This window comes from Ancylobacter koreensis, assembly GCF_023016525.1.
Lineage (GTDB): Bacteria > Pseudomonadota > Alphaproteobacteria > Rhizobiales > Xanthobacteraceae > Ancylobacter > Ancylobacter koreensis.
This window is the reverse complement of sequence record NZ_JALKCG010000006.1, coordinates 168,718-223,204: the sequence shown is the minus strand read 5'-3', so window position 1 is coordinate 223,204 and position 54,487 is coordinate 168,718. Positions and strand designations below refer to the sequence as shown.

Annotated in this window: 56 protein-coding genes and 1 pseudogene (1 of these 57 cut by a window edge); 18 read left to right on the top strand and 39 right to left on the bottom strand. The window is 68.6% G+C overall.

Going from position 1 to position 54,487, the window contains the following annotated elements; genetic code table 11:
* Positions 1–4: 4 nt before the first annotated feature.
* Complete coding sequence (locus tag MWN33_RS15080) at positions 5–844, bottom strand: putative nucleotide-diphospho-sugar transferase (RefSeq protein ID WP_247201860.1); 840 nt, start codon at positions 842–844, stop codon at positions 5–7.
* A gap of 115 nt (positions 845–959) precedes the next feature.
* Positions 960–1,439, bottom strand: coding sequence for a tRNA (cytidine(34)-2'-O)-methyltransferase (locus MWN33_RS15075; RefSeq protein ID WP_247201859.1), 480 nt, complete (start codon positions 1,437–1,439; stop codon positions 960–962).
* A 264-nt stretch (positions 1,440–1,703) separates the two neighbouring features.
* Between MWN33_RS15075 and petA the strand changes: the two genes are divergently transcribed.
* The 3 genes from petA to MWN33_RS19150 are packed head-to-tail and all read left to right on the top strand — an operon-like array spanning position 1,704 to position 4,428.
* On the top strand, positions 1,704–2,264 hold the full coding sequence (petA, locus tag MWN33_RS15070; RefSeq protein WP_247201858.1) for a ubiquinol-cytochrome c reductase iron-sulfur subunit: 561 nt from the start codon (positions 1,704–1,706) through the stop codon (positions 2,262–2,264).
* 24 nt (positions 2,265–2,288) lie between these two features.
* Complete coding sequence (locus tag MWN33_RS19155; protein WP_247201857.1) at positions 2,289–3,563, top strand: cytochrome b; 1,275 nt, start codon at positions 2,289–2,291, stop codon at positions 3,561–3,563.
* Positions 3,564–3,573: 10 nt separating this feature from the next.
* The gene (locus tag MWN33_RS19150) at positions 3,574–4,428 is read left to right on the top strand and encodes a cytochrome c1 (RefSeq protein ID WP_247201856.1); all 855 of its coding nucleotides are present in this window, start codon (positions 3,574–3,576) and stop codon (positions 4,426–4,428) included.
* A gap of 146 nt (positions 4,429–4,574) precedes the next feature.
* Here MWN33_RS19150 and MWN33_RS15055 read toward each other — a convergent pair whose 3' ends face one another.
* The 12 genes and pseudogenes from MWN33_RS15055 to lgt form a co-directional block, all read right to left on the bottom strand.
* On the bottom strand, positions 4,575–5,051 hold the full coding sequence (locus MWN33_RS15055; RefSeq protein ID WP_247201855.1) for a MaoC family dehydratase: 477 nt from the start codon (positions 5,049–5,051) through the stop codon (positions 4,575–4,577).
* 11 nt (positions 5,052–5,062) lie between these two features.
* Positions 5,063–5,521 carry a MaoC family dehydratase gene (locus tag MWN33_RS15050; protein ID WP_247201854.1) on the bottom strand — a complete coding sequence of 153 codons (459 nt, stop codon included), beginning with the start codon at positions 5,519–5,521 and terminating at the stop codon, positions 5,063–5,065.
* Between the two features lie 88 nt (positions 5,522–5,609).
* Entirely contained in the window at positions 5,610–6,707 is a 1,098-nt protein-coding gene (gene ychF / locus MWN33_RS15045) for a redox-regulated ATPase YchF (protein ID WP_247201853.1), read from the bottom strand.
* 112 nt (positions 6,708–6,819) lie between these two features.
* A complete protein-coding gene (pth, locus tag MWN33_RS15040; protein WP_247201852.1) occupies positions 6,820–7,437 on the bottom strand; it encodes an aminoacyl-tRNA hydrolase in 618 nt (205 codons plus the stop codon).
* Between the two features lie 122 nt (positions 7,438–7,559).
* Positions 7,560–8,183, bottom strand: a complete 624-nt coding sequence (locus tag MWN33_RS15035; protein ID WP_247201851.1) for a 50S ribosomal protein L25/general stress protein Ctc — start codon at positions 8,181–8,183, stop codon at positions 7,560–7,562.
* A 168-nt stretch (positions 8,184–8,351) separates the two neighbouring features.
* The gene (locus MWN33_RS15030; RefSeq protein WP_247201850.1) at positions 8,352–9,266 is read right to left on the bottom strand and encodes a hypothetical protein; all 915 of its coding nucleotides are present in this window, start codon (positions 9,264–9,266) and stop codon (positions 8,352–8,354) included.
* A 131-nt stretch (positions 9,267–9,397) separates the two neighbouring features.
* On the bottom strand, positions 9,398–10,351 hold the full coding sequence (locus tag MWN33_RS15025) for a ribose-phosphate pyrophosphokinase (protein ID WP_247201849.1): 954 nt from the start codon (positions 10,349–10,351) through the stop codon (positions 9,398–9,400).
* Between the two features lie 164 nt (positions 10,352–10,515).
* Complete coding sequence (locus MWN33_RS15020; protein ID WP_247201848.1) at positions 10,516–11,184, bottom strand: hypothetical protein; 669 nt, start codon at positions 11,182–11,184, stop codon at positions 10,516–10,518.
* Between the two features lie 85 nt (positions 11,185–11,269).
* A pseudogene (locus tag MWN33_RS15015) lies at positions 11,270–12,420 on the bottom strand (M24 family metallopeptidase).
* Between the two features lie 25 nt (positions 12,421–12,445).
* Positions 12,446–13,207, bottom strand: a complete 762-nt coding sequence (gene pgeF, locus MWN33_RS15010) for a peptidoglycan editing factor PgeF (RefSeq protein ID WP_247201847.1) — start codon at positions 13,205–13,207, stop codon at positions 12,446–12,448.
* Positions 13,204–14,331, bottom strand: a complete 1,128-nt coding sequence (locus MWN33_RS15005; RefSeq protein WP_247201846.1) for a class I SAM-dependent methyltransferase — start codon at positions 14,329–14,331, stop codon at positions 13,204–13,206. Before MWN33_RS15005 ends, pgeF begins: the two co-directional genes overlap by 4 nt.
* Positions 14,328–15,176 carry a prolipoprotein diacylglyceryl transferase gene (gene lgt, locus MWN33_RS15000; protein WP_247201845.1) on the bottom strand — a complete coding sequence of 283 codons (849 nt, stop codon included), beginning with the start codon at positions 15,174–15,176 and terminating at the stop codon, positions 14,328–14,330. Before lgt ends, MWN33_RS15005 begins: the two co-directional genes overlap by 4 nt.
* Before the next feature lie 253 nt (positions 15,177–15,429).
* On the opposite strand from lgt, the gene MWN33_RS14995 reads away from it, so the two are divergent.
* The 5 genes from MWN33_RS14995 (at position 15,430) to MWN33_RS14975 (ending at position 18,767) form a co-directional block, all read left to right on the top strand.
* Complete coding sequence (locus MWN33_RS14995; protein ID WP_247201844.1) at positions 15,430–15,717, top strand: accessory factor UbiK family protein; 288 nt, start codon at positions 15,430–15,432, stop codon at positions 15,715–15,717.
* Positions 15,718–15,987: 270 nt separating this feature from the next.
* Positions 15,988–16,488 (top strand): type III secretion system chaperone family protein, encoded by a 501-nt coding sequence (locus MWN33_RS14990; protein ID WP_247201843.1) that lies wholly within the window; start codon positions 15,988–15,990, stop codon positions 16,486–16,488.
* A gap of 229 nt (positions 16,489–16,717) precedes the next feature.
* Complete coding sequence (gene proC / locus MWN33_RS14985) at positions 16,718–17,542, top strand: pyrroline-5-carboxylate reductase (RefSeq protein WP_247201842.1); 825 nt, start codon at positions 16,718–16,720, stop codon at positions 17,540–17,542.
* 152 nt (positions 17,543–17,694) lie between these two features.
* Entirely contained in the window at positions 17,695–18,387 is a 693-nt protein-coding gene (locus tag MWN33_RS14980; RefSeq protein WP_247201841.1) for a TetR/AcrR family transcriptional regulator, read from the top strand.
* Positions 18,388–18,413: 26 nt separating this feature from the next.
* Positions 18,414–18,767, top strand: a complete 354-nt coding sequence (locus MWN33_RS14975; protein ID WP_247201840.1) for a tRNA-binding protein — start codon at positions 18,414–18,416, stop codon at positions 18,765–18,767.
* 9 nt (positions 18,768–18,776) lie between these two features.
* Here the strand turns inward: MWN33_RS14975 and MWN33_RS14970 are convergent, their stop codons facing one another.
* The 3 genes from MWN33_RS14970 to MWN33_RS14960 all read right to left on the bottom strand — a co-directional run bounded on the left by MWN33_RS14970 (position 18,777) and on the right by MWN33_RS14960 (position 21,515).
* Positions 18,777–20,180: an ATP-binding protein gene (locus MWN33_RS14970; protein WP_425532013.1), complete on the bottom strand. Its 1,404-nt coding sequence runs from the start codon at positions 20,178–20,180 to the stop codon at positions 18,777–18,779.
* Positions 20,177–20,866 (bottom strand): response regulator, encoded by a 690-nt coding sequence (locus tag MWN33_RS14965; RefSeq protein WP_425532012.1) that lies wholly within the window; start codon positions 20,864–20,866, stop codon positions 20,177–20,179. Before MWN33_RS14965 ends, MWN33_RS14970 begins: the two co-directional genes overlap by 4 nt.
* 64 nt (positions 20,867–20,930) lie before the next feature.
* On the bottom strand, positions 20,931–21,515 hold the full coding sequence (locus tag MWN33_RS14960; RefSeq protein ID WP_247201838.1) for a MarR family winged helix-turn-helix transcriptional regulator: 585 nt from the start codon (positions 21,513–21,515) through the stop codon (positions 20,931–20,933).
* A 249-nt stretch (positions 21,516–21,764) separates the two neighbouring features.
* Between MWN33_RS14960 and MWN33_RS14955 the strand changes: the two genes are divergently transcribed.
* A complete protein-coding gene (locus MWN33_RS14955) occupies positions 21,765–22,655 on the top strand; it encodes a branched-chain amino acid aminotransferase (RefSeq protein ID WP_247201837.1) in 891 nt (296 codons plus the stop codon).
* 360 nt (positions 22,656–23,015) lie between these two features.
* Here MWN33_RS14955 and MWN33_RS14950 read toward each other — a convergent pair whose 3' ends face one another.
* The 4 genes from MWN33_RS14950 to uvrC all read right to left on the bottom strand — a co-directional run bounded on the left by MWN33_RS14950 (position 23,016) and on the right by uvrC (position 26,657).
* Positions 23,016–23,474 (bottom strand): molybdenum cofactor biosynthesis protein MoaE, encoded by a 459-nt coding sequence (locus MWN33_RS14950; RefSeq protein WP_247201836.1) that lies wholly within the window; start codon positions 23,472–23,474, stop codon positions 23,016–23,018.
* Positions 23,475–23,489: 15 nt separating this feature from the next.
* Positions 23,490–23,741, bottom strand: a complete 252-nt coding sequence (gene moaD, locus MWN33_RS14945) for a molybdopterin converting factor subunit 1 (RefSeq protein WP_247201835.1) — start codon at positions 23,739–23,741, stop codon at positions 23,490–23,492.
* Positions 23,738–24,376 carry a CDP-diacylglycerol--glycerol-3-phosphate 3-phosphatidyltransferase gene (gene pgsA, locus MWN33_RS14940; protein WP_425532011.1) on the bottom strand — a complete coding sequence of 213 codons (639 nt, stop codon included), beginning with the start codon at positions 24,374–24,376 and terminating at the stop codon, positions 23,738–23,740. Before pgsA ends, moaD begins: the two co-directional genes overlap by 4 nt.
* Before the next feature lie 148 nt (positions 24,377–24,524).
* The gene (gene uvrC, locus MWN33_RS14935) at positions 24,525–26,657 is read right to left on the bottom strand and encodes an excinuclease ABC subunit UvrC (RefSeq protein WP_247201834.1); all 2,133 of its coding nucleotides are present in this window, start codon (positions 26,655–26,657) and stop codon (positions 24,525–24,527) included.
* 194 nt (positions 26,658–26,851) lie between these two features.
* Between uvrC and MWN33_RS14930 the strand changes: the two genes are divergently transcribed.
* Entirely contained in the window at positions 26,852–27,799 is a 948-nt protein-coding gene (locus MWN33_RS14930; RefSeq protein ID WP_247201833.1) for a DMT family transporter, read from the top strand.
* Positions 27,800–27,814: 15 nt separating this feature from the next.
* Here MWN33_RS14930 and MWN33_RS14925 read toward each other — a convergent pair whose 3' ends face one another.
* On the bottom strand, positions 27,815–28,588 hold the full coding sequence (locus tag MWN33_RS14925; RefSeq protein WP_247201832.1) for an SDR family oxidoreductase: 774 nt from the start codon (positions 28,586–28,588) through the stop codon (positions 27,815–27,817).
* A 352-nt stretch (positions 28,589–28,940) separates the two neighbouring features.
* On the opposite strand from MWN33_RS14925, the gene MWN33_RS14920 reads away from it, so the two are divergent.
* Both MWN33_RS14920 and MWN33_RS14915 read left to right on the top strand, forming a co-directional pair.
* Entirely contained in the window at positions 28,941–29,549 is a 609-nt protein-coding gene (locus MWN33_RS14920) for an outer membrane protein (RefSeq protein WP_247201831.1), read from the top strand.
* 376 nt (positions 29,550–29,925) lie between these two features.
* Positions 29,926–30,576 (top strand): outer membrane protein, encoded by a 651-nt coding sequence (locus MWN33_RS14915; protein WP_247201830.1) that lies wholly within the window; start codon positions 29,926–29,928, stop codon positions 30,574–30,576.
* 130 nt (positions 30,577–30,706) lie between these two features.
* On the opposite strand, the gene MWN33_RS14910 is transcribed toward MWN33_RS14915, so the two are convergent.
* The 8 genes from MWN33_RS14910 to MWN33_RS14875 form a co-directional block, all read right to left on the bottom strand.
* On the bottom strand, positions 30,707–31,315 hold the full coding sequence (locus MWN33_RS14910) for a glutathione S-transferase family protein (protein ID WP_247201829.1): 609 nt from the start codon (positions 31,313–31,315) through the stop codon (positions 30,707–30,709).
* A 132-nt stretch (positions 31,316–31,447) separates the two neighbouring features.
* Positions 31,448–31,663, bottom strand: a complete 216-nt coding sequence (locus MWN33_RS14905) for a cold-shock protein (RefSeq protein WP_247201828.1) — start codon at positions 31,661–31,663, stop codon at positions 31,448–31,450.
* Between the two features lie 121 nt (positions 31,664–31,784).
* Positions 31,785–32,660, bottom strand: a complete 876-nt coding sequence (locus MWN33_RS14900) for a 23S rRNA (adenine(2030)-N(6))-methyltransferase RlmJ (RefSeq protein ID WP_247201827.1) — start codon at positions 32,658–32,660, stop codon at positions 31,785–31,787.
* A gap of 7 nt (positions 32,661–32,667) precedes the next feature.
* The gene (locus MWN33_RS14895; protein ID WP_247201826.1) at positions 32,668–33,348 is read right to left on the bottom strand and encodes a ribonuclease T2 family protein; all 681 of its coding nucleotides are present in this window, start codon (positions 33,346–33,348) and stop codon (positions 32,668–32,670) included.
* Positions 33,349–33,377: 29 nt separating this feature from the next.
* Entirely contained in the window at positions 33,378–33,956 is a 579-nt protein-coding gene (locus MWN33_RS14890; RefSeq protein ID WP_247201825.1) for a hypothetical protein, read from the bottom strand.
* A gap of 111 nt (positions 33,957–34,067) precedes the next feature.
* Positions 34,068–34,421, bottom strand: a complete 354-nt coding sequence (locus MWN33_RS14885; RefSeq protein ID WP_247201824.1) for a cupin domain-containing protein — start codon at positions 34,419–34,421, stop codon at positions 34,068–34,070.
* Positions 34,422–34,545: 124 nt separating this feature from the next.
* Entirely contained in the window at positions 34,546–36,153 is a 1,608-nt protein-coding gene (locus tag MWN33_RS14880) for a regulator (RefSeq protein ID WP_247201823.1), read from the bottom strand.
* 64 nt (positions 36,154–36,217) lie between these two features.
* Positions 36,218–36,916 (bottom strand): cysteine hydrolase family protein, encoded by a 699-nt coding sequence (locus MWN33_RS14875; protein WP_247201822.1) that lies wholly within the window; start codon positions 36,914–36,916, stop codon positions 36,218–36,220.
* A 353-nt stretch (positions 36,917–37,269) separates the two neighbouring features.
* Between MWN33_RS14875 and uvrB the strand changes: the two genes are divergently transcribed.
* Together uvrB and MWN33_RS14865 are read left to right on the top strand one after the other, a co-directional pair.
* Positions 37,270–39,852: an excinuclease ABC subunit UvrB gene (gene uvrB / locus MWN33_RS14870; protein WP_247201821.1), complete on the top strand. Its 2,583-nt coding sequence runs from the start codon at positions 37,270–37,272 to the stop codon at positions 39,850–39,852.
* A gap of 113 nt (positions 39,853–39,965) precedes the next feature.
* The gene (locus tag MWN33_RS14865) at positions 39,966–40,355 is read left to right on the top strand and encodes a DUF805 domain-containing protein (RefSeq protein WP_247201820.1); all 390 of its coding nucleotides are present in this window, start codon (positions 39,966–39,968) and stop codon (positions 40,353–40,355) included.
* 55 nt (positions 40,356–40,410) lie between these two features.
* On the opposite strand, the gene MWN33_RS14860 is transcribed toward MWN33_RS14865, so the two are convergent.
* Both MWN33_RS14860 and MWN33_RS14855 read right to left on the bottom strand, forming a co-directional pair.
* Positions 40,411–41,409, bottom strand: a complete 999-nt coding sequence (locus tag MWN33_RS14860; protein WP_247201819.1) for a Tim44 domain-containing protein — start codon at positions 41,407–41,409, stop codon at positions 40,411–40,413.
* Positions 41,410–41,756: 347 nt separating this feature from the next.
* Positions 41,757–41,942: a hypothetical protein gene (locus tag MWN33_RS14855; protein ID WP_247201818.1), complete on the bottom strand. Its 186-nt coding sequence runs from the start codon at positions 41,940–41,942 to the stop codon at positions 41,757–41,759.
* A 396-nt stretch (positions 41,943–42,338) separates the two neighbouring features.
* Here MWN33_RS14855 and ppc point away from each other — a divergent pair, with 396 nt between their 5' ends.
* From ppc to MWN33_RS14840, 3 genes are all read left to right on the top strand, one after another.
* Positions 42,339–45,131, top strand: coding sequence for a phosphoenolpyruvate carboxylase (ppc, locus tag MWN33_RS14850; protein ID WP_247201817.1), 2,793 nt, complete (start codon positions 42,339–42,341; stop codon positions 45,129–45,131).
* 6 nt (positions 45,132–45,137) lie between these two features.
* Positions 45,138–45,431 (top strand): cupin domain-containing protein, encoded by a 294-nt coding sequence (locus MWN33_RS14845; protein WP_247201816.1) that lies wholly within the window; start codon positions 45,138–45,140, stop codon positions 45,429–45,431.
* Positions 45,432–45,502: 71 nt separating this feature from the next.
* Positions 45,503–46,135 carry an FMN-binding negative transcriptional regulator gene (locus tag MWN33_RS14840; protein ID WP_247201815.1) on the top strand — a complete coding sequence of 211 codons (633 nt, stop codon included), beginning with the start codon at positions 45,503–45,505 and terminating at the stop codon, positions 46,133–46,135.
* 387 nt (positions 46,136–46,522) lie between these two features.
* Here MWN33_RS14840 and MWN33_RS14835 read toward each other — a convergent pair whose 3' ends face one another.
* Both MWN33_RS14835 and MWN33_RS14830 read right to left on the bottom strand, forming a co-directional pair.
* Positions 46,523–47,272, bottom strand: coding sequence for a 3-keto-5-aminohexanoate cleavage protein (locus MWN33_RS14835; RefSeq protein WP_247201814.1), 750 nt, complete (start codon positions 47,270–47,272; stop codon positions 46,523–46,525).
* A 31-nt stretch (positions 47,273–47,303) separates the two neighbouring features.
* A complete protein-coding gene (locus tag MWN33_RS14830) occupies positions 47,304–47,777 on the bottom strand; it encodes a YaiI/YqxD family protein (RefSeq protein WP_247201813.1) in 474 nt (157 codons plus the stop codon).
* A 351-nt stretch (positions 47,778–48,128) separates the two neighbouring features.
* Between MWN33_RS14830 and ggt the strand changes: the two genes are divergently transcribed.
* Positions 48,129–49,892, top strand: coding sequence for a gamma-glutamyltransferase (ggt, locus tag MWN33_RS14825; RefSeq protein ID WP_247201812.1), 1,764 nt, complete (start codon positions 48,129–48,131; stop codon positions 49,890–49,892).
* A 121-nt stretch (positions 49,893–50,013) separates the two neighbouring features.
* On the opposite strand, the gene MWN33_RS14820 is transcribed toward ggt, so the two are convergent.
* From MWN33_RS14820 to urtC, 5 genes are all read right to left on the bottom strand, one after another.
* Positions 50,014–50,370 (bottom strand): FmdB family zinc ribbon protein, encoded by a 357-nt coding sequence (locus tag MWN33_RS14820; protein WP_247201811.1) that lies wholly within the window; start codon positions 50,368–50,370, stop codon positions 50,014–50,016.
* A 211-nt stretch (positions 50,371–50,581) separates the two neighbouring features.
* Entirely contained in the window at positions 50,582–51,811 is a 1,230-nt protein-coding gene (fmdA, locus tag MWN33_RS14815) for a formamidase (RefSeq protein ID WP_247201810.1), read from the bottom strand.
* A 48-nt stretch (positions 51,812–51,859) separates the two neighbouring features.
* Positions 51,860–52,549 carry an urea ABC transporter ATP-binding subunit UrtE gene (urtE, locus tag MWN33_RS14810; protein WP_247201809.1) on the bottom strand — a complete coding sequence of 230 codons (690 nt, stop codon included), beginning with the start codon at positions 52,547–52,549 and terminating at the stop codon, positions 51,860–51,862.
* Positions 52,550–52,559: 10 nt separating this feature from the next.
* On the bottom strand, positions 52,560–53,327 hold the full coding sequence (gene urtD / locus MWN33_RS14805; RefSeq protein WP_247201808.1) for an urea ABC transporter ATP-binding protein UrtD: 768 nt from the start codon (positions 53,325–53,327) through the stop codon (positions 52,560–52,562).
* Positions 53,328–53,339: 12 nt separating this feature from the next.
* Positions 53,340–54,487, bottom strand: partial view of an urea ABC transporter permease subunit UrtC gene (gene urtC / locus MWN33_RS14800; protein ID WP_247201807.1) — the 3' portion only. 13 nt of this gene lie beyond the right edge of the window; the window shows 1,148 of its 1,161 coding nt (coding positions 14–1,161); its start codon lies beyond the right edge, outside the window; it ends in the stop codon at positions 53,340–53,342.

The window sequence follows — 54,487 nt, the reverse complement described above, 5'->3', positions numbered from 1 at the left end:
GTGCCTAAAGCTCGATCCCCAGCTCGCGCAGGATGCGGAGCTTGGCGGCGGGGTCCTTCGGCGAGTTGGGGTGGCAGACATAGGCGTGGTCCATCGTTTCGGGCCGCGTGCCGTGCCGCTGGTAGAAGCTGTGCGGCAGGGCGGAGAGCCGCAGCCCGGTCCTGCCGCAGCGCCCGGCGACCGAGCGCGTCCAGCCGTCCTCGATGCGGCCATGCTCCCAGTTCGCCGGCCGCGATTCCCAGCGCAGGTCGAAACCCTCCAGCAGGCTCAGGTTGAGGCCGCGCTGGTCGCTGCCGTCGAAGCGGCGGATGGAGGTCTCCAGCAGGTCGATGACGGCCTCGCCGGGCCGCATGAAGAAGAAGCCCATGCAGACCGAGAAGCCCCACGCCGTCTTGGCCTCCTGCGGAAAGGAGCCGGGCTGGAAGGCCATGTCGGCCTCGCCGCGCAGGATGTCGTCGACGGGATCCCTGAGCCAGATGGCATCCACGTCGCTGTAGAGGACGGAGCGGCCCTGCCGGAGATAGGCGAGGGCGGTCGTCATCTTAAGCGAGTTGGTGAACGAGGCCTGGTCGTTCGGGAAGGTGCTGTCGGGATACCGGGTCTTTTCGGACCGCGACATGGGCTGCCCGCCGGAGGCGTCCTCGCAGACATGGCCGCTGTCGCCCAGCATCGCGTAGGCGCGGGCATCCGAGCAGATGAAGATGGGCTCCATGCCGGTGGTTTTGCGGACCGACCGCGCCCACGCCCGGCCGAGTTCGGCATAGGATTCGTCGATGACCGTGAAGATGACCGGCGGCTGGACGGCGAGGGAGGTGTCTGCGTCGTGTCCGGCGTCGGGTCGCATAAATCGGGAATCCGGTATGTTCGTTCGGGCGTCACCTCGGCCCGGGCCGCGCGGCGCCCGAACCTTCTTTGCCGGCAGGTATCCCGTTATCCCGCAGCAATCGCAAGCACGAGAATCAGCTGCCTCGCAGCTGACGCGGAAATCCGTGCGTCTGGCGCAGGGCCTCTCCGAGGATCATCGCGCCGGCCAGCGCCACGTTGAGCGAGCGGGCGTCCGCCACCAGCGGGATACGGATGCGCCCATTCGCCGCTGCGTGCACCGCCTCCGGCACGCCGGCGCTCTCGCGTCCCAGCAGCAGCACGTCGTCGCCCTGGAAGGCGAAGTCCGTATGGGCGACCGCGCCGTGAGTCGTGCACAGCACCAGCCGGCGCCCCTGCGCCGCCCGCCATGCCTCGAAGGCGGCGAAGCTCGCGTGCCGCGCGATCACCGCGCGGTCGAGATAATCCATGCCGGCGCGCCGGAAGCCGGCATCGCCGACCGGGAATCCCGCCGGTTCGATGATGTGCAGGCCGAGGCCGAGGCAGGCGCAGGCGCGTGCCAGCGTGCCGGCATTCTGCGCGATGTCCGGCTGGTAGAGGGCGAGCGCCAGCGTCATCCGATTGTCGTCTCCTGTGCGGGCCTTGCGCCCTTTTCCGGCGCCGCCGGGTCCCGGGCGCGCGGACAGATGGGGGAAGGACGGACTGCCGCACTGCCTTCATCTGGACAAGGATCGGTTCCGATGCAATTAGAGGCACTCGAAGGTAGGGTCGACCGCGCGCCACGCGGCCGCACGCCCGTTTCGCGCGAGCATCCGACAACGGATCGAGGCGGGCTTCGCGGGTGGGTGCGGTTGCGGGCATGAGGGGAAAGGGAACCAATCGTGGCAGCAACTGAGACGGCGGGTACCACGCGCCGCGACTTCCTCTACATCGCGACCGGCGCCATGGGCGCGGTCGGTGCCGCGGCCGTCGTCTGGCCCTTCATCTCCCAGCTCCAGCCCGATGCCTCGGTTCTCGCGCTGTCGTCGACCGAGGTCGACCTGTCGCAGATCGCCGAAGGGCAGATGGTCACCGTGAAGTGGCGCGGCAAGCCGGTCTTCGTGTGGAACCGCACGGAGAAGGACATCAACGAGGCCAAGGAAGTGCAGGTTTCCGCGCTTCTTGACCCGGTCGCCCGCAACGCCAACCTGCCCGCCGACGCGCCGGCGACGGACGCCAACCGCGCCGCCGTCGACAAGGAGAAGTGGCTGGTGGTGATCGGCATCTGCACGCATCTGGGCTGCGTGCCGATCGGTCATTCCGGCGAGTATGACGGGTGGTTCTGCCCCTGCCACGGCTCCGAATACGACACGGCCGGGCGCGTGCGCCGTGGCCCGGCGCCGGAGAACCTGGCGATTCCGCCCTTCAATTTCGTGTCCGACACGAAGATCTCCATCGGCTGATCGGCCCACAGGGAGCTGCATAAAATGAGCGGACACTCCACGTTCGAGCCGAAGCACCCGGCGCTCAAGTGGTTCGAAAGCCGGCTGCCGCTGGTCGGGCTGGTTCATTCCTCCTTCGTCGCCTACCCGACCCCGCGGAACCTGAACTACTGGTGGACCTTCGGCGGCATCCTGTCGCTGATGCTGGGCGTGCAGATCATCTCCGGCGTCGTGCTGGTGATGCACTACACCCCGCATGTGACGCTGGCCTTCGACTCGGTCGAGCACATCATGCGCGACGTCAGCTATGGCTGGCTGATCCGCTACATCCACGCCAACGGCGCCTCGATGTTCTTCATCGCGGTGTACATCCACATCTTCCGCGGCCTCTATTACGGGTCCTACAAGAACCCGCGCGAGGTGCTGTGGATCCTCGGCGTGATCATCTACCTGCTGATGATGGCCACCGCCTTCATGGGCTATGTGCTGCCGTGGGGCCAGATGAGCTTCTGGGGCGCTACCGTCATCACCAACCTGTTCTCGGCCTTCCCCGTGGTCGGCCCGACCATCGTCGAATGGCTGTGGGGCGGCTTCGCGGTCGACAACCCGACGCTCAACCGCTTCTTCTCGCTGCATTACCTGCTGCCCTTCATGATCGCGGGCGTCGTCGTCCTGCACGTGTGGGCGCTGCACGTGGTCGGCCAGAACAACCCGGCCGGCGTCGAGCCGAAGAGCCCGAAGGACACCGTTCCGTTCACGCCCTACGCGACCATCAAGGACGGGTTCGGCATGGTGTGCTTCCTGATCTTCTTCGCGTGGTTCCTGTTCTACATCCCGAACTATCTCGGCCACGCCGACAACTACATCCCGGCCAACCCGCTGGTGACGCCCGCCCACATCGTGCCCGAATGGTACTACCTGCCGTTCTACGCGATGCTGCGCGCGGTGCCGGACAAGCTCGGCGGCGTGCTCACGATGTTCGGCGCCATCCTGGTGCTGTTCTTCGTGCCGTGGCTCGACACCTCCAAGGTGCGCTCGGCGACCTATCGCCCGCTCTACAAGCAGTTCTTCTGGATCTGGCTTGTCGCCTGCGTCGGCCTCGGCTGGCTCGGCTCCAAGCCGGCGGAGGGCGGCTACGTGATCGCCGGTCGCATCCTGACGGTGTACTACTTCGCGCACTTCCTGATCATCCTTCCGCTGCTCGGCCTGTTCGAGAAGCCGAAGGCCATCCCGGCCTCGATCACCGAGGCTGTGCTGGGCAAGAAAAAGGGCGCGGCTCCCGCCTCCGTGGGCGTCTCGGCGCCGCAGACCAAGGGCTGAGCGGAACACGATGAGCAACACCATGTCCTTCCGTTCCTCCCTTCTCCGTCCCCTGGCCGTGGCCTCGCTGGTCCTCGGCCTCGCGGGCCCCGCGCTGGCGCAGGAGCATGGCGCTCCCAAGCCGCACCGCGAGGACTGGAGCTTCGCCGGCCCGTTCGGCAAGTTCGACCGGGCGCAGCTTCAGCGCGGCTTCCAGGTGTTCAAGGAAGTCTGCTCCTCCTGCCATTCCGCGCACCTCTTCGCCTTCCGCAACCTCGCCCAGCCGGGCGGGCCGGAATTCAGCGAGGCGCAGGCCAAGGCGGTGGCCGAGAGCTACCAGATCCAGGACGGGCCGAACGACGCCGGCGACATGTTCGACCGGCCCGGCCGCCTGTCCGACCACTGGCCCTCGCCCTTCCCGAACGAGCAGGCGGCCCGCGCCTCGAACGGCGGCGCCTATCCGCCGGACTTCTCGACGCTGGCCAAGGCGCGCACCTACGAGGTCGGCTTCCCCGGCTTCCTGATCGACATCCTGACGCAGTATCAGGAGCAGGGGCCGGACTACATCCACGCCCTTCTGAACGGCTACAAGGAGCCCCCGGAGGGCTTCACGGTGCCGGAAGGCGCGCATTACAACGAGTACTTCCCCGGCCACGCCATCAAGATGCCGCAGCCGATCTCGGACGACCAGGTGACCTACACCGACGGCACGCCGCAGACGGTCGACCAGTATTCGCGCGACGTGACCGCCTTCATGATGTGGGTCGCCGAGCCGCATCTGGAAGCGCGCAAGCGCATCGGCTTCCAGGCGATGATCTTCCTCATCATCTTCGCCGGCCTGCTGTACTTCACCAAGAAGAAGGTCTGGAAGAGCGTCGAGCACTGAGCCGCGCTCTCCCGCCGGAGACCGACATGCGAAGGGCCCCGAGAGGGGCCCTTTTGCGTTGGGACAACGTTGGCGGGGCTGACGCGCCCGTCGAGCAACGGCTCGGGGCAGGCGGCACGAGCGTAGGCATCATGAGGGCGGGAGGATTACGCCTCCAGTCGCTCCACGAAGACGCAGTTGGTGAGCTCGAAGGCGAGGCGGCCGTGCTGGTCGGTCCCGGTCTCGCGGGTGAAGACGAGGCCCCATTCCGGGCGTGTCGCGCTTGGCTTCTTCGCCGTCACCTCGCTCTCGAAGGTGAGGGTGTCGCCCGGCCGCACCGGCCGCAGCCATTTCAGCTCCTTGAAGCCGGGAGAGGGGCCGATGCGCGGCGCCCGCAGGCCGGCCCGGCGCAGGGTCTCGCCCTCGCGCGCCCAGGCCTGCGCGCGCAGCTTCGCGCTCACCACCACGCTCTGCCAGCCGGAGGCGACGAGCCCGCCGAAATGGGTGCGCGCGCCCGCCGCCGCGTCGAGATGGAAGGACTGCGGGTCCCAGGCGCGGGCAAAGGCGAGGATTTCCGCCTCGCTGAAGGTGTAGGAGCCCAGACGCGTGGTGGCACCGATCTCGATATCCTCGAAGAACCGCATCGCCCACCCCCTCAGATCGGCCGGAAGCCGGGATTGCGCCGGCCGAACAGCACGGTGCCGACGAGATCGGTCATCACCGTGCCGTCGGCGTCGACCAGTTCGAAGCGGAACTTCACGAGCCCCATCTCCGGCCGGCTCTTGGAGGAGCGCGTCTCCAGCACCTCGCGGCGCAGGCTCAGCACCGTGCCGGGGTGCACGGGCTTGAGAAAGCGCACCTCGTCGAGGCCGGGCGAGCCGAGACAGTCGGAATTGGTGAGGAAGCCGTCGGCAGCGAGGCGCATGAAGATGCAGCACAGGTGCCAGCCGGAGGCCGACAGCCCGCCGAGCCGCGTCGCCTCGGCGGCGGAATCGTCGAGATGGATGGGCAGCGGATCGTAGTCGTTCGCGAAGGCGAGGATCTCCTCGCGCCCGACCACATAGCGACCGCAGGTCGCCACATGGCCCTCCTGAAAGTCCTCCCAGAAGAGCATCGCTCGTCGAACTCCCTCACGCAGCTCGCCATGACAGGCGAGAGAGGCGCGAAGGTCAAGCGCGGGCCGCGTCGGGCGGACCGTCGCCTCAGTTGTTGAAGCGGAAATGCAGCACGTCGCCGTCGGCGACGACATATTCCTTGCCTTCCAGCCGCAGGCGGCCGGCATCGCGCGCGCCGGCCTCGCCTTTGCCCTTGACATAGTCGTCATAGGCGATGGTCTCGGCGCGGATGAAGCCCTTCTCGAAGTCCGAGTGGATGACGCCCGCCGCGCCCGGCGCCTTGGTGCCTGATGTGATGGTCCAGGCGCGCGCTTCCTTCGGGCCAACGGTGAAATAGGTCACGAGCTTCAGCAACTCGTAGCCGGTGCGGATGATGCGGTTGAGGCCGGGCTCCTCGAGGTCGATGGCTTCGAGATAGTCCTTCTGCTCGTCGGCCGGCAGCACGGCGATCTCGCTCTCGATCTTGGCGGAGACGACGACGGCCTTGGCGCCTTCCTCCGCCGCGCGGGCGAAAACCTCGGCGGAGAGGGAGTTGCCGGCCTTCGCCGAGGCTTCCTCGACATTGCAGACATAGAGCACCGGCTTGGAGGACAGCAGGCCGAGCATGCGGAAGGCCTTTTCCTCCTCCGGCTTCACCTCGACCAGACGCGCCGGCTTGCCGTCGCGCAGCAGCACGAGGGCGCGGGTCATCAGGTCGAGCAGTTCCTTGGCTTCCTTGTCGCCGCCCTTGGCCTTCTTCTCCAGCGCGCCGGCGCGCTTTTCCAGGCTTTCGAGATCAGCCAGCATCAGCTCGGTCTCGATGGTCTCGATGTCGGACACCGGGGCGAGCTTGCCCTCGACATGGGTGACATCGGAATCCTCGAAACAGCGCACTACATGGGCGATGGCGTCGCATTCGCGGATATTGGCGAGGAACTGGTTGCCGAGCCCCTCGCCCTTGGAGGCGCCGCGCACCAGGCCGGCAATGTCGACGAAGGTCAGCCGGGTCGGGATGATCTGCTGCGAGCCGGCGATCTGCGCCAGCGTTTCGAGGCGCGGGTCGGGCACGGCGACGTCGCCGACATTGGGCTCGATGGTGCAGAAGGGGTAGTTCGCCGCCTGTGCCGCCGCGGTCTGCGTCAGAGCGTTGAAGAGGGTCGACTTGCCGACGTTCGGCAGGCCGACGATGCCGCATTTGAAGCCCATGGTGCGATGCTCGGTCGAGAGGAACGGTTGCGAGAGGAACGGTTGCCGCCGTGGTTAGGCAGGACGGGTGGCGAATGCAAGTGCACGAGGCACGTGGAGTGGGAAGGCCCGCTCAGCCCGGCTTGCGGGCGCCGGCGGCCTTCTCCGGCGCGCCGAAGCCCTGCGCGTCGAGGAACAGGTGGATGCGGTTCTGGAACTCGTCCGGCCGGTGCGTGGCGAGGAGGCCCGCGAGGTCCGCGCAGCCGTCGCACACCGCGTCCACCCAGCCGCGCTCGGCCTTGGCGAAGTCGCTCAGCACATAGTTGTGCACCAGCGCCTTGTCGCCGGGATGACCGATGCCGAGCCGCACGCGGGGGTAATCATTGCCGCAATGGGCGGTGATGGAGCGCAGGCCGTTATGGCCGGCATTGCCGCCGCCGACCTTGGTGCGCACCTTGGCGGGCGGCAGGTCGAGCTCGTCATGGAAGACGAAGATGTCGCGCAGCTCGATCTTGTAGAAGCGCTGCGCCTCGGCGACCGCCCGGCCGGATTCGTTCATGTAGGTTTCGGGCAGCAGGGCGATGATTTTCACGCCCTCGATCTCGCCCTCGCAGGCCGCGCCCTGGAAGCGCCGGCGCCACGGCGAGAAACGGTGCCGCCGGGCGATGGCGTCCACCGCCATGAAGCCGATATTGTGCCGGTTGCCGGCATATTTCGGCCCGGGATTGCCGAGCCCGGTGAAGAGCAGCATGGCGAGCCTCCGTGCCGCCGAAGCGCGCCGCAGCCGGCGCCGAAACGACGAGAGCCGGAAGCGGGCTTCCGGCTCTCGGTTGACGGACCGTCCGGGCGAGGGGCCCGGGCGTGATCTGGACGTCAGGACTTGGCGGCTTCCGCTGCGGCGGCCGCAGCCTCGTCGGCGTCGGCTTCCTTCAGGCCCGACGGGGTGGTGATGGTGGCCAGCGTGTCGTCGCCATGGCCCGCCCAGGTCACGCCGGCCGGCAGCTTGATCGCGGAGAGGTGGATCGAGTCGCCGAAGCTGTACTTCGACACGTCGACCTCGACCGCCTCGGGGATCGATTCGGCCGGCGCGTTCAGCGAGACCGTGTGGCTGACGATGTTCAGCGTGGCGCCCTGCTTGAGGGCCGGGGCGGTGTCGGTGTTCAGGAAGTGGACCGGAACGTCGACCGAGAGGCTGGTGCCGGCCGCCACGCGCAGGAAGTCGATGTGAAGCGGGAAGTCCTTCACCGGGTCAAGCTGATAGTCGCGCGGAATGACGTGGTACTTCTGACCGTCGACGTCGACGTCGAACAGGGTGGTCAGGAAGTGGCCGGCATAGATGATGCGGTTGATCTCGACATGGTCGAGGGTGATGCCGACGGGGGGCTTGCCGTCGCCGTAGATCACGGCGGGAACACGGCCGGCGCGACGTTCGGCACGAGCGGCCCCCTTGCCGACCTTCGTGCGCGCCAGCGCCTTGAGCTGCTTGGTAGCGGTCATTGACTTGTCCTTACATGGTTGCAAAAGGACGAAGGCCGCTCGCGCGGCCCGGTCCTTCAGGCGAGGTCTGCTTGACCGCGGCGCGCCTCCAGGGGTGCGGAAAGGCCACGGACGGGCCGGCTCATAGCAGCAAAAGCCTTGGCGGGCAATGCGCCGGGGCCTGCCGCCTCAGAACTTGCCGAGCACGCCGGCCTTCACGATACCGCTGCCGGCCGAATCCGGTCCCTGGGTGCGCTCCACCGAGATGAAGCGCTCCGCCGCGCCCACCGGCGCGCGCAGTTCCACCCCTGTGGTGACAGTGCGGCTGTCGTTCAACTCCACGCTGGCGCCGAGCTTCTGGTCGCCGAGGCCGACGGGGGCCAGCGGCACGCTGTAGGTGCTGCCGACGGCGAGGCTGTCATAGAGGTTGGCCGTGCTGCCGCTCGCCGAGGCGCCCACCGTGCCGGCGGTGTAGACGGTGACATAGTCCTGCAGGAGCCCGACCTTGCCGGTGATCTCGCCGGTGCCGGAAGTGCCGGTCGTGCTGAGCGCGCCCGAGGCCGGCGCCACGGCGCTCGCCTTGGAGGAGACCGAGAGGCTGGCCGCGCCCTGCTGCAGGTCCATCCGCGTCGGCAGGTCGGCGCGTGCACGGCCGGCCACGCTGTCCTTGCCGCTGGGCAGCCAGGACGGCGACGCGGCCTGCGCCGGCGTGTCCGCCGCCGGCTCGTCGGCGCCGCCGAGGCCGAGCTCGATCAGCGTCCAGAGCGAGGGCGCGACGGCGGTCTCGGCTTCCGGGTCGAAGGGTACATAAGGGTCTTCCGGCACGTCCTGGTGTGCCGCCTCCTGCGCATTCTGCTGCGGCTGGGCGGGCGCCGTACCGTCGGCGTCGGCAGCGGCCTGCTGCGCGGCGTCATAGGGCGAGGCTTCCGCCTCGTGCGCCGGCACGACGACGATGGTCTGCCAGGGATCGAGGGAGGACGCGGCGAGGGGGGCGGGGGCGCCGAGCAGGGCGGCGGCGAGCAGGGCGCCCGTCAGCTTCGTGCACGGCAGGGTGCGCAGACTGGCGGCGCGCAGACTGTCGGGATGCGTCGCGGAAAGTCGCATCGGGGGCGTCGTCCGGTTCGTTGAGCGAGCCGGCAGGCTGGGGCCGAACTGTGGAGCGAAAATGGCGCAGCGCACAATAAGCGCCGCGCCGGGGCGGGTTTTCGCCGTTCTGGTAGAGAGCTGCCGCCGGCTCAGTCGAACAGGCTGGAGACGCTTTCCTCATGGGCGGTACGGCCGATGGCCTCGGCCAGCAGGCTGGCGATGGAGACCACGCGGATGTTGCGCGCCACCCGCACCGCCTCGGTGGGCTGGATCGAATCGGTGATCACCAGCTCCTTGAGGTTCGAGGCGGTGACGCGCGAGACGGCCCCGCCCGAGAGCACGCCATGGGTGATGTAGGCGTGCACCTCGGTGGCGCCGCGCGCCAGCAGCGCGTCGGCGGCGTTCACCAGCGTGCCGCCGGAATCGATGATGTCGTCGACGAGGATGCAGCGCCGGCCCTCGACGTCGCCGATGACGTTCATCACCTCGCTTTCGCCCGGCCGCTCGCGGCGCTTGTCGACGATGGCGAGCTGGGCGTCGATGCGCTTGGCCAGCGCACGGGCGCGCACCACGCCGCCGACGTCCGGCGACACCACGGTGATGTTGGAGAGGTCGAAGCGGGACTTGATGTCCTGCACCATCACCGGGGCCGAGAACAGATTGTCGGTCGGGATGTCGAAGAAGCCCTGGATCTGGCCGGCGTGCAGGTCGACGGTCAGCACGCGGTCGGCGCCGGCATGGGTGATGAGGTTGGCCACCAGTTTGGCCGAGATCGGCGTGCGGCCGGAGGAGCGGCGATCCTGCCGCGCATAGCCGAAATAGGGGATCACCGCGGTGATGCGTCGGGCCGAGGAGCGGCGCAGCGCATCGATGATGATGAGCAACTCCATCAGGTGATCATTGGTCGGGAAGGAGGTGGACTGCAGGACGAACACGTCCTTGCCGCGCACATTCTCCTGGATCTCGACGAAGATCTCCATGTCGGCGAAGCGGCGGACGACGGCCTTGGTCATGGACGTCTGGAGATACGCCCCGATCGCCTCCGCCAGCGGACGATTTGCGTTGCCGGCGACGAGTTTGATCGAACCGTTATTCTGAGACATTTCCGGCGCGCTCCCAGCCGTCAATAGTGCCGCCCGACCGTCGTACAGCCGTCGCGCAGACCTGATAGGCGGGCCGGCCCGGCCTGTAAAGCCGCGCGAGGCTGTTGCGGCGGCTTGTCCCTATGCGGTGGCCGCATAGGGCATCCGCACGCGGCTTCCACGCATCACGGATGGGCGGCGAAGGTGAGGGCGTTGGCCGGGGCGCCGGCGGCGGGGGCGGTCTCGGCCAGGGCGGGGCCGGGCTCCTCGCTGCCGTCGGCGACGGCCGGGCCGTCATCCTCACGCACCGGCGGGGCGTCAGCGGGATCGAGCGTGCGGGCCGGGCCGGAACCGGGGGTAGAGCCGGCCGCGAGGCGGGTGGAAATCTCGTCGAGGCTTTTGGCGGCGATGCGCTGGATCATCGCGTCGTCGAGGCCGTTCCAGACATCCTTGCCGGGGCCGACCTTCTCCACGCCGGCGACGCGGAGCACGCGCTCACGGTCGGCGTCGAACACGTCCCACACCCAGTCCACCTCGCCCTTGCCGTTCTCGACGCTGGCGGCGAGATAGCCGCGCACGCGGTAGGCGGCCTGCGACTGCCGGGAGGCGATGGGAACCTGCTGGGCCTGCGCCTCGGTGGTGAGGTTGGCCACCAGCTTGTCGAAGACGGGCTTGGGCGGGCCGTCGATGGATTCGAAGGCGAGCGCCTTGCCGCCGGAGGAGGGGGAGGAAATGGACTTGGCCGCAACCGGCTTGTTGCCGTCGGTCTGGCAGGCGCCGAGGGCCAGAGCGGCCATCAGGACCGCCGTCGTCGGCAGGCGCCGGCCCAGTGCGCGGCGAAGTCGATCGAACATGAACCATCCCCAGATGGTCGGTCGCGCCACGTATCTCCGGCAGGCGGAGTCGCGGCTGTCGCCGACGGACCGGCAATGGTTAAAACTAATTAACGATTAGGTCCAGAGGGGCCTCCGTTAAGCACTCGTTACCGTTAACGCCGACGAGGTAGGTGCGCCCGAGGCACATGGCGGTGCCGCTCTCGCTGTCCATCAGGATCATGTGCGCGAACAGCACCATGCCCGGCTCCAGCACCCAGGGATTGTCCGCGTAGAACATCGGCGGGTCCATCCAGGAGGGGGTGAACTTGGCGCCGAGCGAATAGCCGCAGGCGGCGAGGCGGTGCTTCTCCAGCCCGTGCCCGTCCATCACGTGGGCATGGGCGGCGAAGACCTCGCCGGCGGTCTTTCCCGGCACCATGGCGTGGGCGCAGGCTTCCAGTGCTTGCTTCGCGGCGGCGAACAGCTCCAGATGCCGGTCGCGCGGCGGGCCGACGACGACGGTTTCCATCATCGCCGCGTGGTAGTGGCGATAGGTGCCGGCCCATTCCAGCGTGATCTGGTCCTCGTCGTCCAGCACGCGACGGCCGGACTTGTAGCGGCACAGCAGCGCGTCGCGGCCAGGGCCGATGATGAACTCGTTGGCGGGATAATCGCCGCCGCCCCGGAAGACGGCGCCCTGCATGGCGGCGAGCACCTCGCCCTCGTCGACGCCGCCCGCGACGGTGGCGATGGCGGCCTCGCGCGCGGCCAGCGCCAGCTTGCCCGCCTGCCGGACATAGATGATCTCGGCCGGCGACTTCACCGCGCGCAGCCGGTCGACGAGGCGGGAGGCGTCGAGGAGGGTGGCGAAACCTTCGAAGGCGGCGTCGAGTTTCTTTCCCGCGCTCGCGGTGAGGCCGTAGCTTTCATATTCGACGCCGATGCGCGCGCCCGTGCCGCCGAGATCGGCCACCATGTCGCGCAGCTGCTGCTGCGGCGTGGCGTCGGCGCGGTCGGTCCACACGCGGATGTCCTCGATCAGCGAGGTGTGCTGCGCCTGCCGCAGGTCCGCCGAGCGGGTGAGCAGGCGATGCGCCCGTCCGCCCCCAGCCAGAGCGACTGGAAGAAGCAGAAGCCGAAGGTGTCGTAGCCGGTGAGCCAGTACATCGATTCCTGCTGGAACATCAGCAGGCCGTCGAGACCCTGTTCGGCCATGACCGCGAGCAGGCGCTGCCGCCGGCGCTCGAATTCGGGTCCGGTGAAATGCAGCGCCATGGCAATTCCTCAGATTGTCGTTTCCTCAGACCAGCGTGATGGCGGCGACGAGGCGTCCGTAGTCGGGTTCGCCGCGATGGGTGGCACGGCGATAGGAGAAGAAGCGCGCCTCGTCGGCATAGGTGTCGAGGCCGAGATCGTCGATGGTGCCGACGCCGAGCCCCGACAGCCGGGCGGCGATGTAGCCGGGCAGGTCGAACATGGCGTGGTTGCGCCGTTCGGAGGCGGCGAGGAAGCGGTCGTTGCGTGCATCGAGCCCCGTCAGCGTGTCGATGAAGTCCGGGCCGACCTCGTAGCTCTCCTGCCGGATCAGCGGGCCGATGGCGGCGACGATGCGTTCGCGCCGGGCGCCCAGTTCCTCCATGCGGGCGAGGGTGGCGTCGAGCACGCCGCCGACCGCGCCCTTCCAGCCGGCATGGGCGGCGCCGACGACGCGCGCTTCAGGATCGGCGAACAGCACCGGGCCGCAATCGGCGATGGAGACGGCGGCGGCGATGCCGACCGTGGCGGTGGCCACCGCATCGGCCTTGGGGCGCTCGTCCCACGGCCGGTCGACCACCACGCAGTCCGGCGAATGGATCTGCCAGGCGGTGAGCAGGTGGCCGGCCGGCACGCCGAGCGCCGCCGCCATGCGGGCGCGGTTCTCGGCGACGAGGGTCTGGTCGTCGCGCGAGCCCGTGCCGCCGTTCAGCCCGGCATAGATGCCTTCCGACACGCCGCCCTCGCGGGTGAAGAAGGCATGGCGGATGCCGGGCAGGGCGCTGAGCGCGGCGGACTCGACCTTCATGCGGAACCTTCCTCGAATGCCTCGCCGGGAGCGAATCCGGCGATCTCGTTCAGCGCAGGATGCACCAGAGCGAGCGCCTTGAAGAGGGCGCCCATCTGCCCTTCTTCCGTGCCGGCGAGGCGCAGGCGCGCCGCCTCCACCATTTCCCGGTCGGCGTCGCTCGCCGCGCGCTTCAGCCGGAAGGCGCGCTCGTCGAGGCCGAGGCGCTCCAGCAGCGCGCCCTGGCCGATGGGCCCGAACACGCGCGCACCGGCGGCCGTGGCGGCATGAGCGAGGGCGGCGAAGTCGACATGGGCGGTGAGGTCCGCTTCGCCGGGGTGCGCCAGCACATCGTCGAAGCTCCGGCGGTGGAGCGCCTGCAGCGTGTCGCCGAAGCCACCGCCTTGTTCCCGCTCGCCGGCATGGCCGTAATCGACCAGCAGCGCCGCGCCGCCGCTCACGGCGATGCGGGCACCGAGGGTGGCGGCGATGGAGAGGCCGAGCGGGCAGGTTTCCAGCACCGCCCCCGGCGGGGCGGCGGCGAGCCGGACTTCGCCGCGCGCGTCGGGCCGGGCGCCGGGGCGCAGGCCGAAGGCGAGCTTGCCGGCGGAATCGAGGCCGACCATGCGCTCGGCGATGCCGTCCGGGGTCCGCAGGAACTGGCGGATGGGCAGCGCGTCGACGAATTCATTGCCGAGCGCGATGAGCGGGCCGGGCGGCAGCGCCTCGATCCGCTCCACCCATTCGACGGCATGGCCGCGCAGCGTTTCCGCCTGCTTGGCGCGCAGGCGCGGCGAGGCTTCCACCAGCACCACGCGCGCGGCTTCGTGCATCCCGGGCACGCGGGCGGTGGCGCGCAGCATGTCGGCCATCATCGTGCCGCGGCCGGGGCCGAGTTCGGCCAGGACGAAAGGCGCGGGCGAGCCGAGGCGCAGCCAGGTTTCCGCCGCCCACAGGCCGAGCAACTCGCCGAACATCTGGCTGATCTCCGGCGCGGTGACGAAATCGCCGGCCGCGCCGAAGGGCTCGCGCGTGGTGTAGTAGCCAAGCGTCGGGTGGAACAGGCACTGTTCCATGTAGTCGGCGACGGTGATCGGCCCCGTGAGGGCGATCTGCCGGGCGAGGATGTCGGCGAGGGCGGTCATGCCGGGCGGACGTCGAGCGCCGGGCGATGACGGGCGCGCCAGACAAGCCAGCTTCCCAGCGCCAGCATCGGCAGGGAAAGCAGCATGCCCATGGTGAGCCAGCCGCCGGCGAGATAGCCGAGCTGCACGTCCGGCTCGCGGAAGAACTCCACGAAGATGCGCGCACAGCCATAAAGGAACACGAATATGCCGGCGACCGTGCCCGGCCGCTTCAGCCCGCCCGCGCGCACGGCCAGCATCAGCAGGGTGAACATGAGCAGCCCTTCGAGGCCGGCCTCGTAAAGCTGGCTGGGATGGCGCGGCTCCGGCCCGCCATGGGGGAAGACCATGGCCCAGGCGACATCGCTCGGCCGGCCCCACAATTCGCCGTTGATGAAATTGGCCAGCCGCCCGAGGAACAGCCCGATCGGCACCACCGTCGCGGCGATGTCGAGCATGGAGACGAAGGGCAGGCCGCGCCGCCGGCAGAACAGATACATGGCGAGGATCGAGCCGAGGAAGCCGCCATGGAAAGCCATGCCGCCGTGCCAGACGGTCAGCGCCTCCAGCGGATGCTCCGCGTAATAGGGCAGGTTGTAGAACAGCACATAGCCGATGCGCCCGCCCAAGATGACGCCGAAGGCGATCCACACCACCGCGTCGTCGAACTCCTCCGGCTTGATCGGCGCGCGTCCGCCCCACAGGCCCGGCGAGGCACACAGCCGCTTGGCCAGCCACCAGCCGAGCAGCAGGCCGGCGACATAGGCCAGCGCGTACCAGCGTATGGCGAAGGGACCGAGCTCGATCAGCACGGGATCTATGCTGGGGAAAGGCAGGGCGAACATCGGCGGGGCGAGCATGGGCATGTCGGTCTCGGCGGGGAAACGGCGCGCCGTCCGCAGGCGGGCGGGGTGCGGCAGGGAGAGCCCCGCTTTGCCCCCCTTGCGTGACAGGATCAAGGCGCGCGGCGCCCCCGAAGGGCCGGCGCCCTTGCGAACGCCTCGTCACAGCCCCATTGTTTTTGTAAAGGCACGGCATTGCGCCGGTCCACCCTCGGCACCCGTTCGCCAGGCACGTTTTAGCCGCCCAACTCTTAGCCGCAAAAGTCGCGAGATGACCATGACCCAGACCAGCAGCCGAATCTTCGACGACTTCGCCAAGCTGATGAACGATGCGGCCGGCGTCGCCACCGGCGTGCGCCGCGAGGCGGAGACGGTGATGCGGGCGCAGGCCGAGCGCATCCTGCGCGAGCTCGACGTCGTGACCCGCGAGGAGTTCGAGACGGTGAAGGAACTCGCCGCCGCCGCCCGCGAGGAGAACGAGCGCCTCGCCGCGCGTCTTGCCGCGCTGGAGGCCAAGGAGGCCAAGCTCGAAGCCACCATCGACCCGCCGGATTCGCTCGGCTGACACAGTTGTAGTAGACCGGCGGGGAACCCCGCTGTGGACGCACCGCCGGCGCCCCGCGCGCGGGCTTGCGGTACCGGGGCGAATCCCCCGACAACTTCAGCCATGGAGCGCATTTCCGCGGCCCATGGCCCAACGGTCGTAGCGAGGTACGGATTCAGCGCGATATAGTCGGAACAGCGGCGATTCGTTCGATTCTCGAATGCTTTGCCGGCAAGGCTACCGCGTTGCGTGCGTTCGACCCCCTCCGCGTCCATCCTCGCGAGGTCGAGCATGACCTATACAAGTGACTTCGAGACCGACAGCCGCCTCAACCCGCTCGATCTGATCGAGCGGATGGCCGCGCTCAACGAGTGGTCGTTCGAGCGGTCCGCCGAGGACGAGATCACCATCTCGCTCGAAGGCCGCTGGACCGACTGCCACGTTTCCTTCCAGTGGATGGACGAGGTGGAGGCGCTGCACATCGCCTGCGCCTTCGACCTGAAGGTGCCGGAGAAGCGCAAGACCGAGGTCCTGCGCCTGCTCTCGCTCATCAACGAGCAGATGTGGATCGGCCATTTCGACCTCTGGTCGAAGGAGGGCGTGATCATGTTCCGTCACGCTTTGCTGCTGGCCGGCGCGGAAGCGACCGACCGCCAGTGCGAGGTGATGATGGAATGCGCCATCGAGGCGGTGGAGCGCTACTTCCCCGCCTTCCAGTTCGTCGTTTGGGCCGGCAAGTCGGCCCGCGAGGCGATGGACGCCACGCTGTTCGAGACCGTCGGCGAGGCGTGAAACCTTGAGTGACGTCATCCCGGACGGCCGCAGGCCGATCCTGGATCGCGGACCGATGGAGGCGATCCCGGCGCGGCACCTTTCGGGCTGCGGCCGCGATTGTGGTCTGACGCGGGCGGCGCAGCCTGAGCCTGCCGCCGCGCTCCGCTGATCCCCATTGCCAAAGCCGCGCCTGCCCGGCACAACGCGGCGAGGCGCGCCACGCGCCGGCGGTAGGGGACTGACGATCATGGCCACACTTTCCGACATTCCCGGCCGAGTGCTGCTCGTCGGCGCCGGCAAGATGGGCGGCGCCATGCTGGAGGGCTGGATGGGCCTCGGCCTCGATCCTGCGCGCACGGCGGTGATCGACCCCGGCCCTCCTCCCGAGATCGCCGCGCTGATCGAGAAGCACGGCGTGGCGCTGAACCCGCTGAACGGCGGCCCCCCTTCCGTGATGCTGCTGGCGGTGAAGCCGCAGGTGGCGCCCGATGTGCTGCCGCGCGTCGCCCCCCTCGCCGGGCCGCAGACGCTGATCGTCTCGGTCATGGCCGGCCGCACCATCGGCTATCTCGAATCCTTCTTCGCGCCCGGCACCGCCGTGGTGCGCTCCATCCCCAACACGCCGGCGGCGATCGGGCGCGGCGTGACGGTGGGCGTGCCGAACGCGACGGTGACGCCGGAACAGCGGGTCATCGCCGAAGCGCTGCTGCGCGCCTCCGGCCTCGTTGAATGGGTGGATGACGAGGCGCTGATCGACGTCGCCACCGCCGTTTCTGGCTCCGGCCCGGCCTATGTCTTCCTGCTCGCCGAGGCGCTGGCGCAGGCGGGCGCCGCTGCCGGCCTGCCGCCCGCCCTTGCCGACCGCATCGCGCGGGCGACGGTGGCGGGCGCCGGCGAACTCATGGTGCGCACCGGCATCGAGCCGTCGCAGCTTCGCAAGAATGTCACCTCGCCGAACGGCACGACGGCGGCGGCGCTCGCCGTGCTGATGGACGAGACGCGCGGCTTCGGCCCGCTGCTGACCGAGGCGGTGGCGGCGGCGGCCCGGCGCTCGCGCGAACTGGCGGGCTGATGAACTGGCGGGCTGACGAACTTGCCGGCTGACTCGGAGAATTGATGCGCTCTTGCGCCATCCCAAGGCGTTCCGGCGTACGCCATGGCCTTCTTCTCGCCGACCGCACGCCCTAGATTGAAGAGGGGCACCGTTCACGACAGGAGGTCATCATGGCACGCTCTCCCGGAACGAAGGCCGCCGCCGCGCCGGCGAGCGACCCGCGCACGACGATCCTCGACGCCTTCCTCGCGCTGCTGGCGCAGAAGCCTTTCGAGCGGATCGCGCTCGGCGAGGTGGCGACCAAGGCGGGCCTATCACTCGCCGAGCTGCGCGCCAGCTTCGGCTCCACCTTCGACATGCTCTCGGCCTTCCTGCGCGAGACCGACCGCAAGGTGCTGGCGGGCGCGGACGAGGACATGGATGGCGAATCCGCCCGCGACCGGCTGTTCGACGTGCTGATGCGCCGGCTCGACGTGCTCGCCCCGCACAAGGCGGCGATCCGCTCGCTGGCGGAATCGGCGCGCCGCAACCCGTTCTTCGCGCTGGCGCTGAACCGGCTCTCCGTGCGCTCGCAGCAATGGATGCTGGCGGCGGCGAAGATCGACACGGCGGGCGCGCGCGGCGCCGTACGCGCGCAGGGTCTCGCCCTCGTCTTCGCACGGGTGATGCAGACCTACCTCGCCGACGACGCGCCGGACCTCGCCCGCACCATGGCCGCGCTCGACCGCGAGCTGGCGCGCGGCGCGCGCCTGCTCGGGGTCGTGGAAGGGGCGGCCCGGCTCGCCTTCTGCCGTCGACGTCGCGATCGTACGCCGGCCGCCGAGGTCCAGGCAGTCCCGCCCGATGCGCCGGTCATGGCCTGAGGCATCCATCCAGAGAGGAACGTCCCGTGAGCCTTGCGCCGCTCGAACAGATCACCATCGCCGACTTCCTCAAGGTGGATATCCGTGTCGGCACCATCATCCAGGCCGAGCCGTTCCCGGAGGCGCGCAAGCCCGCCTACAAGCTGGTGATCGACCTCGGCCCGCATATCGGCTGCCGCAAGTCGACCGCCCAGATCACCGTGCATTACGCGCCGGAGGATCTGGTCGGCCGGCAGGTGGCGGCGGTGGTGAACTTCCCGCCGCGCCAGATCGGCCCGGCGGTGTCGGAGGTGCTCACCCTCGGCTTCCCGGACGAGGACGGCGCGGTGGTGCTGTTCCGGCCCGACCGCGAGGTGCCGAACGGCGCGCGGCTGTTCTGAGGGCCGGTCTCAGACGGGTATCCGCACGCTCGCCCTCAGCCCGCCGAGCGGGCTGTCGCCGAGGATGACGTCGCCGCCATGGGCGCGGGCGGCGTCGCGGGCGATGGTGAGGCCGAGGCCCGAGCCGCCGGCATCCTGATTGCGCGCATCGTCCAGCCGCACGAAGGGTCGGAACACGTCCTCGCGCCGGTCCTGCGGGATGCCGGGGCCGTCATCGTCGACCGAGATGGTGAGCCAGCGTTCGTCGCGCGTGCCGGTGATGACGATGTGCCGGCCGTGCCGGCAGGCATTGACGGCGAGGTTGGCGAGGCAGCGGCGGAAGGCGTCGAGCCGCAGCATGACCATGGGGTCGCCGGTGAAGCTGGCGGAAACCTCGGCGCCGTGGCGCTCGGCATTGGCGCGCACATCCTCGACGAGGCGGGCGACGTCGACCGTCACCGGCGCCTCGGCCACGTCCTCGCGGGCGAAGGCGAGATAGGCCTCCAGCATGCTCTGGAGCTCGTCCACATCCTTGCGCAGCGCCTCGGTGTCCGGCGTGTCGCCGATCAGCGCCAGCTCCAGCTTGAAGCGGGTGAGAATGGTGCGCATGTCATGGCTGACGCCCGCCAGCATGGTGGTGCGCTGCTCGATCTGCCGCTCGATGCGTCGGCGCATCTCCAGGAAGGCGAGCGCCGCGCCGCGCACCTCGCGCGCCCCGCGCGGGCGGAAGCCGGAGACGTCGCGCCCCTTGCCGAAGGCGATGGCGGCGTCCGCCAGCGCCTCGATGGGCTTGATCTGGTTGCGCAGGAACAGGATGGCGACGGCCATCAGCACGAGCGAGGTGCCGACCATCCAGACGAGGAAGATGTGCGAGTTGGAGAGATAGGCCTGCGAGCGGCGGGCGAAGACGCGCATCACCATGCCGTCGAGCTGGACGCGCACCTCGATCAGGCTCGAATTGCCCACCGTGTCGGTCCAGAACGGCCGGCGCAGCCGCTTCACCAGCTCGCTGGTGAAGGAGGAGTCGAGGATGGAGAAGAAGGGTTTCGGTCCCGGCGGCGGCAGCCGCTCGCCGGGCAGGAATTCCACCGTCAGGCCCATGTTGAACTGGGCGATCCGCTTGATGCGCTCCTGATCGGCGGGCGTGGGGAAGGCGACCGCCAGATCGGCGATGGCGGCGATGTCCTGCGAGACGGCGGCCGAGAGGCGCCGCGTCACCGTGTTGTAGTGCCGCTCCATGAAGACGAAGGCGATCACCGACTGCAGGATTACCACCGGGGTGATGATGATGATGAGCGAGCGGGCGTAGAGGCCCTTCGGCATCACCCGGTTGAACCAGGCGCCGAAGCGGGCATTGCTGTCGCGCATGCGCTTCTGCGTGAGGCGCAGCCGGGCGCGCGCGGCGCCCACCATGCTGGTGTCGAGGACGCTCAAGGCGCGACGACGAGGCGATAGCCCACGCCCCGCACGGTCTGCACATAGGCGGGGTTGGCGGGATCGCGTTCGATCTTGCGGCGCAGGCGGTTGACCTGCACGTCCACCGCGCGGTCGCCGGCCGCGACGCCCGGCGCCACCAGCGCCTGGCGCGGCACCGTGTCGCCCGGCTTCTCGCCGAGCACGCGCAGCATGTCGCGCTCGCGGTCGGTAAGGCGCACGAGCTCGCCCTCGCGCGTCAGCTCGCCGCGTGCAAGGTGGAAGACGAACGGCCCGAAGCGCACCGATTCGATGGCCTGTGCCGGCGGCGGGGCGGCGCGCTTGATGATGTTGCCGATGCGCAGCAGCAGCTCGCGCGGCTCGAAGGGCTTGCCGAGATAGTCGTCGGCGCCGATCTCCAGCCCCTCGATTCGGTCGCCGGATTCCGAGCGGGCGGTGAGCATCAGGATCGGCACGGCGGACGTCGTGCGCACCGAGCGGGCCAGGTCGAAGCCGCTCTCGCCGGGCATCATCACGTCGAGGATGAGCAGGTCGAAGGCGAGGCCCGCCAGATGGGCGCGCGCATCCGCCGCCGATTCCGCCGTGGTGACGCGATAGCCGTGCTCGGAGAGGAAGCGCGAGAGAAGGCTGCGGATGCGCCGGTCGTCATCGACGATCAACAGGTGGAAGGCGTCGTCGGCAGGCATGGGCCGTGCGTTCCTCGGGTTGTCGGCCGGGGCGGCATTGGCGTCGAGCATAAGCGGGTCCCCGTCAGCCGGCCGGGCGGGTGCGGGCGGTGCCGCGCGTCTCGGCCACCTGATCGGCGCGCGCGATCAGCTTCTCGGTCGGCGAGCGATCTTCGGGGTCGATCATGGCGACAAGAAAGCGGCGCACGTTCTCGCGCGATTCCCCGCCGGTCTCCTCCAGCGCCCGGCGTATGCGCCGCGACTGGATGGCGACGAATTCCTGCGCCAGAGCCTCGCCCTTTGGGGTGAGGTAGAGCAGGCGCTGGCGGCGGTCCGAGGCGCCGGCGCGGCTGTCGATGAAGCCCTGGTCGACCAGCTCGCGCAGCACGCGGCCAAGGCTCTGCTTGGTGATGCGCAGGATGTCGAGCAGGTCGGTGACGCGCATGCCCGGGTGGCGATTGACGAAATGCAGCACACGATGATGTGCGCGGCCAAAGCCGAAGCCGCCGAGAATTTCATCCGGGTCGGAGACGAAGTTCCTGTACGCAAAGAAGAAAAGCTCGATCAGGTCGAGCATGGGCTCAACCTCGCCCGCGCCGGCGGGGCGCGGCGAGGGGGCCGTTTCGGCCTTGCCCGCACGATGGGTCATCGAGACATTTATGTCAGCCATGTTGACTTTTTTCGTTATGATCGTTACCCAGATGTCCCGTTCGACGAAAGGATCGTTCGGCATGCCGGGCGATCCAGGCCGGAACGGGGCAGTATTCGCCCGCTTTGCGGAGCGGCGAACGATAACGGGACTTCGGCTGCGAGGCAAAATATTGCGCTTTCGCATCTCGGGCCGAAGCCGCACTGTCGAAGGACATGAAGGCGCCGGCGCCATCCATGGCGCGCCGGCGGTCTGTTTGGGAGACTTACCATGGCGAGCGAACCTTTCGACAAACGCAGCGGCTGGATCTGGTACGACGGCGCCTTCGTGCCGTGGCAGGATGCCCAGGTCCATGTGCTGACCCACGGGCTGCACTATGGCAGCTGCGTATTCGAGGGCGAGCGCGCCTATGGCGGCGAGATCTTCAAGCTCGACGAGCACACCTTGCGCCTCAAGGAGAGCGCACGTCTGCTCGATTTCGAGATCCCCTACAGCGAGGAGGAGATCAACGCCGCCTGCCGCGAGATCCTCGTGCGCCAGAAGCTGAAGGACGCCTATCTGCGCCCGGTCGCCTGGCGCGGTTCGGACATGATGGGCGTCTCGGCGCAGAACAACCAGATCCACCTCGCCATCGCCGCGTGGGAATGGCCGAGCTATTTCGACCCGGCGCAGCGGCTGAAGGGCATCCGCATCGACGAGGCCAAGTACCGCCGCCCCGACCCGGCGACGGCGCCCTCGACCTCGAAGGCGGCGGGTCTCTACATGATCTGCACCATCTCCAAGCACGCCGCCGAGCGCAACGGCTATGCCGACGCGCTCATGCTCGACTGGCGCGGCCGCGTGGCCGAGTGCACCGGCGCCAACATCTTCTTCGTGAAGGACGGCGTGATCCACACGCCGGAGGCGGACGCGTTCCTCAACGGCATCACCCGCCAGACGGTGATCGCGCTCGCCAGGCGGCGCGGCATCGAGGTCATCGAGCGGGCGATCATGCCGGAGGAGCTGGAAAGCTTCGACGAGTGCTTCATCACCGGCACCGCCGCCGAGGTGACGCCGGTCTCGGAGATCGCCGGCCGCCACTACCAGCCGGGTCCTGTCACCAAGACCCTGCTCGACGACTACATGACCGAGGTGCAGCCCAAGGCCGCCGCGGCGGCGTGAGCTAGCGCCCCCATACCGGAACGAACGTCATGCCCGGCCTTGTGCCGGGCACTGGCGTTTTTGGGCATCCGTTCGTCCACTCTCGTGTCCCGGACAAGCTGCTGCGCGGCGCCGATCCGGGATCCAGGGGGCGCCGCGTCGCGCGTCGATACTGCGCTCCGCCCTTGTCGGCTCGGAGCCCTGTCGGTTCGGAGCCCTTGTCGGTTCGGAGGTTCGCAAGAAGGGTTGTCGACGCCTGCGGCGGAGTCTTTCGCTGGGTCCCGGCGCGGCGCTTCGCCTGCGGCTCCGCTGGGCCGGGATACACCGCTGCCGTCATGCGAAGGCTGACGGCCGTCCGGGATGACAGCTTCGGGCGGCTCGTCAGTTCCAGCGCTCGGCGGCCTCGTCGTCGGCGTCCTTGGCGGCGACCCAGTCGCGGGTGTCCTCGCGCTCTTCAAGCTTCCAGAACGGCGCGCTCGTCTTCAGCCAGTCCATCAGGAACTCGGCCGCCTCGAAGGCGGCGGCGCGGTGAGCGGAGGCGGTGACGACGAGCACGATGTTGTCGCCCGGCACCATGCGCCCGAAGCGGTGGATGACGGTGGCGCCGATCAGCGGCCAGCGCCCGCGTGCCTGCTCGATCAGGCGGCCGATCTCCTCCTCGGCCATGCCGGGATAATGCTCCAGCGTCAGCGCGATGAGCGGCGCGCCGCCGGGCGCGTCTTGCGCGCGGCAGAGCCCCGCGAAAGTGACGAGCGCGCCGATGTCGGTGCGCCCGCGTGCCAGCGCGGCGGCCTCGGCGGCGGCGTCGAAATCCTCGGACTGGATGCGGACGGTGAACATGCTCACCTCGCGGGCTCAGCCGCCCGTCATGGGCGGGAAGAAGGCGATCTCGCGGGCACCGCCCAGCGGCGCCTCGGGGCGGGCGTGGCGGCGGTCGAGCGCGGCGCGCACCACGCGCGGATTCTCGAAGGCATGGGCGTAGCCTTCGCCGCGCTCCTTCAGGAAGGCCGCGAGCTCGGCCACCGTGCGCACCTGCGCCGGCACATCCAGCTCCTCGCTCTCCAGCCCGACGCGTTCGCGCACCCAGGCGAAATAGAGGATCCTCACCGGTCGTCCTCGATCAGATGCCGCGCGCCGGCGCGGAAATAGTCCCAGCCCGTATAAAGCGTCAGCAGCGCCGCGACCCACAGCAGCACGACGCCGACCAGCGTGATGCCCGGCACCACGCGATCCGCCGCCGGGCCGACGAGCAGCACGCCGACGGCGACGAGCTGCGCCGTGGTCTTCCACTTGGCGAGACGGGTAACGGGTACGCTGACGCGCAGCTCGGCGAGGAATTCGCGCAGGCCCGAGACGAGGATTTCCCGGCACAGGATGACGACAGCCGCCCAGAGCGACCAGCCGCGGATCGTGCCGTCCGAGGCGAGCATCAGCAGCGAGGTGGAGACCAGCAGCTTGTCGGCGATGGGGTCGAGCATGCGCCCGATGGCCGATTGCTGCGACCAGGCGCGGGCGAGATAGCCGTCGAAGAAATCGGTGATGGCGGCGACGACATAAAGCGCCAGCGCCAGCCAGCGCAGCCAGATGCCGCCTTCGAGAATGTCGGACCAGAACAGGCAGGCGGCGACCAGCGGCACCGCCACGCAGCGGCCATAGGTCAGCATGTTCGGCAGCGAGAAGGCGTGTCCCCGGCTCACCTTCGGCTCCCGTAGAGTCTGCTGGCTCGTTGCGACTTCGACCATGGTTCGCCAGTCCCCGTTGCCAGTCCCCATTGCAAGGCACGTAATCACGCCGGGCGCGGGCGTCAATCGCGTCGCGCCGATCGGGTCATCTTTCCCGCGCGCGATCACGATGCGCGCCGGCTGCGGCCATCCGATGACGCCGCCGCCATCATGACGGGCGGGCGTGAAAGAAATCGTACACCGCCCGCGCGGTGGCGGCGTTCACGCCCGGAACGGCCTCAAGATCGGTCAGCGAGGCGCGTTCGATCGCCTTGAGCGTCCCGAAATGGCGCAGCAGCGCGCGTTTGCGCGTCGGGCCGACGCCGGGAATCTCCTGCAGCCCGGCCTGGGTGATGTCCTTCTTGCGCCGCGCCCGGTGCGAGCCGATGGCGAAGCGGTGCGCCTCGTCGCGCAGGCGCTGCACGAAATAGAGCACCGGGTCGCGCGGCTCCAGCCGGAAGGGCGGGCGGCCCTCGACATAGAAGGTCTCGCGGCCGGCATCGCGGTCCGGCCCCTTGGCGACGCCGACGAGCGGCACGTCGGTGAGGCCGAGAGCGGCCAGCGTCTCCTGCGCCGCCTTGAGCTGGCCGAGGCCGCCGTCGATCAGCACGAGGTCGGGCCAGGCGGTGGAGGCGGCATCGGAGGGTTCGCCGCCGTCTTCCCTCTCCACCGCGAGCGCCATCGCTTCCTCCCCCTGAGGGGGAAAGGGTTGAGGTGACGGGGCAGGAACCATGGGCTGACCTTCACCCGGCGGCTGCGCCGTCGACCCTTCCCCGTCGGGGAGAGGCGAGGTGCCCGCACGCGGATTCTCCTTCAGCAGCCGCGAGAAGCGGCGCGTCAGCACTTCGCGCATCATGCCGTAATCGTCGCCCGGCGTGAGTTCGGTCGAGCGGATGTTGAACTTGCGGTACTGGCTCTTGGAGAAGCCCTCCGGCCCGGCGACGATCATGCCGCCGACGGCGTTCGAGCCCATGATGTGGCTGTTGTCATAGACCTCGATGCGCCGGGGCGAGGCCTTCAGCTCGAAGGCGCGGGCGAGTTCGTCGAGCAGCCGGGCCTGGCTGGCGCTCTCGGCCAGCTTGCGGCCGAGCGCCTCGCGCGCGTTCTGCAGGGCATGCTCGACCAGCTCGCGCTTCTCGCCGCGCCGGGGCGTCGCGACCTCGACGCGGTGGCCGGCGCGGGTGGACAGCGCTTCCTCCAGCAAGTCGCGCTCGGCGACGTCGTGGCTGAGCAGGATCAGGCGCGGGCAGGGCTTGTCCTCGTAGAACTGGGCGAGGAAGGATTCCAGCACCTCGCCGATCTCCAGCGTGCGGTCGGCGCGCGGGTAGAGCGCGTGGTTGCCCCAGTTCTGGCCGGTGCGGAAGAAGAACACCTGCACACAGGTCGCCCCGCCTTCCTGATGAATGGCGAACACGTCCGCCTCCTCCACCGAGCGGGGATTGATACCCTGCGTGCCCTGCACGGCAGACAGCGCCGCGAGGCGGTCGCGCAGCACGGCGGCCCGCTCGAATTCCAGTTCCTCGGAGGCCTGCTCCATCTCATGGGCCAGCTGTTCCTTCACGGCGCGGCTGCGGCCGGAGAGGAAGTCGCGCGCCTCATCCACGAGCTCGGCGTAGGCGGTGTGGCCGACCTCGCCGGTGCACGGGCCGGCGCAGCGCTTGATCTGGAACAGCAGGCAGGGGCGGGTGCGCGATTCGTAGAAGCTGTCCGAGCAGGAGCGCACGAGGAACGCCTTCTGGAGGGCGTTGATGGTGCGGTTGACCGCCCAGACCGAGGCGAAGGGGCCGTAATAATCGCCCGGCCGGTTGCGCGCGCCGCGATGCTTGGCGATCTGCGGCGAGGCGTGGTCGCGGGTGATGAGGATATAGGGAAACGACTTGTCGTCGCGCAGCAGCACGTTGAAGCGCGGGCGCAGCTGCTTGATGAGGTTGGCCTCCAGCAGCAGCGCCTCGGTCTCGGTGCCGGTGGAGACGAACTCCATCTCCATGGTGGCGGCCACCATGCGCATGATGCGGGCGGTGAGCCCGGCCGGCCGGGTATAGGCGACGATGCGCTTCTTGATGCTCTTGGCCTTGCCGACATAGAGCACCGCGCCGTCGGCGCCGATCATGCGGTAGACGCCCGGCCCGTTGGGCGCGTGGCGGATGGCGCGGGTGATGGCGGCGCGTCCCATGGCGACCGTGCCGGGCGCCGGCTCGGCCTCCTCCTCGACGGGCAGCAGGGCGAGTTCGTCCTCGCCTTCGGCCAGCTCGGCCTCGTCGAGTTCGGTGTCGGGCATGTCGGCGTTGGGGCGGGCGATCATGTGCCCCTAGATACGTATTCGCGGGCGGGCCGAACAGGGGCTTGCGCGTGCGGCGCGCCGCATGCCCCGGCCGGGGGCAGCGGGTGAGGGAACCCGGAGCGGCCTGACCCAAGGTTACGAATGCGCGGGGCGGCGGGCCGCCATGCGTGCGTGCCGCGTGTGTTCGCGCGCGAACGGGTCTATGGGAGCGCATCATGTCCAGCTCCAGCCCTCCCGCCGGCGGCGCGGCCGCCCGTCCTGCCCTCCCTTTGACCGGCTACGCGCTCGGCGCGACCGGGGCGATCCTGTTCGCCTCCAAGGGCATCATCATCAAGCTCGCCTATGGCGAGGGCATCGACCCGGAGACGCTGCTGGCGCTGCGCATGGCGTTTTCGCTGCCCTTCTATCTCGTCATCGGCACGCTAGCGGTGATGCGCCTGCGGGCGAAGGGCGAGGCGCTGCCGGGGCCGATGCTGGTGCTGAAGGCGGCCGGCGTCGGCGCGCTGGGCTACTGGTTCTCCTCCTATTCTGACTTCCTCGGCCTGCAATACATCTCCGCCTCCTTCGAGCGGCTGATCCTTTACACCTATCCGTTCTTCGTCGTGCTGTTCGGCGCGCTGCTGTTCGGCCAGCCGATCCGCCGCAAGGCGGTGTGGACCTTTGTCGTGGCCTATGCGGGCCTGGCGCTGATCTTTGCCGAGCGCTTCTCGGTAGACGGCACCAACACGGTGAAGGGCACCTTCTTCGTCGGGCTGGCGGCGATCAGCTTCGCGCTCTACCAGCTCATGGCGAGCAGCCTGCTGCGCAGCATCGGCTCGGCGCTGTTCACCTGCATCGCGATGATCTCGGCCTCGGCGGTCTCGCTGACGCAGTTCGCGCTGATCCGCCCGGTCGAGGCGCTGGCGGTCTCCTCGCACGGGCTGACGCTGGCGGTGATGATCGCCATCGGCGCCACCGTGCTGCCGAGCTTCTTCATGAACGCCGCGCTCAAGCGCATCTCCGCACAGGCCAATTCGATGATCAGCACGGTGAGCCCGGTCGCCACCATGGTGATGGCGGTGCTCATTCTCGGCGAGAGGGCGAACGCCACCGAGCTTGCCGGCGCGGCGGTGGTGATGCTGAGCATCAGCTGGTTCACCATCAGCGACGCCCGCCGGCGCTGAGGCGGCGGGCCGCGATCAATCGTCTTCCGCGTCCGGCGTGCGCCAGGCGAGGTGCTGGCCGCCATCGACCGCGATCATCTGGCCGGTGACGCTTTCTGCGCGCGCGAGATAGATGACGGCCTCGGCGATCTCCTCCGGCGTCGGGCCGCGCCCGAGCAGCACCGAGCCGGACTGGCGGGCGAAGGCGTCGCCGTCCTGCCGCGCATTGGCGAGCGTCGGGCCGGGGCCGACGCCGTTGACGCGCACGCGCGGCGCCAGCGCCTGGGCGAGCATGCGCGTCGCCCCCCACAGCGCCTGCTTGGTCAGGCTGTAGGAGAAATAGGCCGGCGTCGGCTTCAGCACCCGCTGGTCGATGACGTTGACGACGGCCCCTCCCGCGCCTTCGGGAAGCTGCGCGGCAAAGGCTTCGGCGAGGAAGACCGGGGCGCGCAGGTTGATGGCGAAATGCCGGTCCCACAGGTCGAGATCGAGACCGCCCGCCGCGTCGGGGTGGAACTCCGAGGCGTTGTTGACGAGGAGAGCGAGCGGGCCGAGCGCCGCCACGGCGGCCGGCACCACGCCGGCGACCGCCCGCGGGTCCGACAGCTCCGCCGCGACCACCGCGACGCGCGCGCCAAGCGATTCGAACTCCGCGCGGGCGGCCTCCGCCGCCGGTCCCGACCGGCGCACATGCAGGGCGAGATCGTAGCCTTCCGCCGCCAGCCGGCGGGCGATGGCGTGGCCGATGCGCACGGCGCCGCCGGTGACGAGGGCGACGGGGCGGGGAGAAGGGGAGGGGAGAACGGTCATGAGGTATTCATGCGATGCTCTGGCGGCACCGTCCATCGGCGCGCCCCCGATCTACGTCCCGCATGCGGCACCGGATCACCTCCCGCGCCGCCGGTGTCAACCTTTCGCTAACCAATAAACGGCGAATTGTTTCGACAATTCAATGCAACAGACATGCAGTCGATTGGGGAAGATCGTCTATATCACAATATATAATCAGATACCTCACGTAAACGCTCGCTTAAGCATAACGCATTCTTTCATGTTCATCTAAGATTCCGATCATACATTTATCGGACTGTCAGCCTTATCTCAGGCGGAAACGGCGCTCCACACGTGGATGCGGCGCCTGAACGAGATTAAGGAGACGAAGATGAAGAGCACGATTCTCGCGGGCGTCAGCCTTGTCGCCCTGCTGGCCGTTCCGGCGGCCGCGGCCGACCTCAGCTATCCCGCGCCCGCCGCCTATGCGGCCGCCCCGATGCCGTTCACCTGGACCGGCTTCTATTTGGGCGCCAATGCCGGCTATGGCTGGGGCACCGCCGGCTGGTCGCCGGATATTGACGGCTTCATCGGCGGCCTGCAGGCCGGCTACAACTGGCAGGGCGCCAGCCCGTTCGTGATCGGCGTCGAGACCGACATCCAGTACTCGGACATTTCGAGCGGCGTCTACCAGCTCGACTATTTCGGCACGATCCGCGCGCGCCTCGGCTACGCCTTCGACCAGTTCCTGGTCTACGGCACGGGCGGCTTCGCCTATGGCAGCGGCACCTACGAGACCTGGGGGCTGTCGAACTCCAAGAACCAGACCGGCTGGACCCTCGGCGGCGGCGCCGAATACGCCATCAACAACAACTGGAGCGTGAAGGGCGAGTATCTCTACGTCGACCTGGGCGATGCCACCTACCAGACCATCGACGGCCCGCGCGCCGTGGGCGTGAGCACCAACGTGCTGCGCGCCGGCGTCAATTACCGCTTCTGATTTGGCGGGCGGCGGTTCTGCGCCGCCCGATTCCGTTCCATCCGAGATGAAGGCCGCGTGCTCCCGGCGAGCGCGCGGCCTTCGCACTTTCAGGGATACATTCGTGATAATTTTGCCACGCCCCACGTCTTTGTGTGATGGATCGTGGCGAAATTGTTGCGCTTCTCCGTGATCTGTGGGTCGCAATTATACCGCCCGAAACCGAGCGCTGACGCGGTTTTCCCCGCCGTCGCGGGCATGTCCTGCCGCAATCCGAGGTCGTCCGGCGACCTATTCCGCCGCATTCCGGCCCTCGACGCGCCCATCTGGGCTTCTACTTCACACTCCGACCGAACGCGTTCCTCGTTCTCGTTACCGTTTCTACCGGAGTGTACCCATGAAGAAGATCATCAGCTCGGGCGTCGCGGCCGTCGCCCTTCTCGCCGCCGCCCCGGCCTTCGCCGCTGACCTGCCCCAGCCTTATCCCACCAAGGCGCCGGCAGCCGTCATCGCCGAGCCGGTCTTCACCTGGACCGGTTTCTATCTCGGCGCCAATGCCGGCTATGCCTGGGCCAATGGCGAGGGCGCGGCGGACACGCTCGGCCTCAACCCGGACGGCTTCATCGGCGGCGGCCAGATCGGCTTCAACTACCAGTTCGACAACAATGTCGTGCTCGGCGCCGAGGCCGACTTCCAGGGCGGCGACCTCAAGGACACCAGCATCTACGGCTATGAGTCCAAGCTCGACTATTTCGGCACCGTGCGCGCCCGCCTCGGCTACGCCATGGGCAATGTGCTGCCCTATGTCACCGGCGGTCTCGCCTGGGGCCATAACGAGGTCAAGGATACCCTTCTCGGCCTGAGCTCCAGCAACACGGCGGTGGGCTGGACGGCCGGCGGCGGTCTCGAATACGCCCTGACCAACAACTGGACCGTCAAGGCCGAGTATCTCTACATGGATCTCGGCGAGGACTACTACAACAGCATCGGCGACAAGAGCGGCCTGACCGCCAACATCGTCCGCGCCGGCGTGAACTACAAGTTCTGACGGCACGTACCGGGGCCGGTCTCCGGCACCTGACAGGATGAAGGCCCCGGCCCGGCGGACAACTCCGCCCGGCCGGGGCCTTTTTCGTTGGCGCGGCGTGCCCGTACGGGCACGCGATACGCGGTCCCGCTCAGGCGGCCGGGCGGGTTGCCTCGAAAGCAGGCACACGTGCGGCGAAGGCGTCCAGCCACGCCACCAGCGCGGGATGGTCGGCCCGCCAGGCGCCGGCGAAGCGCAGGTCGAGATAGCCGAGCGCGCAGGCGAGTGCGATCTCGCCGGCGTCGGCGTCGGCGCTGACGTCGCTTTTGGCCGGAGGCGCCTCCTCAAGTGCCCGCAGGCCGCGCGCGACCTTGCCGGCCTGATGGTCCACCCATTTTTCGCTGCGTTCTTGCTCGGTGCGGAAGCGGCTCTCATAGACCTGCAGCAGCGCGGCGTCGCTGATGCCGTCCGCCAGCGCCAGCAGCGTGAGCACCCGGTAGCGCGCCTCGCCGGCGGCCGGGATGATCACGCCGCCGCCGGCGGTCGCGTCGAAATAGTCGAGGATCACCCGGGAATCGTAGATCGGCGCGGCGTCGTCGCGCAGCAGCACGGGGATCTTGCCCAGAGGGTTCTGGACGCGCAGCGGCTCGGCGGGATCGCTGGTATCGGCCGCCACGACATCGAGATGGATTCCGCACAGGACGGCGGCGATCTTGACCTTGCGGCCGAAGGGCGAGGGAGGAGAGGAGCGCAGTTTCATCGCGGGGCAAGCCGTTGTCGCAGGCGGAACGCCTGTCAGGGGCGCTCCGCCCCGGAACGGCATGCCCTGAACGACATGCCCGGCACAGCCCGCCCCGCCGGGGCGCCGCGCCCCGGCCTCGCGGAACGCTTATCAGTCGGCCGGCTGGAGGTCGATGGCCTTCGGGCCCTTGCCGCGCTTGTCCGGTTCCACCTCGAAGCTGACGCGCTGGCCCTCGGCGAGCGTGCCGAGCCCGGAGCGCGTGACGGCCGAGACATGCACGAACACATCGCGTCCGCCGTCGTCCGGACGGATGAAGCCGTACCCCTTCTCGGTGTTGAAGAACTTGACGGTACCCATGGTGGCCATGCGCCTGCTCCTTACCCTCGGACGGCCGCGCCCGCCCGCCGGTTCGTTACGCTGGCGAAGCTAAAGCAAGACCGATGCCGGATGATGACGCGGGGTTTGGACGGGCGGTTCTTGAGGGCGCTCAGCGTTCCGGCGTCAGCCAGCCGACCCGCACGCGGCCGGCGCCGTCGGTGGCGAGCACGGGCGCGAGGGCCGAGAGCACGCTGCGCAGTTCCTCCGCAAGCGTGAAGGGCGGGTTGACGATAATAAGCCCGCAGCCGGTCATGGTGTCGGCCTGCCGCACCGCGCGCAGGTCGAACTGCACGTTCAGCGTCTTGGGGATGCCGGCGCGCTCGATCTCGCGGCGGAAGGCGTCGACGGCGCGCACGTCCTTGATCGGGTACCAGAGCGCGTAGATGCCGGTCGACCAGCGCCGATGCGCTTCGGCGAGCCCCTGCGCGAGGCGGTGGAACTCGCCCGGCTCCTCGAAGGGCGGGTCGACCAGCACGAGGCCGCGCCGCTCCTTCGGCGGGAGATAGGCGCCGAGCGCCTGCCAGCCGTCCGTCGCCAGCACCTTGGCGCGGGCGTCGCGCCCGACCGCCTCGGTCAGCGCCTCGCGCACGCCGGGCTGCGTCTCGCAGAACAGCAGCCGGTCCTGCGGGCGGGTGAGCGCCTGCGCGATGAGCGGCGAGCCGGGATAATGGCGCAGCCGCGCGGCGAGTTCGGCATCGTCCGCGGCGGCGACATTCACCGCACGCACCGCGTCGAGCCAGGGCGCGAGCAGTTCGGCGACCGGCGGCGCGAAGCGGGCGCGCAGCACGGCGCCGATGCCGCCTTCCCACTCGCCGGTGCGGCGCGCCTCGTCGCCGGCGAGGTCGTAGAGCCCGGCGCCGGCGTGGGTATCGATGACGCGGAAAGCGGCATCCTTGCGGGCGAGATAGGCGAGGATGCGCGCCAGCACCACATGCTTGACGACATCGGCGAAATTGCCGGCGTGGAAGGCGTGGCGGTAGTTCATGCTGTCCTCACGGCCGCGCCGTCGCCCCGCGCACCGGCGGCATCACCACCCGCTCGGCACGGCAGGCGCGGCGGTCGACCTCCGGGCAGGAGGCGAAGCCGAGGGAGCGGTCGAGGCAGATGCGCACTTCCTTCAGCCGCCGCCCGTCGCAGTCGACGGCGATCATGTCCGCGCCTAGGCCCGGATTAGCGGCGCGGAAGGCGGCCTCGACCTCGCCCGGTGACACCATGCGGTAGGCGTCGAGCCGGCGGAAGGCGTCGGGAATGGTCACGCCTTCATAGGCGCGGCGCACCTTGTCGAAATAGGCGGCCGGGTCGGGCGTGGCGCAGGTGCCGTGGGTGCGCCATTCATGCAGCACGAGGCGGCGGCTCGGCATCACATCGAGCATGGAGCGCAGCACCGGCTCGGGCACGTAGGGCGCGGGGCTGAGGCAGGATTCCGGCCAGCCGCGCGCATATTGCGGCCACAGCCCGTGCACCACGAAGGCGAAGGGGCGGGCGGTGGCGCATTGCGCGGGCTCGGCGCGCTCCCCCATCGCCTCGCAATAGGAGGGCGACCAGGACAGCGCCAGCACGTAATGGTCGAAGCGGCCGGGCTCGCCCTTCTGCTGGGCGAGGGCAAGCTGCGGCCAGGAAGCCAGCGCGGCGAGGAGAAGCCACGCGGGAAAGGCACGAATCACGCACGCCATCGCGCGACGCCGGCGGCGGGCAAGCGGCCTCAGGGCCGGGCCATGCGGCAGTCCGGCGCGTAGGTCCAGGAGCGGTCGAGACCCTCGACGCACCATTCCACGCCCCAGGAGAAGCCGATGAAGCCGCCATCCTCGACGATCGAGTACCAAACGGTGTGGCGGCGCGGGCCGCTGGCGACCTTGCCCACCTTGCCGCCCTGATAGGCGCCGCTGCCATAGGCGCCTTCCGTGCCGAAGCTCGGCGTGCCCTCGACGCCGGAGACGATCACCTCGGCGCTGCAGTAGCGGCGCGGAATGTTCTCGGCGCCCCACGGGCGGAAGGCGATCTCGCGGACGCGCTCGAAGCTGTCGATGGTGAGGCTGGAGTTCCAGAAGCGCGATTCGGTGGTCGCGAAGTTGCGCTGGATATGGGAGAGCGCCGACGGCGTGTCGCAGGCCGGGACATTGCCGCTGTAGTTCGGACCCGACAGCCAGAAGTTCTTCTCGAAGAAGTTGGCCGCCTCCGCGCTGCCCAGCGAGGCCGTCAGCAGGCCGGCCGCCGCGAGGGCGCTGATGGTCCGCCCGAAAAGGCCCTTCGCCTTCGTGGTACCCTTGCCGTCGGCACGCATCGCACGTCTCCCAAACCCGTTGTTCGGGAAGATGCGTCGGCATCCGCGCAGGGTCAATGACGGCAAGGCCACACTGTGCCGGATTCGGGCACCGTCGCGGAGAGGCGCGGATCAGATCAGCCGGATGACGTAGAGCTTGCGCGTCGTCTCGACGACTTCCCAGACGCCCTTGAAGCCGGGCCGGATGACGAAGCTGTCGCCGGCCTTCAGCGTCACCGGCGCCGCGCCGTCCTCGTGGAGGATGGAGACGCCGGCGGTGAGCGAGCAGAACTCCCATTCCTCATAGTCCACCCGCCAGGCGCCGGGCGAGGATTCCCATATGCCGGCGAACAGCGCGCCGTCCGGCAGGGTCTCGAAGTTCCAGGTCAGATGGCGCGGGTCGCCCGAGACGATGCGCTCGGGCAGGGGCACGGTCTCCTCCGGCTCACCGAGGGTCGCGGGGTCGAAGGGCAGCAGGAACGACATATGGCCTCGGCGGATGGGACGTCGGGCGGACGGGGGTGTCGCACAAGAACGGCGCGGCCATCCTGCCGGATGAACCGCGCCGCCTCAAGCCGCTTCGATGCCCCCCAGCGTCGAAGCGAATAGGCTATTCCGCCGGTGCGGGCTCTGCGTGCAGCACGGAGGGCGCCTCCTCCAGCGCCGCGTATTTCGCGCAGGCGAAGAGGAAGCCGGCGACCAGGAGATAGGCGACCGCCACCGTCGGGCTCACAGCGAGGCCGACCATCTCGCCATGCATGAAGCCGAAGAAGGTGAGGACCGCGCCGGCGAGGGCGAAGGCGGCCGCGTTGACGAACTGCCGTTCCACCACGAAGACGCCGATGGCGCCGAGCACGAGGCCGACCAGGATGGCACCGCCGCCCATCACCTCCAGCCCGTGATAGAGCACGCCGACCTGGCCCATCTTCTCGATGCCGATGGCGGCCGCCGACGTGCCGGCGAGGCCGAGCGAATTGTCGATCAGCAGCTTCGCCCAGGCGGCGAGGTGCGGCGTCAGCGCCAGTACGACGGCCGGCGCGTGCTTGGCCGGCGTCGTCTGGAACGCCTGCGCGCCGATCAGCATGCCGATGTAGAGCAGGATCGGCGAGATGGCGACGACCGGGATCAGCGCCAGCAGCAGCGCGATGATGCCGAACCACGAGAGCAGGATCACCATCAGCCCGGTGGCGGCGGAATAGCCGATGCGCCCGCCCATCGACTTCCAGCCGGGATGGCCGATATAGACCGCGTTGATGAAGGGGTTGCCCATCAGGCAGCCGATGAGGCTGACCACGCCATCGGCGGTGAGCACGCGGGTGGTGGGATAGTGGTCGCCCGCTGCCTCGGCGCTTTCCACATTGTCCATCGCCTCGACCAGATCGTAGATGCCGAAGGGGATGGCGGTGACGAGGATGATGCCGAGATACTTGAAGCCGTGGAACACGTGGTCGAAGGCCGGCAGCGGCACCGAGAAGCCGAAATTGGCGAAGGCGTCGCCGACCTTGGCGACGCTCATGCCGCCATAATTCAGGCCGAACAGGGTCGAGCCCCAGGCGATGATCATGCCGACCGCGATGGCGACGAGGCCGGCGGGAATGCCCTTGGGATATTTCACCCCGCCGAACCAGCTCACCATGATGATGGCGAAGCAGACGAGGCCGATGACCGGGGTCGAGAAGATCTCGAAGGCCGGGCGCATCGCGATGAAGGCGATGGAGACGCCCGCCAGCGTGCCGAGCAGCGCCGCGCGCGGGGTGATCTTGCGGATCCACGGCGCCACGAAGCCGCCGATCATCAGGATGAAGCTCTGGAAGAACACCCAGACGAGGCCGGCCTCCCAGCCCTGCACCGGGTCGCCGGTGGCGGCGCCGATGGGCAGCATGATGACGAAGGTGACGACGAACATGTGCGGCACGCTGATGCCCGAAGGCAGGGCGCACACGTCGTCGCGGCCGGTCTTCTTCGCGAGCTGGTAGCCGAGGAAGGCGTAATAGGCGGTCGAGAGGAACATCATCAGCCCGACCGCCGGCAGGATGCGGCCGAAGACGATTTCCGGCGGCATCTTCAGCACGAATTGCAGCAGGCCGGTGAGCACCAGCATGTTGACGAGGATGTTCGTGCCGAAGCCGAACAGGGCGTTCCAGTCGCCCGGCGTCCACAGCGTCGGCCGCGTGCCCATGCGGGCGGGTGAGATCGGGGTCATTTCGGTCGCGGACATTTCTGGCAATCCCTCGAAGGACAAATGACGGGTGACAGGCTCACGCGGGGCGCCGGGAGCGGCGTCAGGCGGCGCTGGAGCGCGCCGCAGTCTTGTTGCCGAGGGCGGCGACCAGCGCCGCCGAGTCGGAGACCCAGCCGAAGATCCCGCCCTGCGCCTTGATCATGTCGAGGCCGACGCGGTGGAAATCCGGGAAGTAGGAGGCGCAGCAATCGGCGAGCGCGACGCAGCGATAGCCACGGTCATTGCCCTCGCGGATGGTGGTGTGCACGCACACCTCGGTGGTGACGCCGGCCACCAGCAGCGTGTCGATGCCGCGATTCTTCAGGATGAGTTCGAGGTCGGTCTGGTAGAAGGCGCCCTTGCCGGGCTTGTCGAGGACCACCTCGCCGGCGGCGGGATAGAGCTCCGGGATGATGTCGTGCCCGGCCTCGCCACGGATGAGGATGCGACCCATCGGCCCGGCGCAGCCGATGCGCGCGGTGGGCGCGCCGCGCTCCACCTTGGCCGGCGGCGCGTCGGCCATGTCGGGGCGGTGGCCCTCGCGAGTATGGATGACCAGCATGCCGGTCGCCCGCGCCGCCGCCAGCGCGCGCTGGCAGGGGCCGACGGCCGCCTGCAGCAGCGAGACGTCGTTGCCGAGCGTCTCGCCGAAGCCGCCGGGTTCGAGGAAATCGCGCTGCATGTCGATGATAACCAGCGCCGCGCGCGCCGGATCGAAGGCGAGGGGCGCCGGCTCGGCGGCGAGAAGAGTGTCGGGCATGGCGGCTCCGCTGCGGCGGTGAGGGGCAGGCGCGGCAGCGAACCGCGCAACGTTCGTTGTATGCATTGGTGTATGCATCGCCCATGCCAACGGCTTCCACGACGCAACCATTTGTAAAACAACGATCTCTTCACATGATGGGAGAGCCAACCTTCCGCATTGGCGCGCAGAGATGGGTCACGGTGGTCAAAATTTAGTCGTTATGTTGGCGTTGCCTTCATGTTGGCCGTCGATGGCGGCTGCGCTCTGACCTCCGCCGTGCGGGTGGATCGGCATGGGCTCCCTCTGCCGCTTGCCTTCGCGCGGGGACGATCCGCCTTTGCAGCGGCCGAATCCGACCCCATATTCGCGCCATGGCCAAAGCAGCACGTCCCGGCGGATTCTCGGAGCGCTCCCAGCGCGCCTTCGAGCCCGCGCAATCCGCCACGCTCGATCCCGTCCTCGCCGAGAAACTCGGCGTGGCGCCGACCTCGGGCGCCTCCGCCACCGTCGCCGCGCTGTCGGCGTTGATCGAGAGCGGCCGTCCCGAAGTCGACGGCCAGCTCTGGGTGCCGCATCGCCCGGCCCGGCCGGAGAAATCCGAGGGCGGCGTCAAATTCGTGCTGAAGTCGGACTACACGCCCAATGGCGACCAGCCGCAGGCCATCGAGGAACTGGTGGCGGCGGCGCGCGAGGGCGAGCGCGACCAGGTGCTGCTCGGCGTCACCGGCTCGGGCAAGACCTTTACCATGGCCAACGTCATCCAGCGCCTGCAGCGCCCCGCGCTGGTGCTGGCGCCGAACAAGACGCTGGCGGCGCAGCTCTATGGCGAGTTCAAGAGCTTCTTCCCCGACAATGCGGTGGAGTATTTCGTCTCCTACTACGACTACTACCAGCCCGAGGCCTATGTGCCGCGCACCGACACCTTCATCGAGAAGGAATCGTCGATCAACGAGCAGATCGACCGCATGCGCCATTCGGCCACCCGCTCGCTGCTGGAGCGCGACGATGTGATCATCGTCGCCTCGGTTTCCTGCATCTACGGTATCGGCTCGGTCGAGACCTATGCCTCGATGACCTTCAAGATCGAGGTGGGCGAGCGGATCGACCAGCGCCAGCTTCTCGCCGACCTCGTGGCGCTCCAGTACAAGCGCACCCAAGGCGATTTCGGGCGCGGCACCTTCCGGGTGCGCGGCGACGTCATCGAGATCTTCCCCGCCCATTACGAGGACCGCGCCTGGCGCGTCTCGCTGTTCGGCGACGAGGTGGAGAGCATCCAGGAGTTCGATCCGCTGACGGGTCAGAAGTCGCAGGAGCTGAAATTCGTCAAGCTCTACGCCAATTCGCATTATGTGACGCCGCGCCCGACGCTGATCCAGGCCATCCACGGCATCAAGGCCGAGCTGAAGATGCGGCTCGACGAGCTCAACGCCATGGGCCGGCTGCTGGAGGCCCAGCGTCTGGAGCAGCGCTGCACCTTCGACATTGAGATGATGGAGGCGACGGGAAGCTGCGCCGGCATCGAGAACTATTCGCGCTGGCTCACCGGCCGCCAGCCCGGCGAGCCGCCGCCGACCCTGTTCGAATATGTGCCCGACAATGCGCTGATCTTCTGCGACGAGAGCCATGTCACCGTCCCGCAGATCGGCGCCATGTATCGCGGCGACTTCCGTCGTAAGGCGACGCTGGCGGAATACGGCTTCCGCCTGCCGAGCTGCATGGACAACCGGCCGCTGCGCTTCGAGGAATGGGAGGCGATGCGCCCGCAGACCGTCCATGTCTCCGCCACCCCCGGCAAATGGGAGATGGAGAAGACCGGCGGCGTCTTCGTCGAGCAGGTGATCCGCCCGACCGGCCTCGTCGATCCCGAGATCGAGGTGCGCCCGGCCCGCACGCAGGTCGACGACCTGCTCGGCGAGGTGCGCGTGACGGCGGCGAAGGGCTACCGCACGCTGGTGACGGTGCTCACCAAGCGCATGGCCGAGGACCTGACGGAATATCTGCACGAGAACGGCATCCGCGTGCGCTACATGCATTCGGACATCGACACCATCGAGCGCATCGAGATCATCCGCGACCTGCGGCTCGGCGCCTTCGACGTGCTGATCGGCATCAACCTGCTGCGCGAGGGGCTCGACATCCCGGAATGCGGGCTGGTGGCGATCCTCGACGCCGACAAGGAAGGCTTCCTGCGCTCGGAGACCTCGCTGATCCAGACCATCGGCCGCGCCGCGCGCAATGTGGACGGGCACGTGCTGCTCTATGCCGACAGCATCACCGGCTCGATGGAACGGGCGATGGCGGAGACGCAGCGCCGCCGCGAGAAGCAGGTGGCGTGGAACGTCGAGCACGGCATCACGCCCGAGAGCGTGCGCAAGGCGATCGGCGACATTCTGGAGAGCGTCTATGAGCGCGACCATGTGACGGTCGATTCCGGCCTCGCCGAGGGCGCCGCCACCTATGGCAACAACCTCGCCACCGTCATCGCCGACATGGAGAAGCGCATGCGCAAGGCGGCGGCCGATCTCGACTTCGAGCAGGCCGCCCGGCTGCGCGACGAGATCAAGCGGCTGCAGGCGACCGAGCTGGTGCTCTCTGACGATCCGCTGGCGCGGCAGGAGAATGTGGACGAGCGCACCGGCGGCTATCGCGGCGAGCGCAAATATGGGCGCGCCGCCAACCTGCCGGAGAAGAAAAGCGGGGCCGGCGGCAAGGCGGGGCGGCGCTCCTCGCCGGGCCATGTCTCGTCCGGCCAAGAGGCCCGCGCCGACGAGGCGCAGGCTCGCTACGACGCCGAGGGGACCGGCTCGCGCGTCGTCAAGCCCTCGCTCGACGACATGGGACCGGGTACCGACCGGACGGAGCCGCTGCGGGTGGAGGACTGGGTGCGCCCCGAGCGCCCGGACCCGATGACCAAGGGCTACCGCAAGGGCGGAAGGCGCGCGCCGAAGCGGTGACTCCAGCTATCCGCGTGGTCCCGCATTGACGTCGAGCGGCAGAAAGCTTCCCCTGCGCGATGCCGGATCGCGCGCGGCATGTCGTGCGTTGCGGGTCACGGCAGGGGGATGCGATGACCTTCACGCAGGCTGTTTCCAGCGTTCTCGGTAATTATTCGACCTTCACCGGCCGTGCGCCGCGTTCGGAATACTGGTGGTGGGTGGTGTTCTCGATCCTCGTGAACATCGCCACCAGCGTCATCGACACGGCGATCTTCGGCACCTATGCGCTGGTGCATTATGGCGAGATGACCGCCTTCACGCCCATCACCACGCTGGTCGGGCTGGCGCTGATCATTCCCTCCATTGCGCTGGCGGCGCGCCGCTTCCACGATATGGACCGCACCGGCTGGTGGCTGCTGATCGGCATCACCGGCATCGGCGCGCTGGTCGTCTTCTTCTGGTTCATGGTGAAGGGCACGCCGGGCCCGAACCGCTTCGGCCCGGACCCGCTGGCGCCCTGACCAGCAAAAAGGGCGGCTTGCGCCGCCCTTTCCGATCTCTGGAAGAAGACGCCGTTCAGCCCTGCTGGATGGCGCTGAGCTTCCATTCGCCGCGCGGGTTGCGCACGAAGGTCCAGAACTCCACCGCCTGTTCCTTGCGCTGCGGGTCGCCCTGCACCACGCGGCCGGTGGCCTTCTCGACGGTCACGTCGGTCAGCTCGTAGCGCATGGCGACGGTGGCGTATTCGCTGCCGTCCTCCGCCCAGGCTTCCGAGAGGTCGCCTTGCAGCAGCTTGACGTCGCCGAGCCGGTTCTCCAGCCCGTCGCGGTCGAGTTCGTCGAGTTCCTCGGCGAGGTAGCCGGCCATTTCGGGCGTGGCGAGACCGGCGAGCGCGGCACGGTCGCCACGGCTATAGGCGCCCTGCACCTCGCCGAGCAGCCGCTCGAAGCTGTCGAAATCGCTACCCTGAAGCTGGATCGGCCGGCCGCGCGGGCCGGTGCCGAAGCCGGCGCGCGGCGCCGCGCCGGCACTGGAGCCGCCCATCGGCGCGCTGGCGCCGTTCAGCGCCTCGCGGGCCATCGGCTCAGGCCGCGCACCGCCGGCATAGGAGGGCTGGTTGCGCGAGCGCATCCACCCCATGACGAGGCGCACCACGATGAAGATGAGCGCGACCTGAAGCAGCAGGCCGAGAATGCCGGAGAGGCTGCCGAGGCCGGAGAAGAAGCCCGAACCCATCAGCAGGCCGAAAAGGCCGGCGCCGAGCAGGCCGCCCATCAGCCCGCCCATGAAGCCGCCACGGTTGAAGAAGCCGCCGGGACGGGCCGCCGTCGCCGCGCCGAGATTCGAGGCGCCGGGCTGGGCCTGGGGCGTCGCCGAACGCTGCATGGTCTGGGCGGAGGGCGCCGTCGGCGTGGGCGCCGGGGTCGACCAGGTGCGGGAGCCACGGCTGCCGATGCTCATGCTGCGGCCGGCGCGGGCCTCGGCGAAGTCGCTGGCGACGAAGACGCCGGCGGCGACGAGAAGGGCGCCGAGCGCGAGGCGCATGGCGGCGGGACGCAGACGCAGGGATCGCAAGGGAATGCCTCTCCAGTGAACGCACGCGGCACATGCCGCAACGTCATCCATATGGGGGAGACCGCGCCGGAATGCCACCCCCCGCGGGCGACACGCGCGTGCGGGAAGGGGAGCGCGAGGGGAGCAAACGCGGGGCGAAAGCCGCGCACGGCCAGCATCGGGAAGATATTCCGGGGTCGCGCACTTCCACGTGAGGAAGCCGTCTTTCCCGCGAAACGGCGCCGGTGGCGCGCCGGAATACCGCCAAAGGGCGGACTCGCACCTTCCGCGACAGCGCGGCGCCGGGTGGCGTCGCGCGCGGCACATCCGTCCCCTGCCGTCGGAAGAACCGGCGGGCGGGGCGTCCGTCAGAAGCCGAGACGCGATTCGATGGCGGCTATGGAGCCGACCGGAGCGTTCACGTTCTCCACCTTGCGCTCGCCGGGAACGGCGGGGCGCACGGCGGCAATGGTGGCCGGCTGATCGAAGGGGGTCTTGGCAGACGGCAGGGCAGCGGGGGTCTGAACCTCGTTGCGGTTCATGACGGGGGGCATTTCAAGGTCCTTCCTGTTACGCATACGCTTAAGCGATACCGGCCTCGCGGCCGTTTCTCTTCCGGCGCCGCACGCTGGCGACGCCGTCTTCACGATCATGGTTATAAACGGGTAACCCTGAATCTTTCCTGATCGACCCGTTCATGCTGGCGGGGGTTTCGTTCAGAATCGCGGCGGCTCTGGGGCAATTGCCGAGAAAATCACCGGCTGTGGCATGGGGGACGCAATCCCCGCGCAAGCTTCGGTGCCCGCTTGCCGCGGCGGGTATCGGGGGGTGGCACCGGGCGCCCGTTGGCGGCCTTTACGGCTGCGCGAGATGGGGACGGGCAGCCTCGCGAGGGTGTCATCGGCGGCATGCTAATTGCTAAGTTCGGCTTAGCCTTAAGGAGTATCGCCATGTCCGTTGCCCTCACCATCGCCCTGACCGATGCCGAGCCCGAAGCCGATGGCGAACTCGACCTGTCGTTGCGCGACGACATCCGCATGCTCGGGCGCGTGCTCGGCGAGACGCTGCGCGACCAGGAGGGCGAGCCGACCTACGAACTGGTGGAGCTGATCCGTCGCGTCTCGACCCGCTTCCACCGCGAGGAGGACGAGGGGGCCCGCGCCGAGCTGGAGGGCATCCTCGCCGGGCTCGGCCCGGATCAGGCGATCACCATCGTGCGCGCCTTCTCCTATTTCTCGCACCTCGCCAACATCGCCGAGGACCAGAACGTCATCCGCCGCATGCGGGCGGGCGCGGGGGCAGGGCGCGGCCCGGCGCCGGCCACCATCGCCAACGCGCTGGACGAGGCGCTGCGGCACGGCGTTTCCACCGCCGAGCTGCGCAAGTTCTTCGAGACCGCGCTGGCGAGCCCGGTGCTGACCGCCCATCCCACCGAGGTGCGCCGCCGCTCCACGCTGACGCATGAGATGCGGATCGCCGAACTTCTGGACGAGCGGGACCGGCGCGACCCGACCCCGGAGGAGCAGGAACTCGCCGCCGAGGAGCTGCGCCGGCGCGTGCTGACGCTGTGGCAGACCAACCTGCTGCGCAAGACCAAGCTCACCGTGCTCGACGAGGTGGCGAACGGCCTCTCCTATTATGACTACACCTTCCTGCGGCAGCTTCCCAAGCTCTACGCCGCGCTGGAGGACCGCCTCGCCACGCTGGAGGGCACGCGCGAGGGCGCGCCGGAAATCGCCTCCTTCGTGCGCATCGGCAGCTGGATCGGCGGCGACCGCGACGGCAATCCCTTCGTCACTGCCGAGGTGACGCGCGAGACCATGCGCCTGCAGAGCGCGCAGGCGGTGCGGTTTTATCTGGAGGAGCTGGAGGCGCTCGGTGCCGAGCTTTCCATCAGCACCATCCGCGTGCAGGTGTCCGAGGAACTGCTGGGGCTGGTCGAGGCCTCGCCCGATCTCTCGCCGCACCGGCGCAACGAGCCCTACCGCCTCGCCACCACCGCCATCGCGGCGCGGCTTCGGGCGACCGCCTTCCGGCTGGAAGTCGCCGATCTCCTCGGCCTCACCGTCAGGCCGCCGGATGCGGCCTATGCGAATGCGGCCGAGCTGCGCGCCGATCTCGACGTGATCGACCGCTCGCTCAAGGCGCACAAGTCCGGCGCCGTCGCGCGCGGCAAGCTCCGGGCGCTGCGCCGCGCGGTGGACGCCTTCGGCTTCTACCTCGCGGTGCTCGATTCCCGGCAGAACTCCGACGTCCACGAGCGCTGCGTCGCCGAGCTGCTGGAGGTCGCGGCGCCCGGCACCAACTACAAGTCGCTGCCCGAGGGCACCCGCGTCGCGCTGCTGCTGCGCGAGCTGACCACCGCGCGCCCGCTCACCTCGCCCTTCGTGGACTATTGCGACGAGACGGTGGGCGAGCTCGCCATGCTGCGCACCTGCGCGCGAATCCACAAGATCTACGGCCCCGAGGCGATCCAGACCTGCATCATCTCCAAGGCCGAGAGCGTCTCGGACATGCTGGAGCTGGCGCTGCTGCTCAAGGAGGTCGGCCTCGTCGATCCCGCCGGCGCCTCGGCCGTCCATATCGTGCCGCTGTTCGAGACCATTGGGGACCTGCGCAACGCCGCCCGCGTGATGGAGCAGATGTTCCGCCTGCCGGAATACCGCAAGCTGGTGGACAGCCGTGGCGGCGTGCAGGAGGTGATGCTCGGCTATTCGGATTCGAACAAGGATGGCGGCTTCGTCACCTCCGGCTGGGAGCTCTACAAGGCCGAGATCGAGCTGATCGAGGTGTTCCGCCGCCATGGCGTGCGGCTGCGCCTGTTCCATGGTCGCGGTGGGTCAGTCGGGCGCGGCGGCGGGCCGAGCTACGACGCCATCCTCGCCCAGCCCGGCGGGGCGGTGCAGGGGCAGATCCGCATCACCGAGCAGGGCGAGATCATCTCGTCCAAGTACTCCAACCCGGCGGTGGGACGCGGCAATCTCGAAATCCTCGCCGCCGCGACGCTGGAGGCGACGTTGCTGTCGGGCGACGCCAAGGCGCCGCGCGAGGAATATCTCGACGTGATGGAGGAATTGTCCGAGGCCGCGTTCAGCGCCTATCGCGGCCTCGTCTACGAGACCCCGCGCTTCGAGGACTATTTCTGGGAATCCACCGTCATCAACGAGATCGCGACGCTCAACATCGGCTCGCGCCCGGCCTCGCGCCGCAAGACGCGCCGCATCGACGACCTGCGCGCCATCCCCTGGGTGTTCTCCTGGGCCCAGTGCCGGCTGATGCTGCCGGGCTGGTACGGCTTCGGCACCGCGATCAACTCCTGGCTGGAGCGCCATCCGGACGGACTGCCGCTGCTGCAGGAGATGTATCGGGAGTGGCCGTTCTTCCGTACCCAGCTCTCCAACATGGACATGGTGCTCTCCAAAAGCTCCATCGCCATCGCCTCGCGCTACGCCAAGCTGGTGGAGGATGTGGAACTGCGCGAAGCCATCTTCGGGCGCATCCGCGCCGAGCATCAGGCCGCCATCGACGCGCTGCTCGCCATCTCGCAGCAGGAGAAGCTGCTCGGCTCCAATCCGATGCTGGACCGTTCGATCCGCGCGCGCTTCCCCTATATCGACCCGCTCAACCACGTGCAGGTCGGGCTGCTGAGGAAGTACCGCGCCAACGACACCGACGAGAAGGTGCTTCAGGGCATCCAGCTCACCATCAACGGCATCTCGGCCGGGTTGCGCAATTCGGGGTGAGGACGAATGGCCTTCGCCTGCACGATACCGGCCGTGCCGACCCAACTGGCCGATGACGACCGGGTGCGGATCACCCGCTGGGACTTCGCGCCGGGAGCGACGACCGGCTGGCACGAGCACGCAATGGACTATGTCATCGTCTTCGTCACCGACGGGCTGATGGAGGTCGACGTCGACGGGACGGTGACGCAGGTGCGCATGAGCGCCGGCGGCGCCTATTCGCGCCCGGCCGGCATCCGCCATGACGTGCGCAACGCCGGCGAAGCGCCGATGAGCTTCGTCGAGGTGGAGATGAAATAGGCGGCGGTGGCACCTCGCGGGCGCGGGGCTATAATCGCGCAGCTCCGCCCGCTAACGCTTTTTGGTCCGCCATGTACACGCCGCCGGCCTTTCGCGAGGACGATCCTGCCACGCTGCACGCGATGATGCGCGAGACGCGGCTGGCGACGCTTGTCACCGCCACCGCCGAGGGGCTGCTCGCCACGCCGCTGCCGCTCTTTCTCGACGACACCGAGGGGGCGAACGGCGTGCTTTATGGGCATGTCGCCAAGGCCAACCCGCAATGGAAGGCGCCTCCGCTGGCCGAGGCGCTGGTGATCTTTCCGGGCCCCGAGGCCTACATCTCTCCCTCGTGGTACGCCTCGAAGCAGGAGCACGGCAAGGTCGTGCCGACCTGGAACTACGCGGCGGTGCACGCCTATGGATGGCCCGAGTTCTTCGAGGACGAGGACCACCTTCGTGAGATCGTGACGCGGCTGACCGATCTTCACGAGCGCCCGCGCGCCGAGCCGTGGTCGGTCGCCGACGCACCGGAGGCGTTCGTGCGGGCGCAATTGAAGGGGATCGTCGGCGTGCGGCTGCCGATCGCCCGGCTCGAAGGCAAGCGCAAGATGAGCCAGAACCGGCCCGAAGCCGACCGCGAGGGCGTGGCCGCCGGACTGCGCGCCAGCCCGCGCGAAGGCGATCGCGAGGTTGGCGCGATGATCCCGACGGCGAGGCGGTAACGTGCCGTTTGGCGACCTTTCTGGAAAAGTGCTCGGGAGCGTCTGCCTTGCCACTAACGTAAACTCGCTGAGTAAGCGTGATTACGCATGAAAATACTGGACATTTTTCCGCCGCTTAACGATAATTACGCTGCTGAGTCGGCGCTCGACTCCGGCGGGCGCTCCGTCGTTATCATACGCGTTTAACGCTCGCGCTGAGCGTTCTTCCCGATCATTAGGAGCAGAACCTATGACCACGCTGTTCGCGTGGCGTGGGCTTATGCATTTGGTCGAGTTGCTCAGCTTGCTGAATGAACTGCTCGACCTTGTGCTAAAGCTCTACGCATTGCTTGCTTGATTGTTCAGGCAGTTTGGCGGGGCGCGTTCGCGCGCCCCGCTTCCTGGTCCTCACCCCGCGATAGATGGCGCCGCTTCCGGCGGCAGGTTCGGCGGCATGCGGGCCAGCAGCAGCGCGGCCTTGATGAGCGCGGCATTGTCGGCCGCCTCTTCGCCGCCGGGCAGGAGTTTGCCGTCCTCCAGCCCGATGCGCCCGTCGAGGCCGCGCAGCAGCGCGTCGCGGTAGAGCGGCCAGACGGTGGCGTCGAGGCCATGCTCCAGCACCGGCACGTCGAGACTGGCGGCGGCGAGCACCTTGCGGATACGGGCGGCGACTTCCAGCCCTTCGCCGATATCCTGCTCATTGATCTCGATGAGAATGCGCAGCGCCTGCCGCGCCTGCGGCAGCTTCACGAAGCGCTCGGCGTCGGCCACCGACCACAGCCCCGCCTCGACGCCGATGCCACGCGACATGGCGAGCTCGATCATCTGCGGCGCGTCGTCCTCGATCAGGTTCACCGAGACGTAGTCGGGCACGACCTTCCAGCTTCGCACCGAGTCCAGACGGTCGCCGGCGATCCCGGCATGGGTGGACAGGCCGATGGGCGTGCCGGGCACGCGGGCGCGGATCGCCTCCAGCGCGGCGGCGACCTCCCCGGCGGCGAGCGTTTCGGCGCCGTCAGCGTCGCGCGGGTGCAGATGCAACTCCCCGGCGCCGGCCGCCACGACGGCGGCGGCATCCGCCGCCAGTTCCGCCGGGGTCAGCGGGGTGAAAGAGTGGAAGTCCTTGGCTCGCGATCCGTTCAGGCAGGCTTGCAGCATCGGGGTCTCCTCGGTGCGCGTGTGTCGTGCCTCAACCCGCGAGGAAGCCTTTCCGTTTCAGCCTTTGTACGGCGCGCTCCAGCGACTGCAGGAATTCGGAGCGGTCGCGGGCGGAAAAGGGGCGGGGGCCGCGCGTGATCTCGCCCGCCTCGCGCAGGTCCGCCATCAGGTTGCGGGTGGCGAGCTGCATGCCGATGGAAGCGGCGGTGAAGGGTTTTCCGTTCGGGCCGATGGCCTCGGCGCCCTTCGCCACCACGCGCGCGGCGAGCGGCACGTCGGCGGTGATCACGAGGTCGCCCTCCTGGACGCGCTCGGCGATCCAGTCGTCGGCGACATCGAGCCCCGCCGGCACGACGACCCGCTCGACCTCGACATCGCGCGGCACGGCAATGTAGGCGTTGGCGACGAGAAACACCTTGATGCCGTGGCGGGCGGCGACCTTGTAGGTCTCGTCCTTCACCGGACAGGCGTCGGCGTCGATGTAGATCAGAATAGGCTTCGTCAAAGTAGAACCTGAGTTGCCGGGCATCCGCTCAAGAAAGAGGGGCTGCCCTCGCGGGCAGCCCCTCCCATGTCAGACCGCGGTCCGGCCCGGTAGCCGCCGAAAAGGCGGCGCGAAGTGTCGCATCACGCGGCACGGACCTCGCAAGAGGCAAGCGTCCAGGTCACGGATACCGACGACCGCAGATCAAGACGATCAGACACTGGATCACCTCCTTTCAATTGTTGACGACCATTGCAGCTTAGCCCGATTCGCGTCGGCGTCACCCGCCCGTCACCTACCGCAGGCGGGATTCGGCGTTCACTTCGCGTTACGATGAGCAATCTTTGGTGCACGCCCACAAAGGAGGCAGCGATGCGGAGCGGATGGTCACGGCGCGGTGCCGCGCTGGCGCTGGCGACACTCCTCTTCGCCATACCGTCACAGGCGCAGCAGGCGTCCGACGCCCGCGCGCCGGAGCAGGCCAGCGCGCTGGCGGCGGGGCAGAAAGTGGCGACCGGGCGCCGCTGGATGGTCACGGCGGCCAATCCGCTCGCCGCCGAGGCGGGCGCCGCCATGCTGCGCGCCGGCGGCAGCGCCATCGACGCGCTGGTGGCGACCCAGCTCGTGCTTGGCCTCGTCGAGCCGCAGTCCTCCGGCCTCGGCGGCGGCGGCTTCCTCGTCTACTGGGACGCGAAGACGAAGACGCTCACCACGTTCGACGGGCGAGAGACCGCGCCCCGTGCGGCGACACCGACGCTGTTCCAGGACGCGGCCGGCGAGCCGCTCGCCTTCCTCGACGCGGTGGTCGGCGGGCGCTCGGTCGGCACGCCCGGCACGCCGCGCCTTCTGGAGACTGTCCATCGCCGCTACGGTCGGCTTGCCTGGGCGAGGCTGTTCCGCCCGGCGCTGCGCCTCGCGGACAAGGGTTTTACGGTCTCGCCGCGCCTTGCCGGCCTGATCGAGGCGGAGAAGGAGACGCTGGCGCGCGATGGCGCGGCGCGCGCCTATTTCCTCCCCGGCGGCGCGCCGCTGAAGGAGGGCGCGCGGCTGAAGAACCCGGCCTATGCGCGCACGCTGCGCCTGCTGCGCGACGGTGGCGCGGATGCTTTCTACAGCGGTACGCTGGCCCGCGATATCGTGCGGACGGTGCGCGGCGCCGCCAATCCGGGGCTGCTGTCGGCGGGCGACCTGCGCGAATACCGGGTGGTCGAGCGGGCGCCGGTCTGCGCGAGCTATCGCGCGCTCGACATATGCGGCATGGGCCCGCCCAGTTCCGGGGCGCTGACCCTCGGCCAGATCCTCGGCGTGCTGGACTTCTACGACCTGAAGGCGAAGGGCGACACGCCGGATTCCTGGCGGCTGATCGCCGACGCCTCGCGTCTCGCCTTCGCCGACCGCGAACGCTACATGGCGGACGACGATTTCGTGCCGATGCCGACGCGCGGCCTGCTGGCGCGGAACTATCTCGCCGGCCGCGCCGCCCTGCTGGTGCGTGAGAGCGCGCTGCCCGAGGTGGCGGCCGGCGCGCCGCGCTGGGACCACGCCATGGCGGCGCCGCCGCGGGCGGACGGCCAGGCGCCGGAACTGCCGTCGACGACGCAGATCACCATCGTCGACGCGCGCGGCAACGTCGCCTCCATGACCTCGACCATCGAGGCGGCCTTCGGCTCGCGCCTCATGGTGGGCGGCTTCCTGCTCAACAACGAGCTGACCGACTTCTCCTTCCGCTCGCACCGTGACGGCGTGCCGGTGGCCAACCGCGTCGAGCCGGGCAAGCGCCCGCGCTCCTCCATGGCGCCGACCATCGTGATGAAGGCGGGGCGGCCGGTGCTGGCGCTCGGCTCGCCCGGCGGCAGCCAGATCATCGGCTACGTCGCCAAGACGCTGATCGCCCATATCGATTGGGGGATGCCGCTCGACAAAGCCATCGCGGCGCCGAACGTGCTGGCGCGCTTCAAGGCGCTGGAGATCGAGCAGGGCACGCCCGCCGAGGCGATGATGCCGGCGCTCAAGGCGTTCGGTTTCGACGTGAAGACGCTGCCGATGACCTCCGGCGTGCAGGCCGTCTCCATCGGCGAGGGGCGGCTCGTCGGCGCCGCCGATCCGCGCCGCGAAGGCATGGCGATCGGGGAGTGAGAGTTCTAGCGCCGGGCCTTGGCGTCATCTCGGCCGAGGCGCAGCGAGAGCCGGAATCGCTCTCCAATGTTTACACGATCCCGGATCGCGCTTGCGGAGCGTCCGGGATAACGACCTCTCGTCAGTGGCTGATCATCCAGGGCCGCGCGGTGGGGAAGCTCTTGGCGCCGCTCGCCGCCGTCGCGGTCTTCGACTTTTTCGTGCGGCTCTTCATGCCGCCCGAGCAGCAGGAGCAGCTCGACGGGTGCTTCTTCGCGGCGAATTCGCCGGTCGTCATCGGCGCGTTGGAAGCGCGTTCATTGGTGGAATGGGCGATCAGGCTCTCGCGGGAGATGCCGCTGAAATGCGGCGCGGTCAGCATCACGCGGGGGGCCATCGCGCCGCAGTCCGGGCAGGGCTGCGGGGCCTGATACTCGCTCATCGGCCGCATCTCGGTGAAGTCACCGCAGCTGTCGCACTGATATTCATAGACGGGCATGAGCCTGTTCCCTGGGCGTTTCCTCGAAGGACGGGGCGGCACTCGGCGCCGCCCCGTTCTCTGCGAATTCGGGGCGGGGCGACGCCTTGGGCGTCACCCCGGGATTTGGTCAAGGACGGGAGGGGCGACGCTCCGCGCCGCCCCAGGATTTGGGCAAGGAGGGGCGGGGCGGCGCTCTGCACCGCCCCGCATGCACCGGACTAAGCGGGGGTCAAAGGTCCGGTGAAAGCGGCATGTCGACGGAGCCGTCGAGGAACTTGGTCGGGCCGGCGGCGGTCGGGTTGATGTCGAAATCGAAGATCTCGGTCGGCAGCCACAGCGTGGCGCAGGCGTTCGGGATGTCGACGACGCCCGAAATATGGCCCTGCACCGGCGCGGTGCCGAGGATCGAATAGGCCTGCGCGCCCGAGTAGCCGAACTTCTTCAGGTACTCGATGGCGTTGAGGCAGGCCTGGCGATAGGCGATGTGCACGTCGAGATAGTGCTGGCCGCCCTGCTCGTCGACCGAGATGCCCTCGAAGATCAGGTAGTCCTTGTAGTTCGGCGTCACCGGCGAGGGCTTGAAGATCGGGTTCTTGATCCCGTACTTGGCCATGCCGCCCTTCAGCACCTCGACCTTGAGGTGCACCCAGCCGGCCATCTCGATGGCGCCGCAGAAGGTGATCTCGCCATCGCCCTGGCTGAAGTGCAGGTCGCCCATGGAGAGGCCGCCGCCTTCGACATAGACGGGGAAGTAGATCTTGGAGCCGCGCGACAGGTCCTTGATGTCGCAGTTGCCGCCATGCTCGCGCGGGGGAACAGTGCGCGCGCCGGTGGCCGCGGCGGCCGCCTTCGCGTCGCCGGTCAGCCGGCCCATATGGGCGGTCGCCGCGAAGGGCGGGGCGGCCAGCGGGGGCACGCGGGTCGGGTTGGTGTCGATCAGCCCCTGCTCGCGGGTGTTCCATGTCTCCAGCAGCTTCGGATCGGGCAGGCAGCCGATCAGGCCGGGATGGATGAGGCCGGCGAAGTTCACGCCCGGCACATGGCGCGAGGAGGTGTACATGCCCTTGAAGTCCCAGATGGACTTCTGCGCCAGCGGGAAGTGGTCGGTCAGGAAGCCGCCGCCATTCTTCTTCGAGAAGAAGCCGTTGAAGCCCCACTGGCTGTCGGGCATGGCGCCGATGTCGAGCAGGTCCACCACCAGCAGGTCGCCCGGCTCGGCGCCCTTCACGCCGATGGGACCGGACAGGAAGTGCACGATCGACAGGTCGATGTCGCGCACGTCGTCGGCCGACTCGTTGTTCTTGATGAAGCCGCCGGTCCAGTCATAGGTCTCGACGATGAAGTCGTCGCCGGGCTTCACCCAGGCCACCATCGGAATGTCCGGGTGCCAGCGGTTGTGAACCATGTCGTTGTCGTAGGCCGACTGGTTCAGGTCGATCTTGATCAGTGTTTCGGTCATGCTTCTCACTCCCCTTGGGCAAGCTGGCAGAACGGTCGGGCGCGGGCCTCAGACCGACAGGAATCGCGCGACCTTCGCCTCGTCGACGTCGGCGCGCTTGTCTTCGTGGACGATCTCGCCGTTCTCGATGACGAGGACGCGGTCGGCGATGTCGAGGGCGAAGGACAGCACCTGCTCGGAGACGACGATGGAGAGCCCGCGCTCGTCGCGGATGCGCTTCAGCGTGCGCGCCATCTCGCGGATGATGGAGGGCTGGATGCCCTCGGTCGGCTCGTCGAGCAGCAGCACCTTCGGCGCGGTGGCGAGCGCCCGGGCGATGGCGAGCTGCTGCTGCTGGCCGCCGGAGAGGTTGCCGCCGCGCCGGCCCTTCATTTCCAGCAGCACCGGGAACAGCTCGTAGATATCCGGCGGCACCTTGCTCTCGCCGCGCGGGATGAGCCCGGTCTCGATGTTCTCCTGAACCGTCATGGTGGAGAAGATCATGCGGCCCTGCGGCACATAGGCGACGCCGTTGGCCACGCGCTCATAGCTCTTGAGCTTCGTGATGTCGGTGTCGCCCACCGTCACCGTGCCGCTCTTGGTCGGCACGATGCCCATGAGCGACTTCATGAGCGTGGTCTTGCCCATGCCGTTGCGGCCCATGATGGCGATGATCTCGTTGGGTGCGACCTTGAAGTCGAGGCCGTGCAGCACCTCGCTCTCGCCGTAGGAGACGTGCAGGTGTGAAACGTTCAGCATGATCCGCCCCTCAGTGGCCGAGATAGACTTCGATGACCTTCGGGTCCGCCTGGACCTTGGCCATCGAGCCTTCCGAGAGAATCTTGCCCTGGTGCAGCACCGTCACCTTGTGGGCGATGTCCTCGACGAACTTCATGTCGTGCTCGATTACGATCACCGAGCGGTTCTTGATGATGGTGTTCAGCAGCTCCGCCGTTTTCTTGCGCTCGGACACGCTCATGCCGGCCACCGGCTCGTCGAGCATGAGAAGCTCGGGGTCCTGGATCAGCAGCATGCCGATCTCCAGCCACTGCTTCTGGCCGTGCGAGAGATATTCGGCGCGCTGGTCGAGCTGGTCGGCGAGGAAGATCGTCTCGGCGATCTCCTGCACCCGCTCCTTCACTGCGGCGTCGCGGCGGAAGGTCAGCGCCCCGGCGACCGAGCGGCCCTTGGGATAGGAGATTTCGAGATTCTCGAAGACGGTGAGGTCCTCGTAGATCGAGGGGTTCTGGAACTTGCGCCCCACGCCCGCCCGGACGATCTCGTGCTCCTTCATCTTGGTCAGCTCGCGCTCCTTGAAGCGGATCGAGCCTGTGGTGGCCTTGGTGCGGCCGCAGATGAGGTCGAGCACCGTCGTCTTGCCAGCCCCGTTGGGGCCGATGATCACGCGGATCTCGTTCTCGTCGACATAGAAGGAAAGGTCGTTGACCGCCTTGAAGCCGTCGAAGGAGACGGTGAGCCCTTCCACCGCGAGGACGAAGTCCTTGTTCATGGTGTCGGTGATGACTTGCGCGTTCATGGCACCGGCTCCTCACTCGGCCGCGGCGGGGGCCGTCCCGGGGGACGGCGGGGCGGGGGGCGTCGCCTTGCGCTTCGCGACACCGCCGAAGAGCGGGCCGAGATGGGGGGCGATGTAGGTCTGCCAGAGGCCGGCAATGCCGTTCGGGAAGATGAGCACCACGGCGATGAACAGGCCGCCGAGGCCGAACAGCCACAGCTCGGGGAAGCTTTCCGAGAAGGACGTCTTGGCCCAGTTGACGACGAGCGTGCCGTAGATGGCGCCGAGGATGGACAGGCGCCCGCCGACGGCGGTGTAGATGACCATCTCGATCGAGGGCACGATGCCGACGAAGGACGGCGACATGAAGCCGACCTGCAAGGTGAACATCGCCCCGCCGATGGCCGACAGCGACGCCGCCAGGCAGAACACGAAGATCTTGAAGCTGGAGACGTCGTAGCCGGAGAAGCGGACGCGGTCCTCCTTGTCGCGCATGGCGACGAGGATGCGGCCGAGCTTGGAGGACTTCACGTAGAAGGCGAGCAGGATGCAGGCGATCAGCAGCGCCACGCAGACGAAGTAGAGGATCGTCTTGGCGCTGTCGGTGCGGATGTCCCAGCCGTGCAGGGTCCGCAGGTCCGTGATGCCGTTGATGCCGCCGGTATAGCCCTGCTGGCCGATGATCAGGATGGTCATGATCGCGGCGAGCGCCTGGGTGATGATGGCGAAGTACACGCCGCCCACGCGCCGCTTGAACATGGCGTAGCCGAGCACGAGGGCGAAGAAGGCGGGCACCAGCACCACCGCGACGGTGGTGAAGCCGAAGCTCTTGAACGGTTCCCAGAACCAGGGCAGCTCGGTGATCTGGTTCCAGTCCATGAAGTCCGGAATGCCGGGCGTGGTCTGGATCTTGGTGTTCGCCGGGCTGGAGGCTTCCAGCTTGAGGAACATCGCCATGCAGTAGCCGCCGAGGCCGAAGAACACGCCCTGGCCGAGCGAGAGAATGCCGGCATAGCCCCAGCAGAGCACGAGGCCGAGCGCCACGAAGGCGTAGGTGAGGTACTTGCCGACGAACTGGAGGCGGAAATTGTCCAGCGTCAGCGGCAGGACGACGACCAGGATGAAGGCGAGGACGACGATGCCGATGATGTCCTGCGGTCGCAGGAAGAAGGTGCGGCCTG

Excerpts from the sequence above, each read along its gene's own strand:
- pth (WP_247201852.1), bottom strand. The coding sequence starts at position 7,437 with ATGCTGCTCTTCACCGGGCTCGGCAATCCCGGGCCGAAATATGCCGGC.
- MWN33_RS15080 (WP_247201860.1), bottom strand. The coding sequence starts at position 844 with ATGCGACCCGACGCCGGACACGACGCAGACACCTCCCTCGCCGTCCAG.
- ggt (WP_247201812.1), top strand. The coding sequence starts at position 48,129 with ATGCGGAGCGGATGGTCACGGCGCGGTGCCGCGCTGGCGCTGGCGACA.
- MWN33_RS19150 (WP_247201856.1), top strand. The coding sequence starts at position 3,574 with ATGAGCAACACCATGTCCTTCCGTTCCTCCCTTCTCCGTCCCCTGGCC.
- MWN33_RS15020 (WP_247201848.1), bottom strand. The coding sequence starts at position 11,184 with ATGTTCGATCGACTTCGCCGCGCACTGGGCCGGCGCCTGCCGACGACG.
- urtD (WP_247201808.1), bottom strand. The coding sequence starts at position 53,327 with ATGAACGCGCAAGTCATCACCGACACCATGAACAAGGACTTCGTCCTC.
- MWN33_RS14880 (WP_247201823.1), bottom strand. The coding sequence starts at position 36,153 with ATGTCCGCGACCGAAATGACCCCGATCTCACCCGCCCGCATGGGCACG.
- MWN33_RS14960 (WP_247201838.1), bottom strand. The coding sequence starts at position 21,515 with ATGGCTGACATAAATGTCTCGATGACCCATCGTGCGGGCAAGGCCGAA.
- MWN33_RS15030 (WP_247201850.1), bottom strand. The coding sequence starts at position 9,266 with ATGCGACTTTCCGCGACGCATCCCGACAGTCTGCGCGCCGCCAGTCTG.
- MWN33_RS14955 (WP_247201837.1), top strand. The coding sequence starts at position 21,765 with ATGGCGAGCGAACCTTTCGACAAACGCAGCGGCTGGATCTGGTACGAC.
- MWN33_RS14990 (WP_247201843.1), top strand. The coding sequence starts at position 15,988 with ATGACCTATACAAGTGACTTCGAGACCGACAGCCGCCTCAACCCGCTC.
- MWN33_RS15050 (WP_247201854.1), bottom strand. The coding sequence starts at position 5,521 with ATGCTCTTCTGGGAGGACTTTCAGGAGGGCCATGTGGCGACCTGCGGT.
- pgsA (WP_425532011.1), bottom strand. The coding sequence starts at position 24,376 with ATGGTCGAAGTCGCAACGAGCCAGCAGACTCTACGGGAGCCGAAGGTG.
- MWN33_RS14835 (WP_247201814.1), bottom strand. The coding sequence starts at position 47,272 with ATGCTGCAAGCCTGCCTGAACGGATCGCGAGCCAAGGACTTCCACTCT.
- MWN33_RS14915 (WP_247201830.1), top strand. The coding sequence starts at position 29,926 with ATGAAGAAGATCATCAGCTCGGGCGTCGCGGCCGTCGCCCTTCTCGCC.
- MWN33_RS14910 (WP_247201829.1), bottom strand. The coding sequence starts at position 31,315 with ATGAAACTGCGCTCCTCTCCTCCCTCGCCCTTCGGCCGCAAGGTCAAG.
- MWN33_RS19155 (WP_247201857.1), top strand. The coding sequence starts at position 2,289 with ATGAGCGGACACTCCACGTTCGAGCCGAAGCACCCGGCGCTCAAGTGG.
- MWN33_RS14930 (WP_247201833.1), top strand. The coding sequence starts at position 26,852 with ATGTCCAGCTCCAGCCCTCCCGCCGGCGGCGCGGCCGCCCGTCCTGCC.
- MWN33_RS14995 (WP_247201844.1), top strand. The coding sequence starts at position 15,430 with ATGACCCAGACCAGCAGCCGAATCTTCGACGACTTCGCCAAGCTGATG.
- MWN33_RS14895 (WP_247201826.1), bottom strand. The coding sequence starts at position 33,348 with ATGGCGTGCGTGATTCGTGCCTTTCCCGCGTGGCTTCTCCTCGCCGCG.
- fmdA (WP_247201810.1), bottom strand. The coding sequence starts at position 51,811 with ATGACCGAAACACTGATCAAGATCGACCTGAACCAGTCGGCCTACGAC.
- MWN33_RS14950 (WP_247201836.1), bottom strand. The coding sequence starts at position 23,474 with ATGTTCACCGTCCGCATCCAGTCCGAGGATTTCGACGCCGCCGCCGAG.
- MWN33_RS15025 (WP_247201849.1), bottom strand. The coding sequence starts at position 10,351 with ATGTCTCAGAATAACGGTTCGATCAAACTCGTCGCCGGCAACGCAAAT.
- MWN33_RS14845 (WP_247201816.1), top strand. The coding sequence starts at position 45,138 with ATGGCCTTCGCCTGCACGATACCGGCCGTGCCGACCCAACTGGCCGAT.
- MWN33_RS14980 (WP_247201841.1), top strand. The coding sequence starts at position 17,695 with ATGGCACGCTCTCCCGGAACGAAGGCCGCCGCCGCGCCGGCGAGCGAC.
- MWN33_RS14865 (WP_247201820.1), top strand. The coding sequence starts at position 39,966 with ATGACCTTCACGCAGGCTGTTTCCAGCGTTCTCGGTAATTATTCGACC.
- MWN33_RS14965 (WP_425532012.1), bottom strand. The coding sequence starts at position 20,866 with ATGCCTGCCGACGACGCCTTCCACCTGTTGATCGTCGATGACGACCGG.
- MWN33_RS14820 (WP_247201811.1), bottom strand. The coding sequence starts at position 50,370 with ATGCCCGTCTATGAATATCAGTGCGACAGCTGCGGTGACTTCACCGAG.
- MWN33_RS14890 (WP_247201825.1), bottom strand. The coding sequence starts at position 33,956 with ATGCGTGCCGACGGCAAGGGTACCACGAAGGCGAAGGGCCTTTTCGGG.
- MWN33_RS14905 (WP_247201828.1), bottom strand. The coding sequence starts at position 31,663 with ATGGCCACCATGGGTACCGTCAAGTTCTTCAACACCGAGAAGGGGTAC.
- MWN33_RS15005 (WP_247201846.1), bottom strand. The coding sequence starts at position 14,331 with ATGACCGCCCTCGCCGACATCCTCGCCCGGCAGATCGCCCTCACGGGG.
- ychF (WP_247201853.1), bottom strand. The coding sequence starts at position 6,707 with ATGGGCTTCAAATGCGGCATCGTCGGCCTGCCGAACGTCGGCAAGTCG.
- MWN33_RS14875 (WP_247201822.1), bottom strand. The coding sequence starts at position 36,916 with ATGCCCGACACTCTTCTCGCCGCCGAGCCGGCGCCCCTCGCCTTCGAT.
- MWN33_RS14855 (WP_247201818.1), bottom strand. The coding sequence starts at position 41,942 with ATGCCCCCCGTCATGAACCGCAACGAGGTTCAGACCCCCGCTGCCCTG.
- uvrC (WP_247201834.1), bottom strand. The coding sequence starts at position 26,657 with ATGATCGCCCGCCCCAACGCCGACATGCCCGACACCGAACTCGACGAG.
- MWN33_RS15035 (WP_247201851.1), bottom strand. The coding sequence starts at position 8,183 with ATGACCGCTACCAAGCAGCTCAAGGCGCTGGCGCGCACGAAGGTCGGC.
- uvrB (WP_247201821.1), top strand. The coding sequence starts at position 37,270 with ATGGCCAAAGCAGCACGTCCCGGCGGATTCTCGGAGCGCTCCCAGCGC.
- lgt (WP_247201845.1), bottom strand. The coding sequence starts at position 15,176 with ATGCCCATGCTCGCCCCGCCGATGTTCGCCCTGCCTTTCCCCAGCATA.
- MWN33_RS15055 (WP_247201855.1), bottom strand. The coding sequence starts at position 5,051 with ATGCGGTTCTTCGAGGATATCGAGATCGGTGCCACCACGCGTCTGGGC.
- MWN33_RS14840 (WP_247201815.1), top strand. The coding sequence starts at position 45,503 with ATGTACACGCCGCCGGCCTTTCGCGAGGACGATCCTGCCACGCTGCAC.
- urtE (WP_247201809.1), bottom strand. The coding sequence starts at position 52,549 with ATGCTGAACGTTTCACACCTGCACGTCTCCTACGGCGAGAGCGAGGTG.
- ppc (WP_247201817.1), top strand. The coding sequence starts at position 42,339 with ATGTCCGTTGCCCTCACCATCGCCCTGACCGATGCCGAGCCCGAAGCC.
- MWN33_RS14885 (WP_247201824.1), bottom strand. The coding sequence starts at position 34,421 with ATGTCGTTCCTGCTGCCCTTCGACCCCGCGACCCTCGGTGAGCCGGAG.
- MWN33_RS14900 (WP_247201827.1), bottom strand. The coding sequence starts at position 32,660 with ATGAACTACCGCCACGCCTTCCACGCCGGCAATTTCGCCGATGTCGTC.
- MWN33_RS15075 (WP_247201859.1), bottom strand. The coding sequence starts at position 1,439 with ATGACGCTGGCGCTCGCCCTCTACCAGCCGGACATCGCGCAGAATGCC.
- MWN33_RS14925 (WP_247201832.1), bottom strand. The coding sequence starts at position 28,588 with ATGACCGTTCTCCCCTCCCCTTCTCCCCGCCCCGTCGCCCTCGTCACC.
- pgeF (WP_247201847.1), bottom strand. The coding sequence starts at position 13,207 with ATGAAGGTCGAGTCCGCCGCGCTCAGCGCCCTGCCCGGCATCCGCCAT.
- proC (WP_247201842.1), top strand. The coding sequence starts at position 16,718 with ATGGCCACACTTTCCGACATTCCCGGCCGAGTGCTGCTCGTCGGCGCC.
- MWN33_RS14920 (WP_247201831.1), top strand. The coding sequence starts at position 28,941 with ATGAAGAGCACGATTCTCGCGGGCGTCAGCCTTGTCGCCCTGCTGGCC.